We start from the raw sequence: 57671 nt of genomic DNA on the forward strand, positions 1-57671 counted from the left end.
CTTCGCCTTCACTCAGATCATCAACAATGAGTAAATCCACATTATTTACTGTGGTTAAAAAGCGTTTTTGTTTACTCATTCCTAGTTTAACTATTTCGGTATGACTGCCTTGAGGATCGTAACTACTGCGAACAACTAATTCTATATCGGTATCTTTTAATGGCGATAATGTTTTAGCGTGTAATACTGGATTACCTAACCTCGCTAATAAATTAGCTTGATCACGGCACACTCGCGCATACTTAACCGCATTAGCAACCTTACGCGGATCAGTACTAAAAACACCTTGAGTGTCAGTCCAAATAGAGACTTTTTTAGCATTGCAATACCGCGCTAATAAAGTGGCACTGTAATCACTGCCATTTCGCCCTAAGGTCACTGTTTCACCATGTAAATCAGCCGCAATAAACCCCGTAACTACATTAATTTTACTCGTCTGTATGGCTTTTAAGCACTGCTGCTGATTATTAGCATGCTGCAGCTGTCCGGCATCTAACGTAAATAACTGCCTAGCGTCATGGGCACAAGCGCTAACGTTAAGTTGTTCTAAGTAAGCGCTTAGTAACCTTGCAGACCACAATTCACCATGTGCTAATAACGCAGCTTCAGCTAATGTCCCTTGCTTAGCCTGCTTGGTAATAATACTGAGCTCAGTTTCAAGTAAATCAAGCGCATGGTGCTTAGCGTTAGCTATTAATAATTGCTCAATTAGAGCTATTTGATGGTTGCTCAATAGCAATACAATATCAGCAATAGCTTGAGTGTCTTGCTGTTGATAGCTTTGCCACAGTTTAACTAAGGTATCGGTGGTTTTATCGGCAGCCGATACCACCACACAATCCCCAGCGTGAGCGTGAGTTAAAATAATATTTGCGACACTTTTAAAGCGATCCGCTGAGCTTAAACTCGAACCACCAAATTTATGAACCTGATTTACCATATTAATACCGACTCGCATTTATGTTTTGTATTTTGAAGAGTGGTATGCACTACCATAACGCCGGATGCGCCGCGTTTAACTTTGCTGAACCAAATGATTCACTAGCACCACTTTTTGCCGATAGGCCGGGATCGGCGTGCCCTGGGCGCACCAAATTAAATACCCTGTCTAAGTCAGCGAGTAAATCATTTACATCTTCAATACCCACCGAGATACGAATAAGCGTGTCGCCTACTCCGGCTTCTGCACGCGCGGTTGCGTCCATGCCGGCGTGGGTCATAGTCGCAGGGTGACAAATCAAACTTTCTACTCCACCTAATGATTCCGCTAAGCTAAATTCATTTAAGCGCGTTAAAAACGCTGCAGCATCGTTTATATCGCCTTTTATATCAAAACTAACCATAGCACCAAAGCCAAGCTGCTGCGCCTTAGCTAGCGCATGTTGAGGGTGTGATTCAAGACCTGGGTAGTAAACTTGGGCAACAAACTGGGAGCGTTCTAAATACTGTGCAATGGCGAGTGCATTTTCTTGGTGTTGCCTTAAACGCACGTTTAAAGTACGTAAGCCTCTGAGAGTTAAATAGCTATCAAATGGCGCGCCGGTGATGCCAATGTTATTTGCCCACCACGCTAACTCTTCACCTAACTCAGCAGTCGCTGCGATAACCGCGCCACCAACAACGTCTGAATGGCCATTGATATATTTTGTGGTTGAGTGCACCACAATATCAGCGCCAAACTTAATCGGGTTTTGTAATGCTGGCGATAAAAATGTGTTGTCGGCGGCAACCAGTGCACCACACTGTTTAGCTGTATCAGTTACCGCTTTAATATCTGTTAAGCGTAAAATAGGATTGCTAGGTGTTTCAATCCAAATCAGCTTAGGTTTAATAGCAAGGATGCGTGTCAAACTGTCGCTTTTGGTAAAATCGACCACTTCTAGTTTTAATAAGCCGCGCTTTTCTAGCGAAGTAAATAAGCGATAGCTGCCCCCATAACAGTCATGAGGGATCACTAACGTATCGTCACTATTAAGTAATTGTGTTGTTAGGTGAACGGCTGCCATGCCTGTTGCGGTAATAATGCCTTTAGCGCCACCTTCAAGCTCCGTGAGCGCCTCAGCCAAAATGTCACGATTAGGGTTACCACTGCGGCCATAATCATATTGGCGCTTTGTATCAAAGTCAGCAAATGAGTAAGTTGTTGATAAATAAAGCGGTGGAACAACCGCACCATGCTGTTTGTCGGCTTCTATGCCACTACGAACAGCAATTGTTGCCTTATTTTTTTCACTCATTTTCGCTACCTTTACTAATTTGGATGTTTAGACGTCTAAAAGGTAGCGCATGCAATTTAAGATGTCAAAACATTTAAATGTCTAGATAGCTAAATAACTAGTATTTGACTATCTTTTTTAAACCGATAGAATTTCACGCATATTTACACGCTTTGATGCTGTGTGAGCAATTTATAATCTGAGGCAACGATACATCTTATGGCTAAATGGAATGGTGAATATATTCACCCATACGCAGAACACGGGAAAAAATCCGAACAAGTAAAAAAGATCACCGTTTCGATCCCGCTAAATGTATTAAAAGTATTAACTGATGAACGTACTCGTCGTCAAATAAACAACTTACGTCATGCAACAAATAGCGAGCTTTTATGCGAAGCGTTTTTGCATGCGTTTACCGGGCAACCGCTGCCTAATGATGATGATTTGCGTAAAGATAACGCAGAAAAAGTACCTGAAGAAGTGAAGAAAATAATGCAAGAAATGGGACTAGAAGTGCCTATTTTAAATGAAGACTAGAAGGGTCTTTATACAAAAAAACCTCAGCAAATGCTGAGGTTTTTTTTGCGCTAATTTACACTTAACAATTACGCCATGTAGTTTTCTGGCATATCAATTTGTGCAACACCAGAGTCTACCGCCGCCTGCGCAACCGCTTTAGCTATACGTGGTAACAAACGTGGATCCATTGGTTTTGGTATAATATATTTAGCACCAAACTCTAATTTGTCGATGCCTGCGGCAGTAAGCACTTCAGTCGGCACGGGCTCTTTAGCAATACTGCGAATTGCTTCCACAGCAGCAATTTTCATCTCGTCGTTTATTTCACTGGCACGTACATCTAACGCACCACGGAAAATAAACGGAAAACACAATACGTTATTAACTTGATTCGGATAATCAGAGCGACCTGTAGCCATAATTAAATCGTTACGTGCAGCGTGTGCTAATTGCGGATCGATTTCAGGATCGGGGTTTGAACAAGCAAATACCACGGGTCTATCAGCCATTAATTTTAAATCTTCAGGGGCTAATAAATTAGGGCCCGATACACCCACAAACACATCGGCATCTTCAATTACATCTTGTAAAGTACGTTTATCGGTATTGTTTGCAAATAATTGCTTATATTCATTCAAGTCATCACGACGCGTATGAATAACTCCTTTGCGATCTAACATATAAATATGTTCACGCAACGCGCCACACTTAATTAAAAGCTCCATACAGGCAACAGCTGCAGCGCCGGCACCTAAACATACAATAATTGCATCTTCAATTGCTTTGCCCTGTACTTCCAGCGCGTTTAGCATACCCGCAGCCGTTACAATAGCCGTACCATGCTGATCATCATGAAAAACAGGAATGCTACAACGCTCTATAAGCGCTTTTTCTATTTCAAAACACTCTGGCGCTTTAATATCTTCTAAATTAATTCCACCAAAGGTGTCGGCAATATTAGCCACCGTGTTAATAAAGTCTTCGGTAGTACGGTGCTTAACTTCAATATCTATAGAGTCTAACCCTGCAAAACGCTTAAATAGTAGCGCTTTACCTTCCATAACGGGTTTTGAAGCGAGTGGACCTAAATTACCTAAGCCTAAAATTGCGGTGCCGTTAGTAATAACCGCAACCATATTTCCTTTACCAGTATATTTGTAGGCATTTGCTGGATCAGCGGCAATTTCACGAACAGGTTCTGCGACACCAGGGCTGTATGCGAGCGCGAGGTCTTTAACCGTCTCAGCGGGCTTGGTCAGCTCAATACTGATTTTACCTGGAACGGGATGGGCATGGTAATGTAGTGCTTGTTCACGAAAATCTGACATAACGCGATTATATCCTGCAATTTAAGTTAAAGTGAGAGGTAGTTTTAATCTACGATACCTTTATTATTTTTAAATTCCAAGCAATATCAGGTCTATCCTGTTATATGCTAGAACTGTTAATTTTAAGTGATTTATCAGCAACTTCCCTAGATTATCCTGACATTTTTAAAATATAAATTCGTCATAAAAATGAAAAACACAGGTACTTTTGCCCTTGTTCTATTTTTATAAAGCGTATTTTTTAGTCTTAAATTAAAATAGTGAAATACCGAATTTTATTTAACTTTAAACACAAATAACCTCACGTTACCTGCATTTGAGTACCATCTTTAAAGTTTAACAAATAAAAATATAGAGAATATTGGCTGTTTTGTCTGCAAATGTTTATGCATACTCAGAATAAGAACAGGAAATAGTTATGCAAAAAAAATAAATACAAAATTGCTAAGAAAGCAGATAGGAAAGTAAATTTTGGCCACAAAAAAAGCACCCTAAGGTGCTTTTTTTACATAGAAACAAAAAATTATTTTTTGCTGCTAAGTGCACCGAAGCGCTTGTTGAAGCGATCAACACGGCCGCCAGTGTCTAAAATCTTTTGCTTACCAGTGTAAAACGGGTGACACGCAGAACATACGTCTAAGTGAATGTCTTTACACAGAGTAGAACGAGTTTCGAATTTGTTTCCGCATGAACAAGTTGCAGAAATTACTTCGTACTTAGGGTGAATACCTTCTTTCATAGGAACCTCTAGTTAAGGCCGCATCGCTCTCCAAACCCGAAGTCTGGCACCATACGTCGTTAAAACAAATTTATTGGTCGCGAATTTTATCCAACAACCCGCACGCACACAAGCTTTAATTACCCTTTTTGCTAAAAACTCGGCAAACACCTATTCATTACTGATTTGTCGGTAGGCTTTTAATGCTATTTTTAGTACATTAAACCATTACGTTAATTGGTTGAGTTGTTATGCATTTTGCTGAAGTTGCAATAAAAGTCCCCTTGCCTCGCACCTTTGATTATAAAGTGGATGAGCAATTAGTACCGCTGACTCAATTACAGCCTGGTATGCGCGCGTTAGTCCCTTTTGGCAATCAACGTAAAGTAGCGGTTATTCTTAGCTTAAAAGCGGATACAGCAGTCCCCGAAGGCAAAATAAAATCTATTATTGAAGTTATTGACGACTCACCGGTGTTATCTGCGCAGCATTTAGAGCTACTGAAGTTTACAGCGCGTTATTATTGCTATCCACTCGGTGAAACTATTCATATTGCATTGCCCAGTGCACTGCGCCAAGGTGAGTGCCCTGATAAAACCAGTATAAACATGGTGACATTAAGCGAAAAGGGGGCACTTTTACCGTCTTTAAAAGCTAAAACACAGCTTAATCTGCTTAAGCAATTATCAGCATCCGGTAAATCATCATTAACCGAACTCAAAGCCCTCGGGTTTAATAAAAAAACCATTGATACCCTTTTAGATAAAGAGCTAATAATTCAAACCATTGAACACGACAATCAATGGCAACATACCTCGCCAACGGTTGGCAGCAAACCTCGTTTGAATAAAGAGCAAGCCATTGCCTGCACTGCAATTAATCAAAGTACTGGGTTTAAGAGCTTTTTGCTAGAAGGTGTCACTGGCAGCGGAAAAACCGAAGTTTACCTACAATGCCTAGAAGAAGTATTAAAACGTGGCGAACAGGCGCTAGTACTTGTTCCTGAAATAGGGCTAACGCCTCAAACGGTCAATCGTTTTAGACGTCGCTTTCCTGACACCCCTATTATGTTATGGCACTCGGCATTAACCGATAACGAACGTCTACAAACATGGCGCTTTTGTGAAAAAGGCAGTTGTGCCATTGTTATAGGCACCCGTTCGAGTATTTTTCTGCCATTTTTAAAGCTCGGGATGATTGTGGTTGATGAGGAGCATGATGCCTCATTTAAACAACAAGACACTTTACGCTATCATGCCCGTGATTTAGCTGCGTATCGTGCCTATCAGCATCAAATTCCACTTATTTTAGGTAGCGCCACGCCGGCATTAGAAACACTGCATAAAGCAATTAATAACAAATACCAGTTACTCACATTAAGTGAGCGCGCGCAAACCGCCACCGATAATCAGTTTAAGCTGCTCGACATGAAAGGTCAGCCTGATCGAGCCGGTATTGCGCATGCCAGTCTTGCAATAATGCGCCAGCACCTAAATAGAGGAAAGCAGGTGATGGTATTTTTAAATCGCCGTGGGTTTTCTCCTACCTTGATTTGTCATGAATGTGGTTGGTTGAGTGAATGTAGCCGATGCAGCACCAGTGCGACTTTCCATAAGGCAATAGGCCAAATGATTTGCCACCATTGTGGCGATCAATATCATGTACCGCATCAATGCCCTGACTGTGGTAGTACGCAAATATTTCCTAACGGCAAAGGCACCGAGCAAATAGAAGAGTTTTTAAGTAGTGAATTTGCAGACACCCCGATCAGCCGTATCGACCGTGACTCAACTCGGCGTAAAGGTAGCCTTGAAAAAGCACTGGATGAAATAAACCAAGGCGGCGCACGTATTTTAGTTGGTACGCAAATGCTGGCAAAAGGCCACCATTTTGCTGATGTTAGCCTAGTACTTATTTTAGATGTCGATAGTGGTTTGTATTCGTGTGACTTTAGGGCTACTGAGCATTTAGCACAATTAGTAACACAAGTTGCAGGACGCGCGGGACGTTCTGGCGAACCCGGTGAAGTATTATTACAAACGCACTTTCCTGAGCACCCCTTATTACAAGACTTAGTTAATAATGGCTATCAAGATTTTGCCCGCTTTGCACTCACTGAGCGAAGTGATGCACAGTTGCCACCTATTACGAGTATGGCAATTGTTCGCGCACAAGGGCATAACATAAAGCAAGTCGTCGACTTTCTAACGGATTTGGTTCCTGTCAATGGGGTATCTGGTATACAATTGCTCGGACCGATCCCCGCGCCTTTAGAAAAAATTGCGGGAATGTATCGTTTTCAATTACATATTCAAGCGCAAGATCGACGCATACTACATCAGTATCTCGCGCAAATGGTTGATTATCTCAGCACTAGCAAACTTGCACAAAAAGTTCGCTGGAGTTTAGACGTAGATCCTACAGACATGATTTAGGTAAGGCCACATATAACACCATGGCACAGCACGATTATATTAATAAAAAACCAAAAAATAGAAAAAACACTAAACAAGAGCCGGCTAAAAAACCCTTCCCGTTTTTGTTAATCATTATTACCTTGTTACTAGTCGGTGGTTTCGCATACGGACTCTGGTTTGTTAAAAACAATGCCGATCCAGAGCTTGTTGAAAAGCAAGCAAATCCAACACCCGAAAAACAAGTAGAAATAGCTAAACCGCGGCCACCTAAATTTATTAAAGAAATTAAAGAGCATGAGATTCAGGTTGAAGTAAAAGAACTTGAACAAAAAGGTCCTTATGTCATGCAATGTGGTTCATTTAGAACCCATCAGCAAGCTGAAACCTTAAAAGCTAAAATAGCGTTTGCAGGATTAATTTCAGAAATCAAAAAAACCACAGGCAGCAATGGTATTTGGTACAAAGTGCGTTTAGGGCCTTATGAAACCAAGCGTCATGCAGAAAGTGATAAGAACAAACTTAAACGAATTAATATTGTCGGCTGCGGAATTTGGAGCTGGACTTGAATTTAAACCATTCACCCATATAACCTCTTCATAATCGTTTTTTACGCGCTGCCCCTTGCAGCGCGATGATGAGGAATAACATGACTACAATCGTAAGTGTACGCCGTGATGACAAAGTTGTTATTGGTGGTGACGGCCAAGTATCTCTTGGTAACACAGTAATGAAGGGCAATGCCCGAAAAGTTCGACGTCTTTATAATGGCAAAGTTATCGCTGGGTTTGCTGGCGGCACTGCTGATGCCTTTACTCTTTTCGAACGTTTTGAAAGCAAACTAGAAATGCACCAAGGTAACCTCACTAAAGCGGCTGTAGAAATGGCTAAAGATTGGCGTAGCGATCGTGCCCTGCGTAAACTTGAAGCTTTACTTGCTGTTGCTGATGAAACAGCTTCGCTAATTATTACCGGCAACGGTGACGTGGTGCAACCAGAAAACGACCTAATCGCAATTGGCAGCGGCGGTAACTTTGCGCAATCAGCTGCAACCGCCTTATTAGAAAATACCGACTTAAGTGCTCGTGAAATTGTAGAGAAAAGTCTAACAATTGCTGGCAACATCTGTGTATTTACGAATAACTTCCAAACTATCGAAGAATTGTAATAGGAACTCGCTATGTCTGATATGACCCCAAGAGAAATTGTTCATGAGCTAGACCAACATATTATTGGCCAAGCTAAAGCGAAAAAAGCGGTTGCTATTGCCCTTCGTAATCGCTGGCGCCGTATGCAGTTAAACGAAGACTTACGCGCAGAAGTAACGCCAAAAAACATCTTAATGATTGGCCCTACGGGTGTAGGTAAAACTGAGATTGCTCGTCGTTTAGCAAAGCTTGCCAACGCACCTTTTATTAAAGTTGAAGCCACTAAATTTACAGAAGTAGGTTATGTCGGCAAAGAAGTTGAAACTATCATCCGTGATTTAGTTGATGTTTCAATTAAAATGACACGAGAGCAACAAACTAAAAAGTTCAAATATCGCGCTGAAGAAGCGGCTGAAGAACGTATTTTAGATGTATTACTGCCTCCAGCGAAAGATCAATACGGTGAAGTTCAGCGCGATGAAAATTCATCGACACGCCAATCGTTTCGTAAAAAGTTACGCGAAGGCCAATTAGATGACAAAGAAATTGATATTGATTTAGCCCAAGCTCAACCTAATATTGAAATTATGGCTCCTCCTGGTATGGAAGAAATGACCAACCAGTTACAGGGAATGTTTCAAAACATGGGTGGTGATAAACGCACTAAGCGTAAGCTTAAAATTAAAGAAGCGTTTAAGTTACTTACTGAAGAAGAAGCCGGTAAACTGGTTAATCCTGAAGAATTAAAAGAACAGGCCATTTTTGCAGTAGAGCAAAACGGCATTGTGTTTATTGATGAAATAGACAAAATTTGTAAACGTGGTGAAGCCTCTGGCCCAGATGTAAGTCGTGAAGGTGTACAACGTGATTTACTTCCGCTTATTGAAGGCTCTACCGTTAATACCAAGCACGGCATGGTAAAAACTGACCACATGTTGTTTATTGCCTCAGGCGCATTCCAAATGTCTAAACCATCAGACATGATCCCTGAGTTACAAGGCCGTTTACCTATTCGTGTTGAACTTGAAGCACTCACAGCCGATGACTTTAAACGTATATTAACTGAGCCACACGCGTCACTTACTGAGCAACAACGCGAGCTACTCAAAACAGAACAAGTCGCTATTGAATTTAGCGACGACGCAATTGAGCGTATTGCTAAGGCAGCATGGCAAGTAAACGAAAAAACCGAAAATATCGGTGCTCGTCGCCTTCATACAGTTATGGAAAGGCTAATGGAAGAGATTTCATATGACGCTTCTGAAAAAGCGGGTTCAAGCCTTGTTATTGATGCCGCCTACGTTGAAAAACACTTAGGTGCGCTAGTTGAAGATGAAGACTTAAGTCGTTTTATTCTTTAATTGAAAACACAAACAGTTATACTAAAAGCCTCCAATATGGAGGCTTTTTTGTAAGCGAGATGACGATGAAACAAGTTACAAAAGTGCACTATCATAGTGTGAGTAAAAATTTAGATGTTTATTTTGATGATAACTCTGAAGTTATATTTAGCGCTGAATTTTTACGGGTACACTCTCCCTCAGCAGAGGTTCAAGGCCATGGAACTGAGCCTATGAAGTTAGTACTAAATAAACAAGCAGTGGGAATTAAAACCATTACGCCAGTAGGGCATTACGCGTTACGTTTAGAGTTTGACGATGGCCATAATAGCGGGCTGTTCAGCTGGCAATATTTTGCTAAGTTACAAGCTGAACAAACGAGCTTATGGGATACGTATTTAGAACGTGTTAAACAACATGAAAACAACAAAGACAGCGTACCCATAAAGTTTGTCCCCTAGTATTTAGTCTGAACTTATACTCTGTGAATGAGAAAAAAGCGGCAATTAAGCCACTTTTTTCTGTTAGTAGTTAAACCTTATATTTTGAAATTGCTTGATGAAGTACCCTTGCTTGCTCAGAGACCTCTTCACTGGTTTGCGCATTAGTTTGTGAGTGAGCCGCAGCCCCCTCTGCAATATCTCGAATACGGACCACGTTTTTATTTACCTCAGAAGCCACCTGACTTTGCTCGTCAATAGCAGTAGCAATATGTGTACTCATTTCCATAATAGTTTGCACATCAATGGTAATTGATCCTAGCAGCTCACCCGCTTTTGTTGCTTGTGTAGCACTTTCGCCACCTTGAGTACGACATTGGTGCATGATACTCACAACTTCTTCAGTACGCTGTTGTAGGGTGTTAATAATGCCTTCTATTTCGCTGGTTGACTCCTGCGTACGCTGTGCAAGTGAGCGCACTTCATCTGCAACAACCGCAAAGCCACGACCTTGTTCACCCGCTCTCGCCGCTTCAATGGCAGCATTTAAAGCAAGTAAATTAGTTTGCTCTGCAATCGCACGTATCACATCAAGCACAGAACCTATGGTTTCACCATCTTTTTCTAGCTGAGACACCACGCTGGAAGCTTTACCAAGTGAATCAGATAAGGCATTAATATGCTTAATGGTTGACTCAACTTCAACCTGACCTTGCTGGGCGCTTACATTGGTCGATTCAGCTTTTTTAGCGGCGGCTTCAGTATTGTGTGAAATATCTTGAATCGTTGCCTGCATTTCTGTAGCAGCGGTTGCTACCATATCCGCTTCATGTAATTGCTCTTGCATACCAGAGCTAGTCGCTGAGGTTGTTTCAGATAGATTCTCTGTTGCTATATTAAGCGTTGTTAGAGCCGTATTTACTTCATAGATGAGATCTTTAAAGTCACTAATTAAACTATTAAAGTCTATGGTCATCCTCGTTACTTCACCTTTCCCTTTGTGCTCTATGAATAAGCTTAAATCATTGTTTCGTCTGATCTGATCTATTGCTTGATAAACTTTCTCAATAGGCTGGATAATTGAACGACTGGTTAAGTACACAAGTAGCATAACGATGATACTTGCAATTATAAATATGACTATTGCTAATAATTGCGCCTGCTGCGCCGTTTCATTTACTTGCTGTTTAGTCGCATTAGTGATCAAAGTAACCACTTCATCACTTTTCTTGACGCTTATTCTCATTTTCCCTAGGGCACCCGAATCTAAATCGACGCCTAGTTCCACCTGCGCCTCTACCAATGCAGTAAATTTATTTTGGTAGTTGGTCATTAACGAGACCAATTGATTGCGTAAATTATTAGGTAGCTCTGCAGCATTTACTTGTTGTTTTAACTCGCTTGCTAATTTATTAAATCGATCTAAATACTTGGTATCTAAACGTAACATAAAATCTTTTTCAGCTCGGCGTAGCTGTAGCATAGTGGTGAGTAATTGGTAATTATTTTGCTCACTAAGCAATGTTTCTATTTTATGAACTGCTTCTCGCAGCTCGCCATATAAAGCGTCTTTTGGGTGCAACCCGATTTTACGCTGTAGTTTTACAACATTTTGAAAGTCGTCATAGTACTGTTGGGTTAACGTAGAAAATTGATTGACCTGAGCCGTAGCAATATTTAAATCTGCAGATAAAACAGATAGCTTTTCTAGTTTAAATTGTAGTTTTTTATATTCTTGTGCAAATAGCTCTAAACTAGACTCATCTTTGTAAAACAAAAAGTCTTTTTCGTATTTACGCATCGAAAGCTCATGCACATCTAGCTCTTCAGCGTACTGAATAGTTTCATTTAATTTAAGCATAATACGTGCTTCATAAATGATGATGCACAGCATAACAATCATGGCTAAGCCAACGATTAATGCATTAAATTGTAAACGACGTTTAATCGTTAGATTCTGTAAAAAGTTCATTGTAAATACCTAAATTAAATTTGCCAGTTCAGTATAACGTGATGCTTTCTTGTAATAACATAATTTTGTTACATAAAATAAACAATAATGCCTATCATTAAAAACCATAAAAAAGGGCTACCAGTAAAATTTAACCATTTACAAACTCCCTTTATACAAATGGACAATATAATTATCGGCCTGATCACAGTATTATTTAATTTTAACAGTCTCGCCAATCAGAACTTACATCTCTCGCACTTATAAGCGCTCAGTCCATAGCTTAAAAAAATTATTTATAAAGATGACAATTTTATTAAAAAATTATGAGTCGTGTTATTGATTTAGTTCTATTTCTGGCTAAATTTACTGCAATTAAGTCGTTGTTATTGAATATAAGGAGGGTATACTAAGTTACTAACTTATGTATCTTTTGAGGATAAAATAATGGATTACAGCACTTCTGATTTATGTGACCATTTCGCTGATGTGGTTGACGTGCTTGAACCTATGTTCATCAACTTTGGTGGTCGACACAGTTTTGGTGGCCGCATTAAAACGGTAAAATGTTTTGAAAATAATGAACTGATCCGTCAATTGCTTTCTCAAGATGGTACAGATCAGATTTTACTTATTGATGGTGGAGGCTCCACTCGCAGAGCCTTAATTGATATTGAACTGGCTGAGCTGGCACTTGAAAACAATTGGCAAGGTATTATTGTATATGGTGCACTGCGCCATGTTGATGAACTTGAAGAACTGGATTTAGGAATTCAAGCCATTGGATCAATTCCGGTTGCAGCTGACAGTGAAGGCGCGGGTGAAAGCGGCATAGGCGTTAACTTTGCGGGTGTATCATTTTTCGATGATGATTTTGTTTATGCCGACAGTACAGGTATTGTACTTTCTGCTGAAGAATTAGAGCTAGAAATAATAGAGCTGTAGCGTGACAGCACACCTTAAAGTATATAACGAAAGCACGCTCAAGCGCATTTGTTCTAACCGTGCAGGTGAACAAAAAGCGTGGCAGTCAATGGCATTACTTGACGCAAACGTTAATATACAACAAGCGCTTACTGATGCTGCACAGTTTGGTATGCGCTTTGTTTTACTGGGCGTTTGCGAAGACATTGGACCTAGAGCCAATTTAGGTAAAGGCGGAGCACAGCATGCTTGGCCCGCTTTTTTACAACACTTTTTAAACCAACCTCACAATCACGCTATTGCCATGCAAAAAGTGTTACTCCTTGGCGAAGTAAACCTTGATGACTTAATGGAACAAGCACACCCGCTTGATAACCAAAATCCTTTCGATTTAGACCAATTACGTCAGTTGTGCGCTGAGATTGATGTGCGGGTTGAAGCAATTTTAAGCATGATTTTTAAAGCCGGTCTTGAACCCATCATTATTGGTGGCGGACATAACAACTGCTTAGGTATTATTCGCTCGCTTGCAAAATATAAAAACAGCGCAATTAACGCCATTAATTTAGACCCCCATGCCGACTTTAGAGAGTGTGAAGGCAGACACAGTGGCAATGGTTTTCACTACGCCTATCAAGAGCAGCACCTTAACAGTTACCATGTAATTGGCTTACATGAGCTTAAAAATAATCAACAAATTTTTAATGCGATGCAAAGTGCAAAATTTAGTTTCACCAGCTATCAAGCGATTAATGTTAGGCGAGAAATAAGTTTAACGGAGGCAACTAACAATGCACTAAACGCATTTGATAACGCACCGTTAGGAATAGAAGTTGATTTAGATAGCCTAACCAACATGCCTGCAAGCGCATTTAATTATTGCGGTTTTGATGTTAGCGATGGCGAGCATTATGTTTATTTAGCTGCAAGTAATCATCACAGTGCTTATTTACATTTATGCGAAGCAGCACCGTCGCAACATCCTCACTCTCTTGCTGCGGGTAAATTACAATGTGGTCAAGTTATCAGCGCCTTAGTAAATACCTACCTGCAAACAAAGCAAAAAATCTAATCTTCCCTAGTCTTCTTGTGCCTGTAACCACTGTTTAAACCAACTCATTAACCCTAAGCTACTTAAAGGGTGTCCGAAGTAGTAGCCTTGTGAGGCATAAGCTTTCAAACTTTTCACAAATTTAAGTTGGTCCAGTGTTTCAACACCTTCAAAAATCACTTTTGTTTGTTGCTGATTATGCATTTCTACCATGCCGCTTACTAAGCTGCGTATATTATTTTGATTACTAAAGTCAGCAGTTAAGGCCGGAGATACCTTAATATACTCCACCGCTAAACTTGGTAATTTAGACAGTAATACGGGGTTATCTCCCAAGCCATCAACGCATACTTTTAAACCTAAACTGTTAAGCCTTGCGATCATGGCTCTGCCTTTATCATCTAGGCTGGTAAAAACATGAAGCGGACATTCAATAATTAAATCGCCTGGTCTTAGTTGATACTCACCAATTACTCCGTAAACAAAATCAACAAATTCTTCATTGAGCATTTCTGGACCAAATAAATTAACACTCAAAGGCACCGACATCCCTTCCATACGAAGTGCCATGGCTAATTCGCCAGCACGCTCTATAACAAAGGTAGCCAGTGAATAACCAAGCCCTGCAATTCTAATATCATTTATAAATCGGCTTGCCGATAAGGTGCCTTGCGTGGGGTGTTGCCAACGCAATAACAATTCTAAAAATTCAATTTGGCCATCGCCGTTGCGAATAACGGGTTGAAAAAACAGCTCAAACTCATCAGCAAAGCTGATATTCGCAAGCTCTGTTAATCGCGCTTGTTGCTCTAAATGCTCAACCGTCATTTGTTGATGATAAGCCACTATTTGTTTGCTTGGCTGACTATCAAGTGCCAAGTAAGCATGACTAATTAAATCATCAAAGTTCGTACTTTGTTGATCGCAATGAACATAACTGGCTCTTACCTTTACTTCAATAGTGCAATTTGCCACGTTAAAGGGCTTTAATGTAGCGCCAATAATTTGCTTGATAAGCTGTTGATGTAAATGATTATGGCTTTGTAGAACACAAATAAACGCAAAATTTAACCCGCCTAAATGCGCTAATTTAGCGTGCGGAGCAAGGAACAACACTTCATCACTGTCTAGTAAGTCTTTTATTCGATTTGCCGACTGCGACAACAATAAGTCACCAAAATCTCGTCCAATATGTTGATTTACCTGCGCAAACCCCTCTAGTCTTAATACAATAAGTGCGGCTCTGAATGAACCTTCATTGGTAAGCTCATTATACTTTTGACGTAACTGTTGTTTATCGGGGAAGCTGGCTAAGGGTGAGTTTTCAACATACACCTCAGGCTCGGTTTGTGGCTTTAAAGGCGTAGTAGTTTTAGGCTCATTATCAGCTAAAAAACCACTGACTGAGAGCAGTAAAATAGCCATGAGCAACCACGCTAAATGCAGCGTAAAAAAGAGATACCCTATTAACAATAAAGCAAGTAATGCGCTTGCACAGGCACTGATAAGAAATGGTTTTTTTTGCTTGTGTAACTTCGCTTGATATAAATTAAAACCAAAACCAAGCGCTAGTAAAATAGCGAGCCAGGGTATTGCGCTACTCACCATAGCTAAGCCAATGAGCCCAGTACATACAAAGCTGAGTCTCATTACGTTACTTTTAACGGTTAATAGCGTGGCAACCATTGCCATTAAAAGTGCACCACTTAAAAAAATAGCTAAATTGATGTAGCTCAATAACGTTCCATCCATAGCTGACGTACTCACTGACATTAAATAAAACATAGGTTTAAGAGTTAATTTTATACAAACTAACTAAGTTTACCCAATATCCATAGATTTAGCAGTTTATTTACCCCAAACTGATAACTTAATTGTGCAGGATGGTCAATTTGCCAATGAGCTATATCTGCGCGAGCGCCAACTTTTAACACTCCTCTATCAGTAAAACCTAAAGCACGAGCCGCATGTGCTGTTACGCCAGTTAATGCCTGCTCTGGGGTGAAATTAAATAAAGTACAGGCCATATTCATCATTAATTGCAACGAACATAAGGGTGATGTGCCGGGATTAAAGTCACTGGCGATCGCAATGGGTACTTTGTATTTATTTAACAGTTCAATTGGTGGGTATTTCGTTTCTTTTAAAAAATAAAAAGCCCCAGGCAGTAATACCGCCACAGTGCCTGCGTTTGCCATAGCTTTAACGCCTGCTTCATCAAGGTATTCTAAATGATCAGCCGACAGGCCATTGTATTGTGCTACCAGCGCTGCACCGTGTTGATTTGATAATTGCTCGGCATGACACTTGATTGCCAAACCCTGTTTTTTAGCTGCATCAAATACGCGTTGAGTTTGTGCGTAGCTAAAGCCAATGTCTTCACAAAATACGTCAACTGCATCCACTAGGTCATGTTCAACAAGCATGCTTAGCATTTCATTGCATACTAAATCTATGTAATCATCACTGCGGTTTTTAAACTCCAGAGGTAGTGCATGCGCCCCTAAAAAGGTGTTAACCACGTCAATAGGATGATGTTGATTTAACAGCCTAGCCACCTCCAATATTTTTTTCTCATTGTCTATATCAAGCCCATATCCTGACTTAATTTCAACCGTTGTCACCCCTTCAGCTAACAATGCATTTAAACGCTCTTTTGTTGCTACAAATAACTGTTCGTGGTCAGCCTCTCGGGTTGCTTTAACTGTACTTGCTATTCCCCCGCCCTGCGCGGCTATTTGCTGATAGCTCACGCCCTGCAAACGCTGCTCAAATTCTTGCGCACGAGAACCGGCAAACACTAAATGTGTATGGCAATCAATTAAGCCAGGGGTTAACCATTGCCCTTTTACACTTAATATCGGGGTGGCTAACACATCAAAATTAGGTAAGTCAGCTTGCTTACCTAGCCACACTATTTTGCCATTTTTAATAGCTAGCGCCGCATTTTCTATTGCCCCATAAGGCGCATCAATATTGCTATCCATAGTGGCAATGTTGGCATCTGTGAGCAATAAATCGATATCATTTAACTGTTCTGTAGATTCTGTGGCTTGCATAAGTTTCTCCGCGATAATGTTCAAACAAGTTTAACAACACATCTTGTATATACAAGGTAATTATGCCATCTTATTAAGTATTGTTTATTTTTAATACATCAAAAGCGTCTATGCCAACACCTAAATTTACACAAATAAAACAGTTTATTGTGGACAAAATACGCAGTGGGCTTTGGCTTGAAAACCAACGCGTGCCCTCAGAAAATGAACTGGCAAAGCAGTTTGCGGTAAGTAGAATGACCGCACGTCGAGCGTTAAGTGAGCTAACTGATACAGGCATTTTAACCCGTAGCCAAGGGCTGGGTACTTTTGTCGCAAGCTTTAAGTCGCAATCATCATTACTCGAAATAAAAAACATTGCACATGAAGTCAAAGAGCGAAACGGAAACTACAGCTGCACAGTACAGGTGTTGGAATCAATCAATGCCGTGGCGCCAATTGCTATTGCTTTAGGTGTTGAGGTAGATAGTGTGGTGTATAGAAGTGTCATTATTCATAACGAAAACGACAGTCCCTTGCAAGTTGAAGAACGCTTTGTAAACCCGTTACTTGCCAAGGATTATTTACAACAAGATTTTACCGCTCTCACCCCACACGAATACCTATCAACGGTTGCCCCTTTAACACAAGCAAGGCACACCGTAGAGGCTATTACACCAAGTAGTGAAATGTGCCAATGGCTTAACCTGTATAACGAAGAGCCATGCTTACAAGTAATACGCCGCACTTGGTCGGTTAACGGGATTGTTAGCTTTGCACGACTTATATCGCCGGGTAGTAAGTACCGCTTGGGCGGACAATTAACATTTAAAAACAATAATAAAGCCCATAACGCTTAACACTATTTAACAGGAGTGAACAATGGATCATCGACTGGACACACAACGTGAAATACGCGCACAGCATGGTAATCAAATATCTACTAAAAGCTGGCAAACCGAAGCAGCTAAACGCATGCTAATGAATAATTTAGACCCTAATGTTGCCGAGCACCCTCAAGCTTTGGTGGTGTACGGCGGGATTGGCCGTGCAGCCCGTGATTGGCCAAGCTATGACAAAATAATTGAGACGCTTGAGCGCCTTGAAGATGACGAAACCTTATTGGTGCAATCAGGTAAACCAGTGGGGGTATTTAAAACTCATAGCAATGCACCGCGGGTATTAATTGCAAATTCTAACCTTGTTCCGCACTGGGCTAACTGGGAACACTTTAACGAGTTAGATAAGAAAGGCTTGATGATGTACGGCCAAATGACCGCTGGCTCTTGGATTTATATTGGTTCTCAAGGAATTGTTCAAGGCACTTACGAAACCTTTGTAGCTATGGCAAAACAACATTTCTCAGGCGATGCCAAAGGTAAGTGGGTGTTAACAGGTGGCCTGGGAGGAATGGGCGGTGCACAACCATTAGCTGCAACCATGGCTGGCTTTAGTGCCTTAGTGGTGGAATGTGATGAAAGCCGTATCGATTTTCGAATAAAAACAGGATACGTCGATGTAAAAGCGACAGATCTTGAGCATGCATTAAAATTAATAACCGATGCCTGTGTCAAAGGTGAAGCGCTTTCTGTGGGTTTACTCGGTAACGCGGCTGATGTTTTTAGTACCTTAGTAAAAAGTGGTATTACTCCCGATATAGTCACCGATCAAACCTCAGCCCATGATCCGCTTAACGGCTACCTACCACAAGGTTGGAGTATGGAGCATGCAGAAAAAATGCGAATCGATAATCCACAAGCAGTAGTCAAAGCGGCCAAACAGTCAATGGCTGTTCAAGTAACAGCGATGTTGGCACTGCAAGATGCGGGCGCAGCAACTACTGACTATGGCAATAATATTCGCCAAATGGCGCTCGAAGAAGGCGTAGCAAATGCATTTAATTTCCCTGGATTTGTGCCTGCTTATATTCGTCCATTATTTTGTGAAGGGATTGGTCCGTTTAGGTGGGTAGCACTATCTGGCGATCCTGAAGATATTTACAAAACAGACGCAAAAGTAAAAGAGCTAATTCCTGATGATAAGCATTTGCATAATTGGCTTGATATGGCGCGTGAGCGAATTCAATTTCAAGGCTTGCCTGCACGTATTTGTTGGGTCGGTTTAAAAGACAGAGCGCGCCTTGCTGTTGCCTTTAACGATATGGTTAAAAGCGGTGAGCTTAAAGCGCCGGTAGTTATTGGACGAGATCATCTCGACTCAGGCTCAGTTGCCAGTCCTAACCGTGAAACTGAAAGTATGAAAGATGGCTCCGACGCGGTCTCCGATTGGCCACTATTAAATGCCCTGCTTAATACCGCAGGCGGTGCTACTTGGGTATCGCTTCATCATGGCGGTGGTGTAGGCATGGGGTTTAGCCAGCACTCAGGCGTAGTGATTGTTGCCGATGGTACCGATGAAGCAGAGCAGCGTCTTGCTCGAGTATTATGGAACGATCCCGCGACCGGTGTAATGCGCCATGCTGATGCGGGTTATGAAATTGCAAAAAACTGTGCGCAACAGCAGCAGCTAGACTTACCAATGCTTAATGAGGACAAGTCATGATTTCATATACACTCAAACCGGGTCAGCTTGACTTAAACACGCTAAGAAAAATTAACAAATCAGCCATACACTTAACTCTGGCCAATGATGCACAGGCGCAAATAGCAGCCAGTGCCCAAACAGTACAAAACGTGATAAACGAACATCGCACTGTATATGGTATTAATACTGGCTTTGGGTTATTGGCCAATACTAAAATCGCTGACGATGAACTCGAACTATTACAACGCAGTATCGTGCTTTCACACGCCGCAGGTATTGGTGAGTTAATGGATGACAGCACCGTTAGGTTGATGATCACGCTAAAAATAAACTCCTTATCGCGCGGTTATTCTGGCATTCGCTTAGCTGTGCTTGAGTTTTTTATGCAGCTGCTTAAAAGTGAAGTTTACCCTTGCGTGCCTAAAAAGGGCTCCGTGGGCGCATCGGGCGATTTAGCACCGCTTGCGCATATGTGTTTGCCTTTATTAGGTGAAGGGCAAATGCGTTACCAAGGAGAGCTAATAAGCGCAGAACAGGGGTTAAAAATTGCAGGGCTAGAGCCACTGACATTAGCTGCTAAAGAAGGCTTAGCACTATTAAATGGCACACAGGCCTCTACTGCATTCGCACTGCAGGGCTTATTTAGAGCAGAAGATTTGTACGCACAAAGCTGTGTAATTGGCTCTATCAGTATAGAAGCGGCCATGGGCAGTCGCGCACCATTTGATGCTCGTATTCATGAGGTTCGTGGTCAACAAGGGCAAATTGATACCGCGCATGTATTTAGAGAATTACTCGATACGCACTCACAAATTAGTGACTCACATATTAATTGTGAAAAAGTACAAGACCCATATTGCCTGCGCTGCCAGCCGCAAGTTCTTGGTGCATGTTTAACCCAAATACGCCAAGCCGCCGAAGTATTACTTTGTGAATCAAACGGGGTAACCGATAACCCTCTCGTATTTGCCGATATAGGGGATATTATTTCAGGCGGAAACTTTCATGCTGAGCCCGTTGCTATGGCCGCTGATAACCTGGCGATTGCTATTGCTGAAATTGGCGCCTTAGCTGAGCGACGTATTGCTCTATTGATTGACTCTAATTTATCTAAATTACCGCCATTTTTAGTAAAAAACGGTGGGGTAAATTCAGGATTTATGATTGCTCAAGTCACCGCAGCTGCTCTCGCCTCTGAAAACAAATCCTTAGCACACCCTGCCTCGGTAGATAGCTTACCGACTTCAGCAAATCAGGAAGACCATGTTTCTATGGCAACGTTTGCAGCACGACGACTGGTTGATATGGCTAATAATACGCAAGGCGTACTGGCCATAGAATGGCTCAGTGCTGCCCAAGGGCTTGAGTTTAGAGCGCCACTACGCGCGTGTGATAAAGTAGAAAGTGCCAAAGCACTGCTACGCCAACATGTTAGCTATTACGACAAAGACCGGTATTTTGCTCCCGATATTGAAGCGGCCAACACGCTACTAAGTGAAGGTAAGTTGTGTGACTTCATAAGCCACTCCCCCTTACCTTCTTATTAAATACCATACTGATAACTAAAACCCAGTGCTTCTATCGCTGAGCCAATAACTTTGCGCTCAGCGACCTCATTACTACTAAAGCTTGGCATTTGTGTGCCATACAGCTCACACTTTTGTGCATAATAATCTTCTTTGGTCGGGTGCGCTGGGTTCACCACATTATAAATGCTCTGTCCTTGCGACCAGTTATTAAGGACCGCATAAATAGCATTGATCACATCTTGTTGATGCACCATATTCACTACTTGCTTACTAGAGGTATTGAGTTCTTTACCCGCCACAAAACGACCAGGCTCTCTATTTGGCCCCAACAATCCAGCTAAGCGAAGCACTTTACCTTGCTGTTCAAGCACTTGCTCTTCGGCGTCATACAGCTTTATTTGTCGCTCGTTAGTGCCTGATATATCGCTGCTTTCACTATAAACGCCAGGTTCTTGGTCATATACCCCAGTCGATGAGCACAATAAAAAGCCTTTACAATTAAGCTCAGTTGCCAGCTTTAACGCCTGCTCAAGCACTTGCGGATAATCACTTTGACTATCTCGACTGCGAGGCGGGATTGCACAGACCCAATACGCATTTTGTAAATCCACTTGGTGCTGCAACTCGCCGTTTTGTAAAACAAACTGACGTTCAAAATCAAATTGATGAGTGTCACTTCGATGAGTCCCCTGCACTTGCCAACCTTGTTTTTGTGCATCAATACATAAGGCTTGGCCAAGCCAGCCAGCGCCAAGAACGACTAAATTATCTTTGTTGGTTTGCACTTTATTTACCCTTATTAAAACTCAATCAACGCGTTTTATAGCGATAAAAAATATAATTCTTTATGCGACTAAAAATAATATTAGCAAACGCTGGTTGCAGAAGATATTTACACACGCTTTTTTTCAATTAGTAATCTCTTTAATGATACCGCAACCATTCATTACATGTAGATAAAGCGTATGACTTAAGTGACTTACCGAGAGTAATATATAAAACGATTGCTCAATTTAAGCTTTAAAAAACGATGGCTGCTAACAAGGCGTTCAAGGGTGAAATTTAAGCGCTTTGCTCTTGTTTTTAATTTATTCAGCACCATATCTTTAGGGTCTGTTTATCTGCAGTTTTAATCAAGTTTCGTTACATAACGCTATTTTTATGAGCGAGATCTCATTTTTCTGTTTTAAATGAAGATCTTTTTATTGAGGTAGTTTGATGTTTAGCAGAGTCTGGTATAGTAGCGCAGGTAATAAACAGTGCTTTTTAAGCAGCTTAATACAAAATTGCTAATTAATGTGTCCTAAAGGTTAATTTAAAGAATACATTAATTATCAATTGTAAAAAATGGGTTAGCCGATGCACGGCTAGCAAAAAAACACATTGTAACGGTTTTATCATGATATCTAATTTATTTACCAAGATTTTTGGTAGTCGCAATGACCGCACTATTAAAAACCTAAGAAAGACGGTCGCACTGATCAATGCACTTGAAACGCAACTAGAAGCGCTTTCAGATGAAGATTTAAAAGCTAAAACAGCTGAGTTTAGAGAACGTTACGATAACGGACAAAGCCTAAGCGATATTCTACCAGAAGCATTTGCTGTGGTACGTGAGGCGTCAAAGCGTGTAAACGGTATGCGTCATTTCGACGTGCAATTATTAGGTGGTATGGTTTTACACCAAGGTCGTATCGCAGAAATGCGTACCGGTGAAGGTAAAACACTCACAGCGACACTGCCGGCTTATTTAAATGGTTTAACAGGTAAAGGTGTTCATGTCATTACCGTGAATGACTACTTGGCCAAACGTGATGCTGAAACCAATCGTCCATTATTTGAATTTTTAGGGTTAACCGTAGGCTGTAATGTTCCGGGCATGATGCCCCAACAGAAAAAACAAGCTTATGCAGCTGACATCACTTACGGTACCAATAACGAATTTGGTTTTGATTACCTGCGTGACAACATGGCATTTAGTATTGATGAGCGCGTACAACGCCCATTATTTTATGCTGTAGTGGATGAAGTGGATTCAATCCTTATTGATGAAGCACGTACGCCACTGATTATTTCTGGTCCCGCTGAAGATAGCTCTGAGCTATACACTGAAATTAATACCATTGTTCCTCTACTTGAATTACAAGAAAAAGAAGACGAGGAAGGAATTGAAGGTGATGGCGATTTCACAATCGATGAAAAATCTAAGCAAGTTCATCTTACTGAGCGTGGGCAAATAAAAGTAGAAGAGTTACTTACCGAGCGCGGCCTAATTGAAGAAGGTGACTCACTGTATTCAGCAGCGAGCATCACGCTACTTAGCCACGTTTATGCAGCTCTTCGTGCGCACAAGCTTTACCAAAAAGATGTTGACTACGTTATTAAAGAAAACGAAGTCATCATTATTGATGAGCATACAGGTCGCTCTATGGAAGGACGTCGTTGGTCAGAAGGTTTACACCAAGCTGTAGAGGCAAAAGAAGGTGTGAAAATTCAAAACGAGAACCAAACGTTAGCTTCTATTACGTTCCAAAATTACTTCCGCTTGTACGAAACGCTAGCAGGTATGACAGGCACAGCCGACACAGAAGCGTTTGAGTTTCAGTCTATCTACGGTTTAGACACTGTGGTTATGCCAACCAATAAACCAATGATCCGCGATGATCGCGCTGATTTAGTTTACTTAACGCAGGAAGAAAAGTACGAAGCGATTTTAGCAGACATTAAAGACTGTCAAGAACGTGGTCAGCCGGTACTTGTAGGTACTATCTCAATTGAAAGCTCTGAGTACTTATCGCAGTTTTTACGCAAAGAAAAAATTAAGCACAATGTACTTAATGCTAAATTCCACGCACAAGAAGCAGACATTGTTTCTGATGCGGGCTTACCTGGTACAGTTACGATTGCCACTAACATGGCCGGTCGTGGTACCGATATCGTACTTGGTGGTAACTGGAACAGCGAAGTTGAAAAACTTGAGAACCCAACTGACGAACAAATTGCTGAAATAAAAGCAGCATGGAAAACTCGCCATGATGCGGTAATTGATGCTGGCGGCTTACACATTATTGGTACTGAGCGTCATGAATCACGTCGTATTGATAACCAATTACGTGGCCGTGCTGGTCGTCAGGGTGATGCCGGCTCTAGCCGTTTCTACCTATCGATGGATGATGCGTTAATGCGTATTTTTGCCGGTGAGCGCATGACTAACATGATGCGTAAACTAGGTATGCAACGCGGTGAAGCGATTGAACATCCATGGGTTAACCGCGCAATCGAAAACGCTCAGCGTAAAGTAGAAGCACGTAACTTTGATGTGCGTAAACAGCTACTTGAGTACGATGATGTAGCAAACGACCAACGTCGTGTTGTTTACTCTCAACGAAATGAATTGCTTGAAGAAGGTGATATTTCAGAAACGATTACCGCTATCCGTGGTGATGTGCTCGCGGGTGTGATTGATCAATACATTGCCCCACAAAGCTTGGCTGAAATGTGGGATATACCAGGGCTTGAAGAGCGCTTAAAACAAGACTTCTTGATTGAGTTGCCTATCGCGCAATGGCTAGCTGATGACAATAAACTATACGAAGAAAAACTGCGTGAGCGTATTGAAGAAGCGGTTGAACAAGCTTACAAGCAAAAAGAAGAAATGGTTGGCGATTCTGTACTACGTCAGTTTGAAAAAGCCATTATGCTTCAAAGTCTTGACCAACATTGGAAAGACCATCTTGCTGCAATGGATCACTTACGCCAAGGTATTCACTTACGTGGTTATGCACAAAAGAACCCTAAGCAAGAGTACAAACGTGAGTCGTTTGAATTGTTCTCTGAAATGCTAGAAAACTTAAAAGTCGATGTCGTCGGTATTTTAAGTAAAGTGCAAGTTCGCGCTGAAGAAGATGTTGAAAAAGTAGAAGAGCAACACCGTAAAAGTGAAAATGCCCCTCGCGAATATCAACATGAAGAAGCAGAGCATGTAGGTGGTGAAGCACCACAAAGCGCTCAGGTTATGGCGCGTAGCGAGCCAAAAGTGGGTCGTAACGATCCATGTCCATGTGGTTCAGGTCAAAAATACAAACAATGTTGTGGTAAATTAAAATAACACCACTTTGTTACGTTAGATAAAAAGCGACGCTTGCGTCGCTTTTTTTATGCTATTTAAGGGAGAGGTAATGACTAAAGTAATCATCAATGTTGCTGTGGGTGTAATTAAAAAAAATAACAATGTGTTTATTTGTAAACGTGCAGATGAACAGCACCAAGGTGGCTTATGGGAATTTCCAGGCGGAAAAGTGGAAGCCGGAGAAAGTGTTTTTCAAGCACTGAAGCGCGAATTATTTGAAGAAGTAGGACTGACTATTCATAGCTCAAGCGAACTTGTCACTATAGAGCATGACTATGGCGATAAATGCGTACGACTTAATGTGCACGTGGTCAGTAACTTTAATGGTCAAGCTCATGGCGCAGAAGGGCAACCAAGCGAATGGGTAAGTATAGACGAACTAGATAACTATGATTTTCCTGCAGCCAATGTCGAGATTATCAGCGCCATAAAAACGAAATATAGCTAAGTATAAAAGTAACTAAAAAGCCAGTGAGCATCATGCTCACTGGCTTTTTAGTTTTCGATTAGTTTAAGCTAATTTTAGCTTAAATTACCAAATTTTTACGCGATCTTCAGGCTTGATATACATTTTATCGCCCTCTTTAACATCAAACGCTTGGTAAAATTCCGGCATGTTCGACAAAATACCAATTACGCGATAATGACTCGGTGAATGTGAATCGGTCATTAAACGATTGCGCAATGCCTCATCACGGTATTTACGACGCCAAATTTGCGACCAGCCCATAAAGAAGCGTTGGTCGCCCGTATAGCCTTCAATAATGGGCGCTTTAGAATCACCCAGCGATAATTGATACGCTTTATAAGCGACGGTTAAGCCGCCTAAATCACCAATGTTTTCACCCAGTGTCAGCTCACCATTAACGCTGGCATCTTCAAACGGTTTATATTGATTATACTGCGCAACTAAGGCTGCACTTCGCTGTTCAAACTGCTTAAGGTCTGACTCGCTCCACCAATTACGTAAATTGCCATCACCGTCGTATTTTGCACCTTGGTCATCAAAGCCATGGCCTAACTCATGGCCAATAACCGCACCAATAGCACCATAGTTAACCGCATCATCTGCTTCTAAATTAAAGAAAGGAGGCTGCAGAATCGCCGCAGGGAATACTATTTCGTTATTCACTGGGTTGTAGTAAGCATTCACCGTTTGTGGCGTCATATGCCACTCAGAGCGATCAACTGGCTTACCTAATTTAGCAATCATATCTGCATAAGCCCACTCACTGTAGCGAATATAGTTACCTACTAGCTCATCGGGGTTAATCGCTAAATCTGAATAATCTTTCCATTTATCTGGGTAACCAATTTTAGGCGTAAACTTATCCAGCTTTTCTTGCGCCGCAACTTTTGTTTCAGGGCTCATCCACTCAAGGTTTTCAATTGCCACTGAATAGCCTTTAATCACGTTATCAACTAATTCTTCCATGCGCGCTTTCGCTTCTGGCGGAAAGTTTTCTTTAACGTAGACTTTACCTAAAATTTCACCCAGTACACTGTTTGAAGCATCAACGGCTTGCTTCCAAAGTGGCGCTTGCTCTTCAACACCGCGTAACGTGGTGCTGTAAAAATTAAACTTTAAATCCACTAAGTCTTTATTTAGCAACTGCGCGTAATTACTAACAAAATGAAATTTTAAGTAGTTTTGCCAAACCGTTAAGTCTGTATTTTTGAAAATGTCTGCAAATTTTTCAAAGTAACTCGGTTGGCTCACAATCAGTTCTTCGGCATCAACACCAACTGCTTCAAAGTAAGCACTTAAATCAAATTCACCCATTAGCTCGTTAGCTGCAGCTACTGACATTTTATTATATGATTTTGTTGCATCACGACTTTGTACCCGACTCCACTGTGCATCAGCAAGTGTCGTTTCAAGTGCTAATATCGCTTTGGCTGCATCAGCGGCATTATTAACGCCAGCTTTAGCTAAAATATCGGTAATATAGGTTTGATATGCCGCGCGAATTTTTGTGAATTTTTCATCATCTTTTAAATAATAATCACGGTCAGGTAAACCAAGTCCCGCTTGATAGGCATAAAGCGCATTTTCACTTGAGTTTTTAGCATCATTATTAACATACCAGCCAAAAGGAAGATCTCCGCCTTTAACTTGTAGCTGTGCCATCAGTGTGACCAACGCGGCTTTATCTTTTACTGTATCAATGCTTTTAATAGCCGGCTCAAGTGGTAACATCCCTAACTCTTCACGAGCATTTTCAGCCATGTAGCTAGTATAAAATGCGCCGATCTTATATTCATCCGAACCTGGCTTTGCGCTGCTATTGGTACTGGCGTTTTCTAGTACTGTTTTCATTGCCTTTTGCGATTCATCATATAACTGTGAGAACGACCCATAGTTTGACTTATCGCTAGGGATTTCAGTTTTTTCTAACCATTTACCGTTTACGTGATAGTAAAAATCATCCTGTGCACGAACACTTTCATCGATATTTTGTAAATCAACACCTAAGGCACCAGGGGTTGCCACCGGTGCGGTTACTGTTGTTGCTTCTGCTTGCATTTCTTGTGGCTTTTCGCCGCAACCAACCAAACCTAACGCCAATGCAATACTGGCGGCAGTCATTGTTATTTTTTTCATAAGAATTCCGTATATTAATTAGAATAAATACGCATTTCATTAAGGTTTGATAACTCAAAAAAACAACAATAGGATGAAGTCTATTATCTGCTTAATGAAATACGCATCAGCTACAACCTAATTTAGGAAGTGCTAACTAGGCATCATAAACCTGATTTAAATAACAATAAAATCGAATATGTAACAAAGTATTTTAAAGCCAGCAAAACAAACCGAGTAAGGTGTTAAATGGTATTTAATTAGGGCTTATTTTTACCATGCAAAGCTAAGCGTTGAAGCTTTTCTTTTAATGACGGTGGAGCAGAATCGGCGATCGCATTTAAATAATCAGCCGTTTGTTCACTCATTTTAAGGGAGTTTGTTGGTTTGCCATCAGCCACTTTAGGTCGAGTGCTTAACCGTTGAGTTGCCTGTGGATTGGCGGTAATTTTTATTTGCCCAAGCTCGGCCATACCCGCGGCTCTAAAATGCGATTGCATGTCCATTTTTAAATAATTAAGCCTAAGCGCAATAGGTGCAGAAACGGCTTCTATCATTAAGGTGCCGTCACGGTAATTACTTACTCGGCACTTTTCACCTAACTTAGGGCCTAAGAAATCGCGCAACAATTGTTGCTGTGTATCCAGTGCTTGGCTTTTTCCCGCATAGGCTGCTAAGCGATTGTTCAGCCCAGCCATAATATCGGTTAACGGTTTTGGCGCATATCTATCTTTAGCCATATCACACCTTAAAAACATCAAAAGAAGGCTTGCTTAAATTAAGTTTAATTTAAGCAAGCAAAGTGGGTTTATACCAATTCACTGAAATAAATGTTATTGCGGATGGGTATTAAGCACCTGCTACTTGCATTTGTTCAATCAGTACTGAACCAGTCTGAATCCCGCCGCGACGTTCTATATCGCCACCTATAGCAGAAATACCTTTGAACATATCTTTTAAATTACCAGCAATCGTAATTTCGCTTACTGGGTATTGTATTTTCCCATTTTCAACCCAAAAACCAGCCGCACCGCGAGAGTAGTCACCGGTTACGGTATTCACGCCCTGCCCCATCAATTCTGTAACTAATAAGCCCGTACCCATAGTTTTTAATAATGCAGTTAAATCTTGATGCGTTTGTTCTACTAACCAATTATGAATACCGCCAGCGTGCCCGGTTGGGGTCATATTCATTTTACGCGCCGCATAGCTTGCTAATAAATACGTTTGCAGCTCGCCGCCGTGAATTATTTCTCTGTCGAGAGTTTTAACTCCTTCGCTATCAAATGGCGATGATGCTAAGCCTTTAAGTAAGTGCGGACGCTCTGAAATATTAACGGTTTTGCTAAATACCTGCGTGCCTAAGCTATCCAATAAAAAGCTGGATTTACGATACAGTGCGCCACCACCAATTGCTGATACCAAATGGCCAAACAATGAATTAGCAATATCGGCTCTAAAAATAACCGGCACTTTCATGGTGCCTAGCTTTTGGCTGTTTAGTTTTGCTAGGGTTTCTGCTGCAGCTTCAAGTCCAACACTTGCTGCATCTTTTAACCCTGCTTGATCGCGAGAAATCGTGTAGGCTGAGTCGCACTGCATATGCTCACCCTCTTTGCCTATTACCATAGTGCTTATGCTATGGCGTGTTCTTGGGTAGCCGGCAATTAAACCATGACTATTGCCATACACTCGCAGCCCTTGGTGTGAAGAAAAGCTAGCACCATCAGAATTCACAATTCGCTCATCGGCGTTTAATGCGGCTTGCTCAGCAGCATGACATAAATCAATTCCTTGCTCAGGGCTTACATCCCAAGGATGAAATAAATCTAAATCTTTAGGGGCAAACTCAAGCAGTTCTTTATCAGCAATACCATTGCACGGATCATCTGAGGTGAATTTAGCAATATCGATGGCTTTTTCGACCACAGCACGTAATGTTTTAGGATTTAAATCAGCCGTTGATGCCGAGCCTTTGTTATTACCAACATACACGCTAATGCCTAAACCACCGTCTTGATTAAACTCAATGGTTTCTACCTCGCCCATGCGCGTACTTACCGACAGCCCTGATGTGCTTGACATAGCAGCTTCTGCAGCAGTAGCGCCTAGCTTTTTAGCATGTTCAAGTACTTCAGAAACGGCATCTTTTACTTGAGAAATTTGCGAATATATTGGATCTTGGTGTTGGCTTTTCATAAATTCTGTCCTGAGCCCTGAAGGCCGTATTGCACACATTTTTTATATTTAAATGCTAACACACTCACTGCACCACATCAGCTAATATTAATCACTAAAAGAATCGCGTATAATAGATAAAGTTATTTTTACTTAAGAGCACCCCATGGCGAAGAAAAAAGGCAAGCCTGCTGAAATTGAAGAAGAAATTATATATGTATCAAAAAGTGAACTTAAGCGCGAAGCGCAAGAGTTTCATCAGTTAGGATCTGAAATTGCCAAAATGGGTAAAAAGCAGCGCGAACGCCTGCCGCTCAATGATGACTTAAAAGAAGCAATGGTGGTTGCTGATAAAATAAGTAATAAAAGTGATGCCTACCGCCGACATTTAAATTACATCGCAAAAACCCTTCGTACGGTAGAAAATATTGAAGAAATTAAAGCGATCATTGATGTCATGCTAAATAAAAATAACCAAGCTGAGGTTATGATCAAAAAAATTGAGCAACTGCGCAGTGATTTAATTGAACAAGGCGATGACTTAATCAACGAAACAATTGAACAATATCCAGCTCTTGAGCGCCAAAAAATGCGCCAAATGGTGCGTAATGCTGCCAAAGAAGTAAAAGCTGAAAAACCAGCGAGAAGCTACAAAGAGTTATTTCAGTACTTAAAAGACGCCATAATGTAACGCAGCCGCGTTATATATTAAAAGGTGCTGCGGCACCTTTTTTTGTTGTAGATCAAAACCTCCTCCCCTTTGCTTTTTTACAATACGCAGCAACTTAAAAGATAAGGTGCGCGTGATGATTAAGCTTCCTCAATGGGATCAAACTTTAATAAACAAATACAATGTATCGGGCCCGCGTTACACGTCTTACCCGACCGCACTTTCGTTAGCTGATGGTTATCAGCAACAAGATTTGATTAGCGCTATTGAATCATCGCAAACCCGTTCGTTGTCTTTATATATCCATATTCCTTTTTGTAGTCAGCTTTGTTATTACTGTGGCTGTAATAAAGTCATTACTCGCCACCAATCTAAAGCCGATACCTACCTAGACTTTTTAGCTAAAGAAATTGCAGCACAAGCGCCGCTGTTTCAAGATTATCGGGTTGAGCAATTACATTTGGGGGGCGGCACACCAACCTTTTTAACCGCAGCGCAAATGACGCGCTTAGTAAAACTGCTAGAGCAACACTTTAACTTTAGCGATACCTGCGAGCGCGGTATCGAAATCGACCCTCGCTCACTGGCTGACAATATGCTGGTTGATTTAAGCGAGTTGGGGTTTAATCGTGTGTCATTTGGTATTCAAGATTTTAATGATCAGGTTCAGCTGGCTGTTAATCGCCCTCAGCATGTTGATGAGGTAAAACAATTAATTACCCAAGCAAAACAGTTGGGCTTTAAATCAATTAATGCAGATATGATTTATGGCCTGCCTCTACAAACACCTGAGAGTTTTAAGCAAACTATTGAGCAACTGATTGCTTTAGACCCCGACCGTGTTTCAGTATTTAACTACGCTCATTTACCAGAACGTTTTGCCGCCCAACGTAAAATTAAAGACGCCGATTTACCCAGTGCGCATAATAAGCTCACCATGTTTAAAAATACACTAGAGCAAATGACGCAGGCGGGCTATCAATTTATAGGTATGGATCACTTTGCAAAAGTTGATAATGAATTGGCTATTGCTCAAAATACTGGTCAGCTGCATCGTAATTTTCAAGGCTACACCACTCATGGTGAGTGCGACTTATTGGGCTTAGGTGTCTCGTCTATTTCGCAAATAGGCACAGCGATATTACAAAATAAAAAAGAGTTAAAACATTATTATCAAGCAGTTGATGAGCAAGCAGGCAGTGCCATTAATAAAGGCATGCATTTAACCCAAGATGATCTTATTCGCGCCGATGCGATTAAGCAGCTTATTTGCCAGTTTGAGCTTGATATGAGCGTATTCGCGAACAGGCATAAAATCAGCTTTAATGACTACTTTCAGGATGCCTTAGAGGCACTCGCACCATTAATTGCCGATGAAATGGTAACAATAGAAAACAACCTAATTAGCGTAACACCAAAAGGGAATTTATTTATTCGTATTATTTGTATGTGCTTTGATGCGCATTTACAAAAACAGATAAATGCCACTCGCTTCTCACGCGTTATATAATTTAAAACTAGCACGTACAAAAAAGCAGACCAAGGTCTGCTTTTTTATATATGCCGTAAAATCTAAGCGCTAGTTAAAAACCACGTTTTCGCTGCCTTGGGCTGCTTTAAACTCAACAATAATTTTTTTACAGTCAGCTTCAATTTCATCACTCAGTGATTCTTCTGCACGCCAGCGCGCCGTGTCTTGCTTAAAAATTTCTTTTTTAGCGTACTTTTTGCGCGAATCATGGGTTGGCATTTCTTTTACCACGTCGTACATTTTATAAATACCCGGGTATGCACTCGTTAGGTCGCGCTCAGTATCAAAACTATATTGCGACATAAGCACCCAAATACGTAAGCACCCCTCAGAATAATCACATTGCTTTTCATTCATAGCACGTGCAATTAAATGAATACTATCGGCTAACTTCGCATTACGCTTTAAACGCGACTGTTTTAGCTTTTGCTGTTGCTCTGCCTGTTTTTTGCTAATTAGCTTTTTTTGCACATTTAGCTTATAGAGCAACTGACCCGCATAAAATGCCAAGCCCGCTATAATAGCAGCACCTACAACTAAGGCTAAGATCACTGCTGTACTCATTGCGTGTCCTTATTACTTATCTTCGTCGTCATCTAGCCATTCATTCGCTAGATCGTTTGATAGGTATTGATCAAAGTCTGAATTACTGTCTTCATCGCTGAAGTCATCTTCAAACTCTTCTTCATCTTCAATGCCTAATAATTTACAAAGCACTTGGTGACGCGCTATGCGGCTATTGAAGTATTTTGCATCTTTACCCGTTAGCATTTCACCTTGCTCATGACGCTCAACTAATTTAAGTAAGCGCTCATCATTTTCAAGGACTTCTAACTCTTGTTCAGGCGTTAATTCTGGTTCAACGGCCTTTTTAAGCTCTGCTACAGGTTTAAGGTTACGTTTCATTTCGATTTTTGGTTCAGCAGCAGGTGCAACCAATGGCACTGCTTTTTTACTACCAACGCGTTTATCTTTAGTAGCCGAACCTGCTTTTTGAGTGTCATTACTCAATGCATCCGGTGCATTACGTGAACCAGGCTTAGCGCCCTTAGTTTTTTTAACACGTTGCTCTTTCAATGCGCGCATTTCTCTAAGCTTATCTTGGCTTAAACGAACGGGACCATTTGATGGTATTTTACGTGACTTTTTCTTTCTACTCATATCTTGATCGTCTCACTTAAGAGGTTTTGAGCGAGGCGCAACTCAATGGGCATCGCGGTGCTGGCCTAGCCAGGAGAATTCAGTTTGGGCATTTTGTGCGCCAAAGCACAGTTAAGGTGCTTTTTTTAAACGGGGGGTATTGTAACAGGACAAATAAAAAGGCGGTAGAGAAAACATCTCTACCGCCTACTAATCTGAGCGCCGTTATATGGACACTTCTCCCTTAGACTTTTTAGCCTTTATTGTTTTTATTATTATTTTCTATCCGTATTTTTATTATTTATCTTCCGTGTAGCATTCCATTTTGTTTTTATTATTAAACTTCCATGAGTATTTTATTATTTTCGGTCTTCCTAACACTTTTTTGATATTTCCTTTGGTAGCACACTCTATGTGCTATTCAGTCGTGCCGCGCTACTATCCTTATAACGTTTCCTATTTGTTATTGTTTTTGCGACAGGGGTTAATTTACTCGTTAATAATTTTGTTACAACTAATTTATATCTTTTTTATTGTACTACACATGATAAAAAGCACTAAAAGATATTAATTACAAGAAGTTACATTAAAAAATAAAAATAAAATGAGATTTTTCTTACATCAAAGCATGGTCAATGTCTTACAAGAGAAGGAGCTTTATCGGTCACGGCAGGCACAAAAAAAGCAGCTAAAGCTGCCTTTTTCACTAATTAACAATATATTATGTTAACAACATCTAAATAAATACGACTTTAGTGTAGACCACCAAGGTATTTAGAGAGTGTTTCAATGTCTTTATCTGTTAGTTTCTTTGCAATGTCCTGCATAACACCATTTAGGTCGTTATTACGAACACCATCTCTGAACTGTTCAAGTTGTGACTTGATGTATTCTGGATGTTGGAAAGAAATCTTTGGGAATTTAGCAAGTGAAGAGCCATTACCACGTGGACCATGACAAGCCGCACATGATGGGATACCGCGCTCAGCATCACCTGCTTTATATAACATGGCGCCTGTTTCTTGAACATCTTTCGGTGTAGCACCTTCAGACATGTTCAAAGAAGCAAAGTAAGCAGCCAAGTCTTTCATATCTTGATCACTTAATGGCATTGCCATGCCGCTCATTACTGGATTCATACGACCTTCTTTACCGCCCGAAGTCATACCTAATTTAAATTCAGTAAGCTGCTTGTATATGTAATCTGCGTGTTGGCCTGCAATTTTTGGGTAGATGTTAACCGGCGCATTACCGTCTGGGCCGTGACAAGCCGCACACGTTGCTGATTTTTCTTTACCTGCGTTTACATCGCCATCAAATGCTGTTGCGTTGCTTGCTGACAACGCACCAAGCAATATAGTTAAAGATAGTGCTATTTTTTTCATGGTGAATTCTCTGTTTCCGACCCTGTATCATCTACAATATGGATGTTGTGATTTTTATATTCTACACGATATTAAATTCTCTGGCACGTTTTCTACACACATTAAACCTATAAATTATAGGGTTTTGAGTAAAATTAAACGCTAAGCCAGTTAAAATGTACTGTCAGCAATGATCTTACATGCTCAAATACACTTTTTAATAGCTACTTTATAGTATAAAATACGCGTCACGGGTGAATTTGGTTTACCCAATGTTATTTTTTAAGTTTTAGGAGAGCCTGTGCTCAAATCTCGTATCAAGTATAACACTGCGTCTTTTGTTACAAGCGCGCCAGACATCACTAAATTACCTGCTGATACGGGAATTGAAGTCGCGTTTGCCGGTCGCTCTAATGCAGGTAAATCAAGTGCGCTAAATGCCCTAACCGATCAAAAGTTAGCACGAACCAGTAAAACACCCGGCCGTACTCAGCTGATCAACACCTTTGAACTTGCCGATGTAGATAATATGCGCCTAATTGACCTACCTGGCTATGGGTTTGCAAAAGTGCCGATTGAAATGAAAAAGAAATGGCAAAAATCGCTAGGCGAATACCTGCAAAAACGTCAAAGTTTAAAAGGTATTGTGGTATTAATGGATATTCGTCATCCATTAAAAGATTTAGACCGCGACTTAATTAATTGGGCTGTAGGCAGTGAAATTCCGGTATTGGCACTATTAACTAAAGCCGATAAGCTAAAGCAAGGTCCGCGTAAATCACAAGTTCTTAGTGTTCGTCGTGAGTTAAGTGAATTAGATGGTGATATTACGGTTCATGCATTTTCATCACTTAAAGGCACCGGCTTACCAGAAGTCGCTAAAAAGCTAGATGAGTGGTATTTAGGCCCAATCGTGGCCGTTCCACCTGCTGATTTAGCAACGCCAGATAGCGAATAATTACTGTAAGTAAAATTTTTGCTGTGCGGAGGTAATAAAATAGCCGAGCTCATCTGTTTCGGCTATTTCAGCCCACTGATAAAACACATTACGCGCAACTCGCGCAAAGCAGCCGTAGGGTAATTGCATATAAGGCACGGCCGCGCCTTTGTAGTCATTGATATAAAGTGACTCAGAACGACTTAATAGCCATGTACGGTTTAAATTATCAATACAACAAATAACGCTTCCCTCTGATGTCGGTTCACTGTGCCAATTTACAATAATAAAAGGCGCATCCTTAACCTCAATTGCGATTTTTTCTACAGGTGTTTTTAAGTAAAACTGCCCATCTTCGTTGCATAATACACTGGCAAAAAGTTTCACCATTGATTGACGGGTAATTTCACTACCTGCGTAAAACCATTTACCTTGCTCATCAATCAATAATGGTAACTGCCCGCAATAAGCGGGCTGCCATTGTTCAAAAGGTTTGCTTGGCTCGCTGAGTTGCTTGCTAAGCTCGTTAAGTGAAATCACTGTTTTTTAAATGTTAGTGCAAAAGTAACCGGTACAGCAGTAGCAATTGAAGGTAATCCGGCTAATTTTTGTAACTGCATTACCCCTTCAGTGATCTTAAAGTCATCACTGTTGATAATAATAGGGGAGAATGATGCCACACTTAAATCTCCATTGGCCGCACTGCTTACGAGTACATCAACAGCAAGTGGCTTTTTATGGCCATGAAAGTCTAGCTCAGCGCTAATACCTTTTAATACGTACTGCCCAGGTTGCTTAATAAGTGACAACTTATCAGATAAGTCAGCGGTTAATACTGCGTTTGCAAACGTGTCAGACTCAAACAATATCTTACTTAAACGTTCGTTACGGATTGGGATAAAGGTTTCGGCTGAGGTTAAATCAACGTTTACGCTAAATTGACCCTGATCGCTCAGCTGCCCTGCTAACTGAGTAAAGTGACTTGCTTCAGCAATGCTATTTTTTTTAATTGATACAAAACTTAATTGGCTTTTATCGTTCAATAGTTGCCAGTTTGCCGATGCAGCACCTGAAACTAGTAAACATGATAAAGATAAACCTGCGATAGCTAACGTTTTAAACATAATGCACTCCTAAAATAAAAAGACTTATACCGGTAAAAATAATACTTTGATCAGCCAAGCTGAAAATCATTAGTTACTGTGTGGTAAATCGAAAATGCTAAGTAGACTGATGGTATCACTTGAAACGCTAAGTGCAATTAGAGAATAAATTTAACGCTTGGATGCAAGGCAATAAAAAACGGCCCATCAAATATATGATAGGCCGATATAGCAAACTGGGGAGAAGCTATTAATACGTTGCATCTTACGATGCATCATCAACAGGATGCCCTACAGGATGAGGACGGGCGGCACTTTACCAAAAGCAAGTGTAAAAATACAAGCATATTATTGATAATCGTAGCGAATTGACGAACCCCTAACGATTTAATACAAACTGCTGTTTAATTTAACTTTTTTTTAACCTGCAAGATGAAGAAAAAGCGCCGTTAGGCGCTTTATGATAATCTTTTTGAACTCTGTATTTGGCCTATATTAAAGCAAGTACAGTAGCGCTAAATTAGTGTGCTTGTTCCCAGTTATCACCTTCGTCAGCTTCAACAATAAGTGGTACATCTAACTGCGCCGCTTGTGACATCAGCTCACAAATCTGTTTGGTATATTGCTCAGTACATTCTGTTTTAATCTCAAATACCAATTCATCGTGTACCTGCATAAGCAGCTTAACTGTATTAGGTGCTTGCTGATTAACCCAAGCATGTACGCTTAACATCGCTTTTTTAATAATATCGGCCGCAGTACCTTGCATCGGCGCATTAATTGCTGCGCGCTCAGCGCCTTTGCGACGAGCACCATTACGCGCATTTATTTCTGGTAAATGTAAGCGACGGCCAAAAATTGTTTCTACATAGCCTTTTTCGGCCGCTTTCTCACGCGTTGTTTCCATGTATTCTAAAACACCTGGAAAACGCTCAAAATATTTATCAATATAATGCTGCGCTTCATGGCGTGGTACATCAAGTTGACGTGCTAAGCCAAATGCTGACATGCCATAAATTAAGCCAAAGTTTACCGCTTTAGCTTTACGGCGCATATCTGATGTTACCTCTTCAAGCTCAACCCCAAATACTTCAGCAGCCGTGGCACTGTGAACATCTAAGCCATTAGCAAATGCGCTTAGTAATCCCTTATCTTGCGAGAGATGCGCCATAATACGCAGTTCTATTTGGCTGTAATCGGCAGCCACAATTTTATATCCATCTGCGGCAATAAACGCTTCACGAATACGACGCCCTTCCTCTGAACGAATAGGAATATTTTGTAAATTAGGATCGCTTGAGCTTAATCGACCTGTTGCTGTTACCGCTTGGTGATAAGAAGTATGCACTCGCTGCGTGCGTTCATTGACTATCAAGGGTAACTTATCGGTGTAGGTTGATTTGAGCTTAGATAAACCACGATGCTCAATAATCACTTTAGGCAATGGGTAATCATGCGCTAACTCTTGTAGTACCTCTTCTGCTGTAGAGGGCGCGCCTTTAGGTGTTTTTTTGATAACGGGCAATTCGAGCTTTTCAAATAACAGCACCTGTAGTTGCTTTGGTGAGCTTAAGTTAAACGGTTCGCCCGCGATTTCAAACGCTTCTTTTTCAAGCTCAAGTAATCGCTCACCTAAACGTTGGCTATGCGTGGCCAACATGTTGCTGTCGATAGCAACACCGGTGCGTTCAATATCAGAAATAACACTTACTAGTGGCATTTCTATATCTTCAAACACCGATTTTAGTTTTTCATCCGCTTCAAGTTTCGGCCATAACACTTGGTGCAAACGCAAAGTAATATCGGCATCTTCAGCGGCATAAGGCGCTGCTTTTTCAAGTTCTATTTGATTAAATGTAAGCTGCTTTTTACCTTTACCAGCAATATCTTCAAAGCTAATATTTTTGTGGCCTAAGTATTTAAGCGCCAACGAGTCCATATCATGACGGGTGCCTACGCTATTAAATACATAAGACTCCAGCATAGTGTCGAACTTAATACCATTTAATTCGTAGCCTGCATTGGCAAGCACGCTTTTATCGTATTTTAGATTTTGACCTACTTTAGCTTTATTTTCGTCTGCTAATATCGGCCCCAACTTTTGCATCACAAATTCAAGGCTTAACTGCTCGGGCGCACCGGGGTAATCGTGTGCTATTGGTAAATAAGCCGCTTCCCCTGCTTTAACCGCAAAGCTCATACCGACCAATTGCGCTTTCATATACTCTAAACTGGTTGTTTCTGTATCAAAAGCAAATAGCTCAGCTTCATTAAGCTGTTCTATTAATGTCTCAAATTGGGCCTCAGTTAAAATAGTTTCATAGTGCGCATCTTCAACTTTTGGCAGCTCATTCTCTTGCGTTGGGACTGCTAAATGTGTGTCGGCATCTTTTGGGTTGTCTAGCAATTCAGCTAGCCAACGACGAAACTCACATTCACCGTATAAGGCAATTAATTCGTCTTTATTCGGTGTTTGCAATTTAAAAGTATCAAGATCAGCTTCAACCTCAACATCACATTTAATAGTGGCAAGCTCATAGCTTAACGGTAAATGATCAATCGCTTTTGCCAGTTTCTCGCCTATTTTACCTTTTATATCAGAAGCATTATCAATTACGCCCTGAAGCGATCCGTACTTTTGTAACCATTTAACTGCTGTTTTAGGTCCACAACCCTCAACGCCAGGAATATTATCTACTTTGTCGCCCATTAAAGCTAAATAATCGATAATAAGTTCAGGTCCAACACCAAACTTTTCAACCACAGTTTCGGGATCTGAAATACTGTCGGTCATGGTATTAATCAAGGTTACATGCTCATTGACCAACTGCGCCATATCTTTATCACCAGTCGATACCAGCACATGACGTTGTTGCTCAGAGGCAATCCGTGCAAAAGTACCGATTACGTCATCGGCTTCCACGCCCTCAATACTAATTAACGGAAAACCCATTGCTTTGATAATACTGTGCAGCGGCGCTATTTGAGTACGCAGATCATCAGGCATTGGCGGACGGTTCGCTTTATACTCACTGTACATATCATTTCTGAAGGTTTTACCTTTGGCGTCAAATACCACCACCATATGTGAGGGATCATATTGTTTGATCAAACTTTTAAGCATGTTTACCACGCCATAAATGGCACCGGTGGCCTCACCCTTAGAGTTGGTTAGATGTGGTGGTGAATGATAAGCACGAAACAAATATGAAGAGCCATCAACTAAAATAAGCGGGTTTTCGGGGATCTGAGCCATGGTAAAATTGGATCCTAAATACAAAAAAGTAATATGAGTGTAAGCATGCCATAAGGCAGTAAATAAAACGACTGTGAATTAATGTGAGTAATAGCGCTACATTTTTGGTAAGTTGTGGATAACTATGTAGATAACACCCACAAACAATTCATCCGAAGCATCTTAAAATGCCTAGATTAATTTGTAATTTATTGTTTTGTCTAAAAAAAGATAATTCGAGGTTCTTTTTTATTATTTTTTTATTAGTGTGGAAAAAGCATTTATACCGTCACTGGTTTTATAACCCACCTTAATTATTTACGTCCATTTAAATAACTGGATGGGCATTCTAGCATAATGGATCAAAGATCATAGCGATCCTTTATAATTTTTTTCATGGCTACTAATCACTAAATGGCATATAGCGCATAACAAGGTGCTTTGCGCCTAAAAAACGAGCAAATAAATTTTTAAATCGGCTGATTCATCGTGTTAAACTTTATTTAAGAGACTTTAATGGAGCGAAATGATATGAAAAATATAGCTGTAATTTTAGCAGGTTGTGGTGTGTTTGATGGTAGTGAAATTAATGAGGTGGTACTGACTTTATTACACATTGAAAAAAATAATGCTCAGTATCAGTGCTTTGCACCTGATATAGAGCAGTACCACACCATTAATCACATCACTGGTGAAGAAATAGCACAGCCGCGAAATGTATTAGTTGAATCAGCTCGCATCACCCGTGGCAATATAAAGTCACTCGCTGAATTAGACGTTACACAATTTGATGCACTCATTGTCCCTGGGGGCTTCGGGGTAGCTAAAAATCTATCTGACTTTGCTATTAATGGCACTAACGCTAAAGTAAACGAGGCATTACTTAGCGCTTGTAAAGCGTTTGCGGATGCAAAAAAAGCCACGGGTTACATGTGTATTGCACCGGCTCTATTGCCTTTTATTTATCATAAACCTCAGCTTACTATTGGTAATGATAGCGACACAGCCGAGGCTCTTAGCACATTAGGCGCTGAACACGTAGAGTGTAAAGTGGATGATATTGTTATTGATAAAAGCAATAAACTCGTTACGACACCGGCCTATATGTTGGCACAATCTATTATGGATGCAGATGCAGGAATCGATAAGTTAGTGCGTAACGTATTAGCTATGAGTTAGTCGTAAGGGCTTTGATCGCATTAAAGGCGTGATGATCCCGTTTTATAATTTAACTACGCGCTAAACCATGTAATTTTATTGAGTTAAGACAATCATTAGTCGTATTTCTAAATAAAATCGACTCTGAGCATTTTATAAATGACTTAGTGGAGTTATAATTGGTTTAAATTCCGTCATTTAAAATCGTGATTGATCACGTTCAAATTGAAGTGGGCAAGGCAAAATGAAAAAACTATCAGCTGCAGCATTACTTGTGCTAGCAACCACCGCATACGCACAGCCATATGATAACTCTATGACTGAAGATGCAATTAAAAAACGTTTAGCGCCTATCGGTGCTGTTTACCTTGAAGGTGAAAAAGTAGCGGTTGCTGCACCAACAGGGCCTCGTTCAGGCGAGCAAGTATATCAAGCGGCCTGTTTTGCTTGTCATGGTACAGGTGCTTTAGGCGCTCCTAAATCAGCTGACGATTGGGCTCCTCGTATTGCTAAAGGAAAAGATACCTTATTAGATCATGCAATCAATGGCTTCAATGCAATGCCGCCACGTGGTACATGTATGGATTGTTCTGATGATGAAATAAGCGCAGCAATCGACTTTATGACTGCTAAATAAAATCAGTCAGGCAAAAACTATAAATGAAAGGCTTACTCACAGTAAGCCTTTTTTGTTTCTAATTATCGACTTTTCGCAGCATAATAAGATAAATATCTACTTGACGCAAAATGTTAAAAGTGGAACTATAATGATTAATAACTATACAAAAAATTATAACTGGTTAAACATCATTGGAAGATAAACTCATTGTACCGAGTAGCGTAGTGCGCCAAAATAAACGACTAAAAGCACTATTGAAAAAGTACAAACATGCCTACCACCTCCACAATGCCCTGATACAGTTATCAGAGCAAGCAAGTACTGTTGCCGAATTAACCTTACTTTACCCAGCTATTCATGACATTTTACAAAAGTATGTCCCGAGTAAAAGCTTTTATGTGGTGCTTGTTGAGCCGCAATCACAACAGTTGGAACTGTCTTATTTTTCTGATGAAAAAGATGGCATTTCTGTACCACTTAATCGGGAGAATAATTTTAAAGAAGGCGCAACAGGTTATGTGTTTAAGCAAGGAAAGACCATTTATTTCACTAAGCAACAAATGCATGATGCTGCACAGCAAGGCTTATTTAAAGCATTAGGTACACCTGCAGAACACTGGGTAGGCGTTCCAGTTTATCAAGAAAAAAATATTATTGGCGTATTAGCAGCGCAAAGTTACGACACTGAGCAAGGTTATAGTTCGCAACAAATAAACCTACTTGAAGCAATATCACTTTATTTAGCGACAGCTATTGAACGCGTTAAGAAACGAGAATTGCTCGAATCAGAAGTAAAACTAAGAACCCGTGCATTAACGCAAAGCAATGATGCTTTAAATGTTGAAATACAACAGCGAAAAAGCGCCCTGCAACGCCAGCAAATATTATTTAAAATTTCAGAGCTGACAACTCAAGCTAAAAACCTAGATGATGCTTATTTTCAAATACACGAAATAATAAAAACCATCACTTACGCAAAAAATCTTTATATTGCCTTGTATGATAAAGAAACGGGCTGGATTAGTTTTCCTTACAGTGTTGACGAATTTCAAGGCAGCACCCAACCAAGGCGCTTTGCAAAAGGGTACAGTGAGCTGGTGATCAGCACTGAAGAAACACAAATAATTCACCCGCAAAGAGCACAAGAGTTATTAGATAGTGGTATTGTAGAGCGTGAAAAACCAATTGATGAATCTAGAAGAGCCACCAGCTGGCTTGGCGCTCCGCTAAAAACATCGCAAGGAGTTATAGGTTTAATTGTTTGCCAAGCTTATAATAATGAACACCTTTTCACACAAGATGATGCAGAACTCATAACCTTTGTATCGCATCAAATTGCCACGGTATTACAAACAAAATTAGCCTCACAGGCGCTGAAAAAGAGCCACCAAGAGCTCGCCTCTCGCGTAAACGAAAAAACCAAAGAGCTAAGCCAAGCAAATTTGCATTTACAGATGCAAATTGATGAGCGTAAAAAAATAGAGCAGCAGCTGTATCACGATGCGCACCATGACTCATTAACAGGCTTGCCAAATCGTAATTTATTTTTAACGCAGCTAGAAAAAACGCTACAGTTTTACCAACGTCACCCTGATGAGCACTTTGCGGTACTGTTTATTGATCTTGATAAATTTAAAGATATAAACGACCAGCTTGGGCACCATGCCGGAGACGAATTTTTAATTAGCGTGGGTCAGTTGTTCTCTCAATGTATCCGTGAGCATGATTTATTAGCACGCTTAGGGGGAGATGAATTTGTCATTTTACTCACTCATTTAACCGAGCCAAACCAAGCTGAAGATGTTGCAAATCGAATCATCAACATCATGCGAAAACCTTTTTGTACAAAAGGTATTTGTGTGCAAAGCGGCGCGAGTATTGGTATCACTTATTCAAAACAAAGCTATAAACATACAGATGAAATTATTAGAGATGCTGATGCCGCAATGTATTACGCTAAAAACTCTGGTAAAAATCGCTTCGAATCATTTCACCCGTTACTCACAGAGCCAATGCTGCAACATGAGTCACAAACATTGCACCATTTTGATGTATTACCTATGACGCTTCGTGGCTCAGATATTATTTCTATGGATGAGCATTATCAATATGCCTCATTATTTGAAGCGTTTGGTGAACACCCTGTACTTGGCTTTACTAGTTTTGATATTTTAAAGAAATTTGCAAGTGATAAAGAACAGCATATAAAAGTAGAACTCCAACTGATTTTACAAGCGTATCAACAAGCGAAAGACGCTGAAATAAGCGTTGCTCTTCTGCCTTGCTCAAGTCTGCTTTTAGAAAAGCATGAGTTCTCTTTATTAACTGCTGCACTAAAGCAGCCATTAAACATTGATCCACTTTGTTTGTTGTTTGATGATCAAGAATTACGTTACGCCAGTGCGCTGCAACTAGAAAACTTAAAACAGCTTAAAGCGCTGGGCTACTCTATTGGTCTAAATAATTTCGCAAAGGATAAATGCGAGCTTAATTTAGTGACCGAGATAGAATTTGATTACTTACTATTAAGCTCCACTTTCAGTAAACGAATATTGCAGCAGGAATGCTATGACTTACAGCTACAAGGTTTGCTGGCTATCACTAAACTTAAACACATTAAAGTGATAGCTAAAGGCCCGTCAATATTAAACTTTAGAGCTCTTTTAGATAAACACGGCATAAACCTATTCGTTGCTAAACAGCACCCACTAACCAGCGCTATACCAGCTACACTTAAAAACTCAGAATTAAAATAGCGCTAAACACACCTTATTGTGGTTTTTTTAGCATTGCCCTTAAATTTGCAACCCGAGCTTGGCCTTTTTCCATGCGTTCAGCTTGAGTATTAGGCGCTTTTTTGTTTTCAAAAGCGAGATCATCTTGGGGTAGCTCTTGCACAAACCGGCTGAGCTCCGTTTGCGATGTTTCACCAAATTGACGACGAATTTTAGCATACGTTAAGGTTAGCTCTTGCTGCGCGCGGGTAATACCTACATAGGCAAGGCGGCGCTCTTCATCTACATTATCCTCATCAATGCTTACTTGGTGTGGTAATAGCCCCTCTTCCATGCCTACCATAAATACATAAGGGTACTCGAGTCCCTTTGAAGCATGCAGCGTAAGTAATTGTACTGCATCTGCTTCATCTTCTTCCTCGTTACGCTCTAGCATATCGCGCAGGGTCAATTTACTAACCACTTCAGCTAACGTCATTGGCGGATTATCGGCATCGCCAGTCAGCATATCGGTGATCCAGCGGTATAGCTCGGACACATTTTTCATCCGCATTTCGGCGGCTTTGGCACTCGGTGATGATTCATATAAATAGGCTTCATAATTAATATTTCGCACTAAATCTTTGACCGCTTCTAAGGTATCGCTGCGTACTGCGTTATCCGACAGCTCAACCACCCAACGGGCAAACCCAGCTAACGCATTAAAACCACGTCCTTTTAGTCTGTATCCTAAGTCGTTATCAAAACAGGTGGCAAACAAGCTTTGATGTTTTTCATTGGCTAAGGTGCCTAGTTTTTCAAGCGTCACCGTGCCTATTTCACGCCGTGGCGTATTCACGATTCTTAAAAAGGCATTGTCATCATCTTGGTTCACTAAAAGACGTAAGTAAGCCATGATATCTTTAATTTCAGAACGTGAAAAAAACGACATCCCGCCGCTAATTTTATAAGGTATACGGTTACTCATTAACGACTTTTCAAAACCACGCGCTTGGTGGTTACCTCGGTACAAAATCGCGTAATCTTTATAACTAGTGCGCTTCATAAACTTATGAGAAATAATCTCTGCAACCACACGCTCAGACTCATGCTCTTCATCGCGACAACCAATGACTTTAATTTGCTCACCATAGCCAAGTTCACTAAAGAGCTTTTTTTCAAACTCATGGGGGTTATTTGCAATTAATATATTAGCCGCTTTAAGAATACGCCCTGCACTACGGTAGTTTTGCTCTAGTTTTATTAATCTTAATCCTGGATAGTCTTTACTTAATAACACCAAATTTTGTGGGCGAGCACCACGCCAAGAGTAAATTGACTGATCGTCATCTCCTACCACGGTAAATCGTGCACGCTCACCAACCAACAATTTTACTAATTGGTATTGGCTGGTATTGGTATCTTGGTATTCATCCACCAATAAATAACGAAAACGCTGCTGCCATCGCTCACGTGATGTGGCATTACTACTTAAAAGCAGCGTGGGGATCATAATTAAATCATCAAAATCCAGCGCGTTATACGCTCTTAATTGATTTTGGTAACGCGCATACAACTGAGCAAACAAGGCTTTTTGTGGCTCTCTGGCTTCACGAATAGCTTGCTCTGGTAAAATGAGTTCATTCTTCCAACTACCAATTTGCATTTTAAGTAGATTTAGTAAGTCTTTGTCTTTTTTAAGCTCATCTTCGGTTAAATCAGCAAGTAATTGATTCGTATCTTGGTCGTCAAACAACGAAAAACCGGGTTTAAAACCCAGTGTTTTTAACTCTTTTTTGATGATTTCAAGCCCGAGTGTATGAAAGGTAGAGACCCATAAACCTTTAGACTCTTGTTTGCCTAAGGTTTGCAAAACCCGCTCGCGCATTTCTTTAGCCGCTTTATTGGTAAAGGTAACCGCCGCAATATTACGCGCTTGATACTCACACTTCTGTACTAAGTAAGCAATTTTGTTGGTAATAACTCGTGTTTTACCCGAGCCTGCGCCGGCTAATACTAAGCAAGGACCACTAATGTACTTTACCGCTTCATCTTGTTTAGGATTGAGTTTCATAACGACCAGCTGATTGCAAAAAGACGGGCAATTTTAACGTAATCACTACAATACGCCTAGCCAATAAGGTAATATTAGTTATTATCATTTTAGGCAACAGGCAAGGGACGACTATGATTAACCCAGCAAAACTTGAAGAAATTGCGAAACAGATCACTAATAACATGCCACAAGGTGTAAAAAACCTGGCTGATACACTTGAAGGTAAAACCAAGCAAGTGTTACAAAATAAGCTTGCCGAAATGGACTTTGTAAGCCGTGAAGAGTTTGATATTCAAAGCCAAGTGCTGATCCGCACCCGTGAAAAGCTGACTGAATTAGAAGCAAAAGTAGCGATACTTGAACAGCAATTATCGGCAAAAACAGACGCAGAATAATAAATATAACGCCATAGACGAACCTGCTTTATGGCGCTAATCACTCAGTTATTCAAATAGCTCGTCGAGCACATAGTAACCCGTTGCTTGTTGCTGCTCTATGCTCACCCTTAGCAATTTATTAGCTACTTGCTCACCGGTTATTGGTCTATACCGTTTGAAGATGCCAAAACGCGTTAACAGTGGCAGTACCACCTCACCTAGCTTTTCTGCAATTCTAAGCTCTGATCGCTCGCCGACTAACAAAGACGGTTGCAATATACTCAAGCGCGAAAAGCCAAGCTGCTTTACCTGCTGCTCAAGTTCCCCTTTTATTTTTAAATAACGGCTCATGCTATGCGCATTTGCGCCACTTGATGACACCAAACAATAATGAGGAACACCGTTATTGGCCGCCATTTGCGCACAAATAAATTGGTATTCAAAATCAACTTTACGTTGTGCAGCCACACTACCTGCTTGCTTTAATGTGGTCCCTAAGCAAGAAAAGAACACGTCACCTTTGAACAATTCAACATGATGCGTCAAATTTTCAAAATCAATAACATGGCTAGTTAATTTAGGATGAGAAAAATCTAATTGGCGGCGCGATAAGCTCACTACTTTCGTATAGCAAGGAGATGCTAACAGCTGTTGTAATAACTGGCTGCCCACTAAGCCGGTACTGCCGATTATTAGCGCCGTTTTGGTCATATTAAAGGTGACTGTCCGCAGATTTATTTAGTACATGGTGTACAGCTTTTTTATAGCTAATGTATTCTTCTTCAGCGCAGCTAACTACCGACTCTAAATCATGCAAGTGACCGTTTTCTAATCCATATACCCAGCCATGCACTGTGAGCTCTTGACCTCGTAACCAAGCATCTTGAACAATGCTAGTGCGCGATACGTTACGCACTTGCTCAATCACATTAAGCTCAATTAAACGATCAAGACGCTGTTTTTCTGGTAGAGCATTAAGTTGCTCTAAATGCTTTTCTTTTACATCACCAACGTGGCGTAGCCAGTTATCAATAAAGCCAAAGCGATCTTCGTTTAATACCGCTTGTACACCACCACAGCCGTAGTGGCCAACAACCATAATATGTTTTACTTTTAATACTTCAACCGCGTACTGCATAACCGATAAACAATTATGATCGGTGTGAACGACTACGTTGGCAACATTACGGTGTACAAATAATTCACCCGGTAGTAAATCAACAATTTGATTAGCAGGAACTCGTGAGTCAGAGCAACCAATCCATAAGTATTCTGGATTTTGTTGCATCGATAAAATTTTAAAAAATTCAGGATTAGCTTCGCTCGTTCTAGATGCCCAGCGTTTATTATTTTCTAGTAGGTTATTTAAATTTCTCATTACATCTCTTTTAGGTCGAGGGCGTTAAACTGGCTAAAATTAAAATATTACGGGGTGTTAAGTGCTTCTCACAAAATGTACTAACACTGACGTTATAGCCTTGCTGTTGCAAATATAAAGCACGATCGAGCACAAGCCAAACTTCTATTGCTCTTCTAAACACATGTCGAACCAGTTCAACTCGTTCTGTCACCTTTTTTCGCGCCTGCCCAATCAATAAAAACTTATTGTAATCAATATCTTTTGGCAGTTTTAAGGCTTTTTTATCTGCCGCCCACTTACAAAATGATTCAAACGAATCTGAAAATATTGCTTTATTCACTGAGGGCACACTAACATACGCCAACTCACCGGTGACTGACTTTCTTAAAGCATCAAACCCGAGTCGCCACTCAACTTCTGTTTTTCGTACTTTGCCCACTCGCGATGGAGCCGTGACAGTTTCTTGCAAAGCGAGTTTTAAATCTCGATGAGTTAAATTAAGCGCACTTCGCTTCGCCTGTTCGCTCATTGCTTGATAATTATTCTCGGTAAACAAGTGATAGCAACAAGGTGAAAAACTAATTTGTGTTACTTTGGCCGCACTGGCTTGATGCATAAATGTTTGATGTAACGCGCCGCAGGCATGTAAAGCAACGGCATGGGTTTGTGGGTTAAAAAAATCCTGAGTGTTATCTGTGAGTACATCAGCTTGGCTAAATTGCATAGCAAGCCCCTGTTGCTGCGCACTTTTTTGTCCTTGCTCACATAAGTGAGATTGTAGCTCAATACTGTGCACGCTCGGCGCACCATTAAAAGCTAACATTCGTCCTAAATGGCCTTTGCCTGCACACCACTCTAAAATAGGCTGATCATTGGCAGGTAGCGCACCAACAAAGTCTTGTAGCTGTGTAAACTTTCGTCCTTTAATACCGTTACTAATCCAAAACGGATAATCCGTTCGACTGCTTGTTATGACAGGAAGTGAAGCTAATCGGCTTAATTGCTCAATACCGGGTATGTAAGGTGAAAAAAACTGATAAAGTTGCGCTTGATCAGTATCTAACTCAGCAACGTCCTGATCAGTTAAAGCAGTTAGGGGGTCGTGTAATTCAGGCCATGGTAAACAGTCAAAATCAAACGCAGTACATTGCCAATACGAGCGCGTATTCATCAGTAACGAATCGAGGGCAGTAAATTGCTCAGTTAAGGTCATAACAGCTTAAAATATTAAAAAGGCAATAAATTATACCAGTACACTCGCGCCTAATTAAGCGGTTATTTTTTTAACCTCGCAGAGCAAGGGGATTACTTAACTTTCCCACCTTTTCTATTGGTTAAATTAGCCATTAGCGTGCTTTAAACATTAACCGTAAATAAAGGGGAATAGAAATAATACTAATAATAATGGCCGCAATCAGCATCCAAGAAAGCTGCAACGTTTCTTGTTTTTTATATTTATAAATAAAATCGGCTTTTACTTCGTCAAACTTTGTTTGGTCAATCTCATATAAATCAGCAATCAAACGCCATTTGGCCATCGACATATTACCCACATTGGTGCTTGGCGGTACAATATAGTCTTTTAGCACTTCGGCCTCAAAAGCTAATTGATGAAAACTACGCTCAGGGGCATAAAACTGCTGAGTAATGGCGATGGCTTCATCCATATTCATTACCGCATAACGCCACCCTTTTAAACTCGCTTGGTAAAACTTTTCTACTGTATCGGGGTGGTACTTAATCATGTCATCACTGGTAAATAAAATATCTGCGTATACGTCCATACCATAACGTTGTGGACATATAAGTCGATGAGCAATACCTTGTTGATCCATATAATAAGGTAAGTCGGTAACATAGACTTCGATGGCATCTATTTTATTTTCCATCCATGCTTTTTGTAATTTATCGCCTTTGTATATAACCAACTTTTCGATATTTATACCGCTGCGCTTGAGCATAGTTAACAACTCAGAATTGCTCTCTTTACTCACTTCACTTACACGTTTATTGACAAAATCACGGGCATGAAAAATATCAGAGCTTTCTTTGACCATCCAGCAATAAGGAGAAAACTGTAATATGGCAGCCATGGCTACAAAGGGTTTACCTGCAATACGCTGCTGTAAAATACCAGAATGCGCAACCCCAAACTGGGCTTCAGCACGCTCTACCGCGCCAAAACTATTGGGCCGTTTTGGATCGGCAGGCACAATAGTGACGTCTAAACCGGTCTCATCATAATACCCTTTTTGCTGAGCCATATAATAACCCGCAAATTGAAATTGATGTGTCCACTTTAATTGTAGTGTGACTGATTCCTGCGCCATTAACTGGCTACAAAAAAGGCAGGCGCTAATTATCATTCCTTTAAGTAACAAAGAGAGTTTCCAAAAAACGTAGTGATTAACGTAACTATATGTAAAGCAGCTAATAAAGCAAGCATCCACAGAAGATGCCTGCTTAAAGTAGGATTATGCTAAGGCGAGCTTTTCAAGCTTTTCTGCTTGAGGTTGGGTAGTTAAAAACTGGGTGAAACACGGGTTATGGGTTTCGTCTTGAACACTGTAACCTAGGCGGTTTAAGTGCTCATTAAACATCTCATATTGGCTTGGTTCAATAGCAAAGCCTGCTAATACATTCCCCATTGACCCGCCATGATTACGGTAGTGAAATAAAGTGATATTCCAGTTACTACCCAGCGTATCTAAAAAGCGCGCCAATGCGCCTGGGTACTCTGGAAACTCAAACCTTAGTAAGCGTTCATGTAACTGCTCTGGCGCTTTACCGCCAACCATATAGCGTACATGCAGCTTTGCTAATTCGTTATCTGACAAATCGCAAAAGGTATATTTGTTATCTGTTAGACTTTGTTTAAGCTCTTCAAGTTCTGCTAACCCTTGGCGCAGTGCAATACCAACAAAAATTTGCGCCTCGCCAGGCCCTGCATATCGGTAGTTAAATTCGGTAATAGCACGCCCACCTAAAGATGCACAAAACTGCTTAAAACTACCGCGCTTTTCATCAATGGTTACGGCTAATAAAGCTTCGTTCTTCTCACCCAGCGCAGTGCGCTCAGCTACATAGCGTAAGCGATCAAAATTTAAATTAGCACCAGACAAAATAGCCGCTAAGTTTAACCCCTTTAAACCCGACTGCTGAGACCATTTTTTAAGCCCTGCAGTTGCAAGTGCGCCTGAAGGTTCGGCAATAGCACGGGTTGATACAAAAATATCTTGCATGGCAGCACATATTTCATCATCTGATACGGTCACCACTTCATCGCAAAACTTTTGCGCCAGTCTAAATGTTTCGCTACCAATTATTTTTACGGCAACACCATCGGCAAAGCTTCCTACTCTTTCTAGCTCTACAGGCTCTCCCGCTTCCATGGCAGCTTTTAAACAAGCACTTTCATTAGCCTCGACTCCAATCACTTTGATATCTGGGCGCAGCGATTTAATGTATACCGCCATACCCGCCAGCAATCCGCCGCCGCCAACAGGAATAAATACCACGTCTAAGTCGTTCAGCTGTTGCATTAGTTCACGGGCAACTGTGCCTTGACCAACAATGACATCGGGGTCATCAAATGGAGGGACAAATACGCCGTTTCGCTGCTCAGTTAATTCAAGCGCATACGCCTTTGCGGCATCAAACTGATGACCATGTAACACGACTTCCCCGCCCAATGCTCTTACCGCATTAACCTTAATTTCAGGCGTGGTTACGGGCATGACAATAGTGGCTTTATGCCCTAGGTGTGAAGCACTCAGCGCCACCCCTTGAGCATGGTTACCTGCCGATGCGGTGATCACAACCGAGCCCTTTGGCAGCTTATTTAATTTATTAAAAGCACCACGTAATTTAAACGAGTACACCGGTTGCTGATCTTCACGTTTTAACCAAACATGATTACCTAATCGTGCACTCAATTCGGCCATTTCACTCACCTCAGTCACCTTAGCTAAAGGCTCCATATTGGCTTGGATAATCGCGCGAAAATAATCGAGTTCTTGAGAAACCATACCTAACTAAGCTCCTCCAGTTTGGCTAAATCGCGAACCGCACCTTTATCAGCACTGGTTGCAAGTAGCGCATACGCTTTAAGCGCAGATGAGACATAGCGATCGCGGTTAAGCGGCTTATACGCTTGTTTACCACGAGCCAATTGTTTTTGCCTGCGAGCTTCGAGTTCCTCATCGCTTAATGCTAAAGTGATTTCTCGAGTGGCAATATCGATGATAATTTTATCGCCATTTTCAACATAAGCTATCGCGCCACCGCTGGCTGCCTCGGGAGACACATGGCCAATTGATAAACCTGACGTACCACCCGAGAAGCGACCATCGGTGATCAAGGCACATTTTTCAGCCAAGCCTTTTGATTTTAAGTAGCTGGTTGGGTATAGCATTTCTTGCATGCCTGGGCCGCCTTTAGGTCCTTCATAGCGAATTACAACTACATCGCCGGCTTTTACTTCACCATTTAAAATCCCTTCTACAGAGTCATCTTGAGACTCATAAACAACAGCAGTACCTTCAAAATGCAGCATTTCATCGACAACGCCGGCACTTTTAACAATACAGCCATCAACCGCTAAATTACCTGAAAGCACGGCAAGGCCGCCATCTTGACGAAATGCATGTTCAACACTGCGAATACAACCGTTTTCACGGTCGTTATCACCCTCATCCCAACGACAATCTTGGCTCATTGCTTTGGTGGTACGAATGCCTGCCGGACCCGCGCGGTAAAACTTTCGCGCCGCTTCGTTATTAGGATCTGTTGCATCCCATTTTTTTACCAACTCACCCATGGTCATGCCGGCAACATGATTAACCGATAAATCAACCAAGCCGGCTTTACCAAGCTCGCGTACTATGGCCATCATGCCACCAGCGCGGTGTACGTCTTCAATGTGGTATTGCGCGGTAGCTGGCGCGACTTTACATAAAAATGGCGTTTTACGTGAAAGCTCATCAATATGTGACATATCAAAATCTACACCGGCTTCTTGTGCCGCTGCGAGTAAATGTAATACCGTATTTGATGAGCCGCCCATGGCAATATCAACCACCATAGAGTTCATAAATGCGGTTTTATTAGCGATGGCACGAGGCAGTACGTCTTGGTTATCTTTTTGGTAGTACTCGCGGCATAAATCAACGATGCGAGCACCTGCTTCAACATACAATTGTTTACGGTCTTTGTGGGTCGCAAGCGTGGTACCGTTACCCGGCAGCGCAAGGCCTATTGCTTCTAATAAACAGTTCATTGAGTTGGCAGTAAACATCCCTGAACACGAGCCACAGGTAGGACATGCTGAGCGTTCAACTTGCTCTGAGTCGGCATCACTTACCGATTCATCGGCACCTTTAACCATGGCATCTACTAAATCGAGTTTAATATCGATATTGGCTAATTTAGTTTTACCCGCTTCCATAGGGCCACCCGATACAAAAATAACCGGTATATTTAAACGCAGCGCAGCTAACATCATCCCAGGGGTGATTTTATCGCAGTTAGAAATACAAATCATCGCATCGGCACAATGGCCGTTCACCATGTACTCTACCGAGTCGGCAATTAAATCGCGCGATGGCAGTGAATAAAGCATACCGCCATGACCCATGGCAATACCGTCATCGATAGCAATGGTATTAAATTCTTTTGGTACACCACCGGCCTGAGTAATGGTTTCAGCCATCAGTTCACTAAGCTGATTAAGATGCACGTGCCCCGGTACAAATTGCGTAAATGAGTTCACAACAGCAATAATTGGCTTACCAAAGTCGGTATCAGTCATGCCTGTTGCACGCCATAATGCTCTTGCGCCTGCGCGTTTACGCCCTTCAGTGGTGGTTGCACTTCTTAATTTAGCCATAGTTACCTCAGTGTTTGCCGCAGTTAATGCGGGCATTCCTCATTCGAAAAATTGATGAATAACCAAATAACCGGTTATTCGTAAAATTCGTTAAATTTATTTTATACAGCTTGTTGCTGTAAGCTTTGTAGCGTCACATGTTTCACATCAACCAACTTATTTAACTGGCTGGTAAGCAAATAAATTGGTTTATCACTATCAACCGTCATGGCCATATTATATTGGCCATCGTCCATATTGAGCTGCAAGTGAGTCAAGTCAAAACCACGATGACGTACGACACGTAAAAAGCGCTCGATTGCGACACTTTGACTTTTTAAGGCAATTGTTAAGTTGTGTTTCATTGTGCTTTCTCCGTCATCATTTCATCGTTAGCAGCCCCAGGCGGAACAAGTGGCCATACGTTTTCTTTATCATCGATACAAGCATGAACAATGTAAGGCCCATCGCTATTTAATAAGGCAGTAATTGCATCATCCACTTGATTGGCATGGGTAATCGTTTGCCCAGGAATACCAAAAACAGCCGCTAGCTGTACAAAGTCAGGGTTATCTGACAAGTTAGTTTCGCTATAGCGCCCTTCAAAAAATAACTCCTGCCATTGGCGCACCATGCCTAAACGCTGGTTATCAAGTATCAGTATTTTTACTGGTAAATTATTACGGCGAATAGTGGCAAGCTCTTGAATGTTCATCATGATTGAACCATCACCTGAAACGGTGATGACAAAGTCATCTTTACGCGCTATCTGTGCACCTATAGCCGCGGGTAAACCAAATCCCATAGTGCCTGCACCACCACTGCTCAAATGGTTGCAAGGGTGGCTAAACTTCATGTGCTGAGCTACCCACATTTGGTGCTGGCCCACATCGCAGCAAACAACACTGGTGCTTGGCATACGCTGGCTTAGTTGATTAAGTAAATAAGGGGCAAATACTTTTTCGCCAGGATAGTCGTAGCGCCATGCATGCTTAACCATCATTTGTTTATTATGATCGCACCACGCTTTTGGTGTAACCACGCACTCAAGGGCGGGAAGTGAAGTTTTTAAATCTGCAATTAATGACGCTTTTGCGGGTTTACGTTTACCGACCTCGGCTGCATCTATGTCTAAATGAATCACGTTTGCTTTTGCAGCAAACTTAGCTAGGTTGCCTGTTACACGGTCATCAAAGCGAGCGCCAATACACACTAATACATCACATTCTTGCACGGCTAAATTAGCCGCTTGACCGCCATGCATACCTAGCATCCCTAAATCATATTCGTAATCAGGTAATACACTGCCCAATGCTTTAAGAGTTGAAACCGCAGGCATTTGCGTTTTATTTAAAAATTGCATTAACTGCGCTTGCGCATCAGCGGCATGAACGCCCCCACCAACATACGCTACGGGTTGCTTGGCTTCACTGAGTAATTGATTGGCGATAGCAACTTGGTTTAAATCAAGTTGCGGTAAGTATTCATCTGCCGCTAACCAAGGTTTAAAAGGCACCTGCGCCATTTGAATGTCTTTGGGGATATCAACTAAAACGGGGCCAGGACGGCCGCTTTGTGCTAAATGCATCGCTTCTTGTAATATTTCGGCTAAATCTTCTGCTCGCTCAACCATGTAACTGTGTTTAGTACATGAAAGCGACATGCCAAGCACGTCAATTTCCTGAAAAGCATCAGAGCCAATAGCGGCGGTTGGTACTTGCCCTGTAATAGCAAGTAAAGGCACTGAGTCCATCATGGCATCTGCCAATGCGGTAATTAAATTAGTAGCTCCAGGGCCTGATGTTGCCAAGCACACACCTAAACGTCCAGTACTGCGTGCATAGCCCACGGCGGCAAACCCTGCACCTTGCTCATGACGAGTAAGATAATGTTTTACAGGCGCACCATACAAGGCATCGTAAATGGGCATAATAGCACCACCTGGGTAGCCAAATACTTCATCTACGCCGTGTTTGGCGAGTAAATCTATTGTTAGTTCTGCGCCTGTCATTAGTAAATCCTCATTCCTGTTTGACAACCCATTAAAAATTTAACTCTAAAACTAAAAAGCCCCCCGGACGGTTAAGTGCGGAGGGCTTTTCAATGCTTAGTTTTTTAAAGCACTACGAAGCCCTCGCGGGAATAATCACCACGATAATAATCAGGACTAGGTTAAGTGCATTTTTAAGCATAAAATTCAGTACCATTTAAGATTTAGTCACTGCGAACATCTTGTTTCGCTGTCTTTTTATATTAGTACCGCGCTCAGGGCGGTAAGTCAACACCAAATTCAATTCAAAATAATTATAAAAACACGCTTGCTCAGGTTTTAAAATTCAATTAAACGAGGTTAAATAGATTTTTTATCCCTTCATTTCAATTCAGGAAATTCACTATTCTTATAACACTGAATTCTGGTTTGATTAATTTTTAGTAAGCCACCTCATTTTATCTAACAAAATTAAAATAAATCGATTTCTTAAGAGTTTCTTAAGCCTGGCAGCCTAGCATAACAACGTTCACGAAAAAGAGGCGTGTTATGAACTTAACTTTCAAACTCAGTAAGCAACCGCAAGAAAATACTAAAAAACGCTTTTATTTTAATTGCAGTGCTAATGCATTCATTATTTTTATGGCTTGTTATTACGGCTTAGTTATTAATATTCCATTTATGCATGGTGCGTTTAGCGCTATTACCTCGTTGCACACATTTTCATGGCTATTTTTGTTTTCTGTGCCGTTACTACTGATTTGTTTGTTAATCATATTCTTTTCAGTGGTTTCTATTCGGGGAATACTAAAACCCATTAACTACTTGCTGCTAGTGCTCTCGAGTGCGGCGTTATATGGCTCATTGAACTATGGTGTGGTGTTTGATTATTCCATGATACAAAACACCGTCGAAACTGACTCTAGTGAAGCGTTAAGCTATTTAAACCTGCAACTCGTTGGCTTTTTACTGCTTTTTGCCGCATTACCTGTCTTTATTTTGAGTAGAATAAAAATAAACTGCGCCCGCCCATACAAAGAAGTTATTAGTCGTCTTAAACTGCTTTTAGCAAGCTTTGCACTGATTGCATTAGTGGTCGTTAACTTTTACGCCGATTACGCGGCAACGGGTCGTAATAACCGTATTCTTAAAAAAGAAATTATTCCATTTCAATATCTCTCTAGTGGCTACAAATACGCCCGTGACCAGTTACTTTATAGCGATATTGAATTTAAAAATATTGATACCACGCCAACTTTAGCATCGCCAAGTACAACACGAGTTACTGTCATCGTGGTAGGTGAAACCGCTCGAGCTGAAAATTTTGCCTACCAAGGCTATGAGCGTAATACCAACCAATACACGCAAAAACATAATGTCACTTATTTCGATAACGTATCGTCGTGTGGCACGGCCACAGCAGTGTCAGTACCATGTATGTTTTCACTGCAAACTCATGCCAATTTTTCTCGTTTAGACAGTGATAACCAGCAAAAC

The 57671-nt window shown here is 41.0% G+C and carries 47 protein-coding genes (2 of these 47 cut by a window edge); 21 read left to right on the top strand and 26 right to left on the bottom strand.

Going from position 1 to position 57671, the window contains the following annotated elements:
- Together metL and metB are read right to left on the bottom strand one after the other, a co-directional pair.
- Positions 1 to 940 carry the 5' end (the start) of a bifunctional aspartate kinase/homoserine dehydrogenase II gene (metL, locus tag MTN96_RS15355; protein ID WP_248532164.1) on the bottom strand. It extends 1406 nt beyond the left edge of the window, so only the first 940 of its 2346 coding nucleotides appear in the window; its start codon is at positions 938 to 940; its stop codon lies beyond the left edge, outside the window.
- A 49-nt stretch (positions 941 to 989) separates the two neighbouring features.
- Complete coding sequence (metB, locus tag MTN96_RS15360) at positions 990 to 2237, bottom strand: cystathionine gamma-synthase (protein WP_248532165.1); 1248 nt, start codon at positions 2235 to 2237, stop codon at positions 990 to 992.
- Between the two features lie 198 nt (positions 2238 to 2435).
- On the opposite strand from metB, the gene metJ reads away from it, so the two are divergent.
- On the top strand, positions 2436 to 2756 hold the full coding sequence (gene metJ, locus MTN96_RS15365; protein ID WP_008115021.1) for a met regulon transcriptional regulator MetJ: 321 nt from the start codon (positions 2436 to 2438) through the stop codon (positions 2754 to 2756).
- 68 nt (positions 2757 to 2824) lie between these two features.
- On the opposite strand, the gene MTN96_RS15370 is transcribed toward metJ, so the two are convergent.
- Positions 2825 to 4066 (bottom strand): malic enzyme-like NAD(P)-binding protein, encoded by a 1242-nt coding sequence (locus MTN96_RS15370; RefSeq protein ID WP_013463901.1) that lies wholly within the window; start codon positions 4064 to 4066, stop codon positions 2825 to 2827.
- A 523-nt stretch (positions 4067 to 4589) separates the two neighbouring features.
- A complete protein-coding gene (gene rpmE / locus MTN96_RS15375) occupies positions 4590 to 4805 on the bottom strand; it encodes a 50S ribosomal protein L31 (RefSeq protein WP_008115018.1) in 216 nt (71 codons plus the stop codon).
- Positions 4806 to 5035: 230 nt separating this feature from the next.
- Here rpmE and priA point away from each other — a divergent pair, with 230 nt between their 5' ends.
- From priA to MTN96_RS15400, 5 genes are all read left to right on the top strand, one after another.
- On the top strand, positions 5036 to 7219 hold the full coding sequence (gene priA / locus MTN96_RS15380; RefSeq protein WP_069438811.1) for a primosomal protein N': 2184 nt from the start codon (positions 5036 to 5038) through the stop codon (positions 7217 to 7219).
- 20 nt (positions 7220 to 7239) lie between these two features.
- Positions 7240 to 7767, top strand: a complete 528-nt coding sequence (locus tag MTN96_RS15385) for an SPOR domain-containing protein (RefSeq protein ID WP_248532166.1) — start codon at positions 7240 to 7242, stop codon at positions 7765 to 7767.
- A gap of 80 nt (positions 7768 to 7847) precedes the next feature.
- Positions 7848 to 8366: an ATP-dependent protease subunit HslV gene (gene hslV, locus MTN96_RS15390; protein WP_008115012.1), complete on the top strand. Its 519-nt coding sequence runs from the start codon at positions 7848 to 7850 to the stop codon at positions 8364 to 8366.
- A gap of 12 nt (positions 8367 to 8378) precedes the next feature.
- Positions 8379 to 9707, top strand: coding sequence for an HslU--HslV peptidase ATPase subunit (hslU, locus tag MTN96_RS15395; protein WP_248532167.1), 1329 nt, complete (start codon positions 8379 to 8381; stop codon positions 9705 to 9707).
- A 65-nt stretch (positions 9708 to 9772) separates the two neighbouring features.
- Complete coding sequence (locus MTN96_RS15400) at positions 9773 to 10147, top strand: gamma-butyrobetaine hydroxylase-like domain-containing protein (protein WP_036981078.1); 375 nt, start codon at positions 9773 to 9775, stop codon at positions 10145 to 10147.
- 70 nt (positions 10148 to 10217) lie between these two features.
- Here the strand turns inward: MTN96_RS15400 and MTN96_RS15405 are convergent, their stop codons facing one another.
- A complete protein-coding gene (locus tag MTN96_RS15405) occupies positions 10218 to 12098 on the bottom strand; it encodes a methyl-accepting chemotaxis protein (RefSeq protein WP_248532168.1) in 1881 nt (626 codons plus the stop codon).
- Positions 12099 to 12524: 426 nt separating this feature from the next.
- On the opposite strand from MTN96_RS15405, the gene rraA reads away from it, so the two are divergent.
- Both rraA and MTN96_RS15415 read left to right on the top strand, forming a co-directional pair.
- On the top strand, positions 12525 to 13022 hold the full coding sequence (gene rraA, locus MTN96_RS15410) for a ribonuclease E activity regulator RraA (protein ID WP_008115004.1): 498 nt from the start codon (positions 12525 to 12527) through the stop codon (positions 13020 to 13022).
- Position 13023: 1 nt separating this feature from the next.
- Complete coding sequence (locus MTN96_RS15415) at positions 13024 to 14073, top strand: formimidoylglutamase (RefSeq protein WP_248532169.1); 1050 nt, start codon at positions 13024 to 13026, stop codon at positions 14071 to 14073.
- Positions 14074 to 14079: 6 nt separating this feature from the next.
- On the opposite strand, the gene MTN96_RS15420 is transcribed toward MTN96_RS15415, so the two are convergent.
- Both MTN96_RS15420 and hutI read right to left on the bottom strand, forming a co-directional pair.
- Positions 14080 to 15804 carry a GGDEF domain-containing phosphodiesterase gene (locus MTN96_RS15420; protein ID WP_248532184.1) on the bottom strand — a complete coding sequence of 575 codons (1725 nt, stop codon included), beginning with the start codon at positions 15802 to 15804 and terminating at the stop codon, positions 14080 to 14082.
- Positions 15805 to 15863: 59 nt separating this feature from the next.
- Positions 15864 to 17111, bottom strand: a complete 1248-nt coding sequence (hutI, locus tag MTN96_RS15425; RefSeq protein WP_036981072.1) for an imidazolonepropionase — start codon at positions 17109 to 17111, stop codon at positions 15864 to 15866.
- 110 nt (positions 17112 to 17221) lie between these two features.
- On the opposite strand from hutI, the gene hutC reads away from it, so the two are divergent.
- From hutC to hutH, 3 genes are read left to right on the top strand one after another with little or no spacing between them, the layout of a single operon-like run.
- The gene (gene hutC, locus MTN96_RS15430; protein ID WP_096038897.1) at positions 17222 to 17950 is read left to right on the top strand and encodes a histidine utilization repressor; all 729 of its coding nucleotides are present in this window, start codon (positions 17222 to 17224) and stop codon (positions 17948 to 17950) included.
- 22 nt (positions 17951 to 17972) lie between these two features.
- Positions 17973 to 19652: a urocanate hydratase gene (gene hutU, locus MTN96_RS15435; RefSeq protein ID WP_248474022.1), complete on the top strand. Its 1680-nt coding sequence runs from the start codon at positions 17973 to 17975 to the stop codon at positions 19650 to 19652.
- Positions 19649 to 21181 (top strand): histidine ammonia-lyase, encoded by a 1533-nt coding sequence (gene hutH, locus MTN96_RS15440; RefSeq protein WP_248532170.1) that lies wholly within the window; start codon positions 19649 to 19651, stop codon positions 21179 to 21181. The genes hutU and hutH overlap by 4 nt, the downstream gene beginning before the upstream one ends.
- Here the strand turns inward: hutH and MTN96_RS15445 are convergent.
- Complete coding sequence (locus tag MTN96_RS15445; protein WP_069438804.1) at positions 21178 to 21948, bottom strand: NADP-binding protein; 771 nt, start codon at positions 21946 to 21948, stop codon at positions 21178 to 21180. The genes hutH and MTN96_RS15445 overlap by 4 nt on opposite strands.
- 614 nt (positions 21949 to 22562) lie before the next feature.
- On the opposite strand from MTN96_RS15445, the gene secA reads away from it, so the two are divergent.
- Positions 22563 to 25271 (top strand): preprotein translocase subunit SecA, encoded by a 2709-nt coding sequence (gene secA, locus MTN96_RS15450; protein WP_248532171.1) that lies wholly within the window; start codon positions 22563 to 22565, stop codon positions 25269 to 25271.
- A 70-nt stretch (positions 25272 to 25341) separates the two neighbouring features.
- On the top strand, positions 25342 to 25740 hold the full coding sequence (mutT, locus tag MTN96_RS15455; protein WP_016899312.1) for an 8-oxo-dGTP diphosphatase MutT: 399 nt from the start codon (positions 25342 to 25344) through the stop codon (positions 25738 to 25740).
- 84 nt (positions 25741 to 25824) lie between these two features.
- Here the strand turns inward: mutT and MTN96_RS15460 are convergent, their stop codons facing one another.
- The 3 genes from MTN96_RS15460 to pmbA form a co-directional block, all read right to left on the bottom strand.
- The gene (locus tag MTN96_RS15460) at positions 25825 to 27897 is read right to left on the bottom strand and encodes a M13 family metallopeptidase (RefSeq protein ID WP_069438803.1); all 2073 of its coding nucleotides are present in this window, start codon (positions 27895 to 27897) and stop codon (positions 25825 to 25827) included.
- Positions 27898 to 28136: 239 nt separating this feature from the next.
- On the bottom strand, positions 28137 to 28616 hold the full coding sequence (locus tag MTN96_RS15465) for a DUF721 domain-containing protein (protein WP_036955747.1): 480 nt from the start codon (positions 28614 to 28616) through the stop codon (positions 28137 to 28139).
- Positions 28617 to 28725: 109 nt separating this feature from the next.
- Positions 28726 to 30075 (bottom strand): metalloprotease PmbA, encoded by a 1350-nt coding sequence (gene pmbA, locus MTN96_RS15470; protein ID WP_248532172.1) that lies wholly within the window; start codon positions 30073 to 30075, stop codon positions 28726 to 28728.
- A gap of 145 nt (positions 30076 to 30220) precedes the next feature.
- Between pmbA and yjgA the strand changes: the two genes are divergently transcribed.
- Entirely contained in the window at positions 30221 to 30745 is a 525-nt protein-coding gene (gene yjgA / locus MTN96_RS15475) for a ribosome biogenesis factor YjgA (protein ID WP_013463882.1), read from the top strand.
- A 115-nt stretch (positions 30746 to 30860) separates the two neighbouring features.
- Positions 30861 to 32234, top strand: a complete 1374-nt coding sequence (hemN, locus tag MTN96_RS15480) for an oxygen-independent coproporphyrinogen III oxidase (RefSeq protein ID WP_248532173.1) — start codon at positions 30861 to 30863, stop codon at positions 32232 to 32234.
- 69 nt (positions 32235 to 32303) lie between these two features.
- Here hemN and MTN96_RS15485 read toward each other — a convergent pair whose 3' ends face one another.
- From MTN96_RS15485 to MTN96_RS15495, 3 genes are all read right to left on the bottom strand, one after another.
- A complete protein-coding gene (locus MTN96_RS15485) occupies positions 32304 to 32819 on the bottom strand; it encodes a DUF2489 domain-containing protein (RefSeq protein WP_024602131.1) in 516 nt (171 codons plus the stop codon).
- A gap of 12 nt (positions 32820 to 32831) precedes the next feature.
- Positions 32832 to 33416, bottom strand: coding sequence for a Der GTPase-activating protein YihI (yihI, locus tag MTN96_RS15490; protein ID WP_248532174.1), 585 nt, complete (start codon positions 33414 to 33416; stop codon positions 32832 to 32834).
- Positions 33417 to 34147: 731 nt separating this feature from the next.
- Positions 34148 to 34780 (bottom strand): cytochrome c, encoded by a 633-nt coding sequence (locus MTN96_RS15495; RefSeq protein WP_013463877.1) that lies wholly within the window; start codon positions 34778 to 34780, stop codon positions 34148 to 34150.
- Between the two features lie 280 nt (positions 34781 to 35060).
- Between MTN96_RS15495 and yihA the strand changes: the two genes are divergently transcribed.
- Entirely contained in the window at positions 35061 to 35717 is a 657-nt protein-coding gene (gene yihA / locus MTN96_RS15500) for a ribosome biogenesis GTP-binding protein YihA/YsxC (RefSeq protein ID WP_036981056.1), read from the top strand.
- Here yihA and MTN96_RS15505 read toward each other — a convergent pair whose 3' ends face one another.
- From MTN96_RS15505 to polA, 3 genes are all read right to left on the bottom strand, one after another.
- Positions 35718 to 36236 carry a DUF1285 domain-containing protein gene (locus MTN96_RS15505; protein WP_138626390.1) on the bottom strand — a complete coding sequence of 173 codons (519 nt, stop codon included), beginning with the start codon at positions 36234 to 36236 and terminating at the stop codon, positions 35718 to 35720.
- On the bottom strand, positions 36233 to 36820 hold the full coding sequence (locus tag MTN96_RS15510) for a YceI family protein (protein WP_036981054.1): 588 nt from the start codon (positions 36818 to 36820) through the stop codon (positions 36233 to 36235). Before MTN96_RS15510 ends, MTN96_RS15505 begins: the two co-directional genes overlap by 4 nt.
- Before the next feature lie 499 nt (positions 36821 to 37319).
- Positions 37320 to 40055: a DNA polymerase I gene (gene polA / locus MTN96_RS15515; RefSeq protein ID WP_036981053.1), complete on the bottom strand. Its 2736-nt coding sequence runs from the start codon at positions 40053 to 40055 to the stop codon at positions 37320 to 37322.
- Positions 40056 to 40565: 510 nt separating this feature from the next.
- On the opposite strand from polA, the gene elbB reads away from it, so the two are divergent.
- The 3 genes from elbB (at position 40566) to MTN96_RS15530 (ending at position 44567) form a co-directional block, all read left to right on the top strand.
- Positions 40566 to 41213, top strand: a complete 648-nt coding sequence (gene elbB / locus MTN96_RS15520; protein ID WP_248532175.1) for an isoprenoid biosynthesis glyoxalase ElbB — start codon at positions 40566 to 40568, stop codon at positions 41211 to 41213.
- A 223-nt stretch (positions 41214 to 41436) separates the two neighbouring features.
- Positions 41437 to 41829: a cytochrome c5 family protein gene (locus MTN96_RS15525; RefSeq protein ID WP_016899314.1), complete on the top strand. Its 393-nt coding sequence runs from the start codon at positions 41437 to 41439 to the stop codon at positions 41827 to 41829.
- A gap of 173 nt (positions 41830 to 42002) precedes the next feature.
- Positions 42003 to 44567, top strand: a complete 2565-nt coding sequence (locus MTN96_RS15530; protein ID WP_248532176.1) for a diguanylate cyclase domain-containing protein — start codon at positions 42003 to 42005, stop codon at positions 44565 to 44567.
- Between the two features lie 13 nt (positions 44568 to 44580).
- Here MTN96_RS15530 and rep read toward each other — a convergent pair whose 3' ends face one another.
- The gene (gene rep, locus MTN96_RS15535) at positions 44581 to 46599 is read right to left on the bottom strand and encodes a DNA helicase Rep (protein WP_076923014.1); all 2019 of its coding nucleotides are present in this window, start codon (positions 46597 to 46599) and stop codon (positions 44581 to 44583) included.
- A gap of 113 nt (positions 46600 to 46712) precedes the next feature.
- Here rep and MTN96_RS15540 point away from each other — a divergent pair, with 113 nt between their 5' ends.
- Positions 46713 to 46976: an accessory factor UbiK family protein gene (locus MTN96_RS15540; RefSeq protein WP_008112735.1), complete on the top strand. Its 264-nt coding sequence runs from the start codon at positions 46713 to 46715 to the stop codon at positions 46974 to 46976.
- Positions 46977 to 47024: 48 nt separating this feature from the next.
- On the opposite strand, the gene MTN96_RS15545 is transcribed toward MTN96_RS15540, so the two are convergent.
- The 8 genes from MTN96_RS15545 to ilvG all read right to left on the bottom strand — a co-directional run bounded on the left by MTN96_RS15545 (position 47025) and on the right by ilvG (position 56195).
- Positions 47025 to 47669, bottom strand: a complete 645-nt coding sequence (locus MTN96_RS15545) for an NAD(P)H-binding protein (protein WP_036981051.1) — start codon at positions 47667 to 47669, stop codon at positions 47025 to 47027.
- A 1-nt stretch (position 47670) separates the two neighbouring features.
- Entirely contained in the window at positions 47671 to 48336 is a 666-nt protein-coding gene (gene can / locus MTN96_RS15550) for a carbonate dehydratase (RefSeq protein ID WP_036981050.1), read from the bottom strand.
- A gap of 10 nt (positions 48337 to 48346) precedes the next feature.
- On the bottom strand, positions 48347 to 49531 hold the full coding sequence (locus MTN96_RS15555; RefSeq protein WP_138626394.1) for a methyltransferase: 1185 nt from the start codon (positions 49529 to 49531) through the stop codon (positions 48347 to 48349).
- Between the two features lie 133 nt (positions 49532 to 49664).
- On the bottom strand, positions 49665 to 50648 hold the full coding sequence (locus MTN96_RS15560) for an ABC transporter substrate-binding protein (protein ID WP_248532177.1): 984 nt from the start codon (positions 50646 to 50648) through the stop codon (positions 49665 to 49667).
- A 144-nt stretch (positions 50649 to 50792) separates the two neighbouring features.
- Positions 50793 to 52346, bottom strand: a complete 1554-nt coding sequence (ilvA, locus tag MTN96_RS15565; RefSeq protein ID WP_036981045.1) for a threonine ammonia-lyase, biosynthetic — start codon at positions 52344 to 52346, stop codon at positions 50793 to 50795.
- Positions 52347 to 52348: 2 nt separating this feature from the next.
- Positions 52349 to 54205 carry a dihydroxy-acid dehydratase gene (gene ilvD / locus MTN96_RS15570; protein WP_248532178.1) on the bottom strand — a complete coding sequence of 619 codons (1857 nt, stop codon included), beginning with the start codon at positions 54203 to 54205 and terminating at the stop codon, positions 52349 to 52351.
- A gap of 101 nt (positions 54206 to 54306) precedes the next feature.
- A complete protein-coding gene (gene ilvM / locus MTN96_RS15575) occupies positions 54307 to 54549 on the bottom strand; it encodes an acetolactate synthase 2 small subunit (RefSeq protein ID WP_008112745.1) in 243 nt (80 codons plus the stop codon).
- The gene (ilvG, locus tag MTN96_RS15580) at positions 54546 to 56195 is read right to left on the bottom strand and encodes an acetolactate synthase 2 catalytic subunit (RefSeq protein ID WP_138622887.1); all 1650 of its coding nucleotides are present in this window, start codon (positions 56193 to 56195) and stop codon (positions 54546 to 54548) included. The genes ilvM and ilvG overlap by 4 nt, the downstream gene beginning before the upstream one ends.
- Positions 56196 to 56723: 528 nt before the next feature.
- Between ilvG and MTN96_RS15585 the strand changes: the two genes are divergently transcribed.
- Positions 56724 to 57671, top strand: partial view of a phosphoethanolamine transferase gene (locus MTN96_RS15585; protein ID WP_248532179.1) — the 5' portion only. It continues 726 nt past the right edge of the window; only the first 948 of its 1674 coding nucleotides appear in the window; it begins with the start codon at positions 56724 to 56726; its stop codon lies beyond the right edge, outside the window.

The sequence above is a fragment of the Pseudoalteromonas sp. 2CM28B genome (assembly GCF_023161935.1).

Excerpts from the sequence above, each read along its gene's own strand:
- MTN96_RS15555 (WP_138626394.1), bottom strand. The coding sequence starts at position 49,531 with ATGACCTTAACTGAGCAATTTACTGCCCTCGATTCGTTACTGATGAAT.
- MTN96_RS15370 (WP_013463901.1), bottom strand. The coding sequence starts at position 4,066 with ATGTCAGATTTTCGTGAACAAGCACTACATTACCATGCCCATCCCGTT.
- polA (WP_036981053.1), bottom strand. The coding sequence starts at position 40,055 with ATGGCTCAGATCCCCGAAAACCCGCTTATTTTAGTTGATGGCTCTTCA.
- MTN96_RS15420 (WP_248532184.1), bottom strand. The coding sequence starts at position 15,804 with ATGGATGGAACGTTATTGAGCTACATCAATTTAGCTATTTTTTTAAGT.
- MTN96_RS15495 (WP_013463877.1), bottom strand. The coding sequence starts at position 34,780 with ATGAAAAAAATAGCACTATCTTTAACTATATTGCTTGGTGCGTTGTCA.
- MTN96_RS15400 (WP_036981078.1), top strand. The coding sequence starts at position 9,773 with ATGAAACAAGTTACAAAAGTGCACTATCATAGTGTGAGTAAAAATTTA.
- metJ (WP_008115021.1), top strand. The coding sequence starts at position 2,436 with ATGGCTAAATGGAATGGTGAATATATTCACCCATACGCAGAACACGGG.
- MTN96_RS15465 (WP_036955747.1), bottom strand. The coding sequence starts at position 28,616 with ATGGCTAAAGATAGATATGCGCCAAAACCGTTAACCGATATTATGGCT.
- hslU (WP_248532167.1), top strand. The coding sequence starts at position 8,379 with ATGTCTGATATGACCCCAAGAGAAATTGTTCATGAGCTAGACCAACAT.
- hemN (WP_248532173.1), top strand. The coding sequence starts at position 30,861 with ATGATTAAGCTTCCTCAATGGGATCAAACTTTAATAAACAAATACAAT.
- MTN96_RS15545 (WP_036981051.1), bottom strand. The coding sequence starts at position 47,669 with ATGACCAAAACGGCGCTAATAATCGGCAGTACCGGCTTAGTGGGCAGC.
- can (WP_036981050.1), bottom strand. The coding sequence starts at position 48,336 with ATGAGAAATTTAAATAACCTACTAGAAAATAATAAACGCTGGGCATCT.
- mutT (WP_016899312.1), top strand. The coding sequence starts at position 25,342 with ATGACTAAAGTAATCATCAATGTTGCTGTGGGTGTAATTAAAAAAAAT.
- MTN96_RS15385 (WP_248532166.1), top strand. The coding sequence starts at position 7,240 with ATGGCACAGCACGATTATATTAATAAAAAACCAAAAAATAGAAAAAAC.
- ilvM (WP_008112745.1), bottom strand. The coding sequence starts at position 54,549 with ATGAAACACAACTTAACAATTGCCTTAAAAAGTCAAAGTGTCGCAATC.
- hutU (WP_248474022.1), top strand. The coding sequence starts at position 17,973 with ATGGATCATCGACTGGACACACAACGTGAAATACGCGCACAGCATGGT.
- priA (WP_069438811.1), top strand. The coding sequence starts at position 5,036 with ATGCATTTTGCTGAAGTTGCAATAAAAGTCCCCTTGCCTCGCACCTTT.
- MTN96_RS15510 (WP_036981054.1), bottom strand. The coding sequence starts at position 36,820 with ATGTTTAAAACGTTAGCTATCGCAGGTTTATCTTTATCATGTTTACTA.
- elbB (WP_248532175.1), top strand. The coding sequence starts at position 40,566 with ATGAAAAATATAGCTGTAATTTTAGCAGGTTGTGGTGTGTTTGATGGT.
- ilvD (WP_248532178.1), bottom strand. The coding sequence starts at position 54,205 with ATGGCTAAATTAAGAAGTGCAACCACCACTGAAGGGCGTAAACGCGCA.
- hutC (WP_096038897.1), top strand. The coding sequence starts at position 17,222 with ATGCCAACACCTAAATTTACACAAATAAAACAGTTTATTGTGGACAAA.
- pmbA (WP_248532172.1), bottom strand. The coding sequence starts at position 30,075 with ATGAAAAGCCAACACCAAGATCCAATATATTCGCAAATTTCTCAAGTA.
- ilvA (WP_036981045.1), bottom strand. The coding sequence starts at position 52,346 with ATGGTTTCTCAAGAACTCGATTATTTTCGCGCGATTATCCAAGCCAAT.
- yjgA (WP_013463882.1), top strand. The coding sequence starts at position 30,221 with ATGGCGAAGAAAAAAGGCAAGCCTGCTGAAATTGAAGAAGAAATTATA.
- ilvG (WP_138622887.1), bottom strand. The coding sequence starts at position 56,195 with ATGACAGGCGCAGAACTAACAATAGATTTACTCGCCAAACACGGCGTA.
- yihI (WP_248532174.1), bottom strand. The coding sequence starts at position 33,416 with ATGAGTAGAAAGAAAAAGTCACGTAAAATACCATCAAATGGTCCCGTT.
- MTN96_RS15525 (WP_016899314.1), top strand. The coding sequence starts at position 41,437 with ATGAAAAAACTATCAGCTGCAGCATTACTTGTGCTAGCAACCACCGCA.
- MTN96_RS15540 (WP_008112735.1), top strand. The coding sequence starts at position 46,713 with ATGATTAACCCAGCAAAACTTGAAGAAATTGCGAAACAGATCACTAAT.
- MTN96_RS15405 (WP_248532168.1), bottom strand. The coding sequence starts at position 12,098 with ATGAACTTTTTACAGAATCTAACGATTAAACGTCGTTTACAATTTAAT.
- metB (WP_248532165.1), bottom strand. The coding sequence starts at position 2,237 with ATGAGTGAAAAAAATAAGGCAACAATTGCTGTTCGTAGTGGCATAGAA.
- hutH (WP_248532170.1), top strand. The coding sequence starts at position 19,649 with ATGATTTCATATACACTCAAACCGGGTCAGCTTGACTTAAACACGCTA.
- secA (WP_248532171.1), top strand. The coding sequence starts at position 22,563 with ATGATATCTAATTTATTTACCAAGATTTTTGGTAGTCGCAATGACCGC.
- MTN96_RS15460 (WP_069438803.1), bottom strand. The coding sequence starts at position 27,897 with ATGAAAAAAATAACAATGACTGCCGCCAGTATTGCATTGGCGTTAGGT.
- hslV (WP_008115012.1), top strand. The coding sequence starts at position 7,848 with ATGACTACAATCGTAAGTGTACGCCGTGATGACAAAGTTGTTATTGGT.
- rraA (WP_008115004.1), top strand. The coding sequence starts at position 12,525 with ATGGATTACAGCACTTCTGATTTATGTGACCATTTCGCTGATGTGGTT.
- rep (WP_076923014.1), bottom strand. The coding sequence starts at position 46,599 with ATGAAACTCAATCCTAAACAAGATGAAGCGGTAAAGTACATTAGTGGT.
- rpmE (WP_008115018.1), bottom strand. The coding sequence starts at position 4,805 with ATGAAAGAAGGTATTCACCCTAAGTACGAAGTAATTTCTGCAACTTGT.
- hutI (WP_036981072.1), bottom strand. The coding sequence starts at position 17,111 with ATGCAAGCCACAGAATCTACAGAACAGTTAAATGATATCGATTTATTG.
- MTN96_RS15485 (WP_024602131.1), bottom strand. The coding sequence starts at position 32,819 with ATGAGTACAGCAGTGATCTTAGCCTTAGTTGTAGGTGCTGCTATTATA.
- MTN96_RS15560 (WP_248532177.1), bottom strand. The coding sequence starts at position 50,648 with ATGGCGCAGGAATCAGTCACACTACAATTAAAGTGGACACATCAATTT.